Origin of the sequence: Pseudomonas sp. PB101 (genome assembly GCF_009764265.1) — a bacterium.
Taxonomy (GTDB): domain Bacteria; phylum Pseudomonadota; class Gammaproteobacteria; order Pseudomonadales; family Pseudomonadaceae; genus Aquipseudomonas.
In genome coordinates this window covers 1-57671 of record NZ_RWIR01000079.1, presented here as the reverse complement: position 1 = coordinate 57671, position 57671 = coordinate 1, and the positions used below count along the sequence as shown (strand labels likewise).

The 57671-nt window shown below is 60.1% G+C and carries 52 protein-coding genes (1 of these 52 running past the window's edge); 35 read left to right on the top strand and 17 right to left on the bottom strand.

From position 1 onward, the window contains the following. The 7 genes from EI969_RS24490 to EI969_RS24460 form a co-directional block, all read left to right on the top strand. On the top strand, positions 1-52 hold the 3' end of the coding sequence (locus EI969_RS24490; RefSeq protein ID WP_160390035.1) for a YoaK family protein. It extends 653 nt beyond the left edge of the window; 52 of the gene's 705 nt are visible here — the last part of the coding sequence; the start codon falls outside the window, past its left edge; it ends in the stop codon at positions 50-52. 198 nt (positions 53-250) lie between these two features. Further along, entirely contained in the window at positions 251-643 is a 393-nt protein-coding gene (gene tusD / locus EI969_RS24485) for a sulfurtransferase complex subunit TusD (RefSeq protein WP_160390097.1), read from the top strand. Between the two features lies 1 nt (position 644). Continuing rightward, positions 645-1007 carry a sulfurtransferase complex subunit TusC gene (tusC, locus tag EI969_RS24480; protein WP_160390034.1) on the top strand — a complete coding sequence of 121 codons (363 nt, stop codon included), beginning with the start codon at positions 645-647 and terminating at the stop codon, positions 1005-1007. After that, a complete protein-coding gene (gene tusB / locus EI969_RS24475) occupies positions 1007-1300 on the top strand; it encodes a sulfurtransferase complex subunit TusB (protein WP_160390033.1) in 294 nt (97 codons plus the stop codon). Before tusC ends, tusB begins: the two co-directional genes overlap by 1 nt. Then, complete coding sequence (locus EI969_RS24470; RefSeq protein ID WP_160390032.1) at positions 1297-1632, top strand: TusE/DsrC/DsvC family sulfur relay protein; 336 nt, start codon at positions 1297-1299, stop codon at positions 1630-1632. Before tusB ends, EI969_RS24470 begins: the two co-directional genes overlap by 4 nt. Next, positions 1629-2630 carry a glycosyl transferase family protein gene (locus tag EI969_RS24465; protein WP_160390031.1) on the top strand — a complete coding sequence of 334 codons (1002 nt, stop codon included), beginning with the start codon at positions 1629-1631 and terminating at the stop codon, positions 2628-2630. Before EI969_RS24470 ends, EI969_RS24465 begins: the two co-directional genes overlap by 4 nt. Positions 2631-2721: 91 nt before the next feature. Then, positions 2722-3723 carry a glutathione S-transferase family protein gene (locus EI969_RS24460; RefSeq protein ID WP_160390030.1) on the top strand — a complete coding sequence of 334 codons (1002 nt, stop codon included), beginning with the start codon at positions 2722-2724 and terminating at the stop codon, positions 3721-3723. 131 nt (positions 3724-3854) lie between these two features. Here EI969_RS24460 and cysG read toward each other — a convergent pair whose 3' ends face one another. The 6 genes from cysG to EI969_RS24430 all read right to left on the bottom strand — a co-directional run bounded on the left by cysG (position 3855) and on the right by EI969_RS24430 (position 11484). After that, on the bottom strand, positions 3855-5249 hold the full coding sequence (gene cysG / locus EI969_RS24455; RefSeq protein ID WP_160390029.1) for a siroheme synthase CysG: 1395 nt from the start codon (positions 5247-5249) through the stop codon (positions 3855-3857). Then, positions 5250-6530 (bottom strand): serine--tRNA ligase, encoded by a 1281-nt coding sequence (gene serS, locus EI969_RS24450; protein ID WP_160390028.1) that lies wholly within the window; start codon positions 6528-6530, stop codon positions 5250-5252. Positions 6531-6546: 16 nt separating this feature from the next. Further along, on the bottom strand, positions 6547-6921 hold the full coding sequence (gene crcB, locus EI969_RS24445) for a fluoride efflux transporter CrcB (protein ID WP_160390027.1): 375 nt from the start codon (positions 6919-6921) through the stop codon (positions 6547-6549). Further along, entirely contained in the window at positions 6921-8243 is a 1323-nt protein-coding gene (locus tag EI969_RS24440; RefSeq protein ID WP_160390026.1) for a replication-associated recombination protein A, read from the bottom strand. Before EI969_RS24440 ends, crcB begins: the two co-directional genes overlap by 1 nt. Before the next feature lie 140 nt (positions 8244-8383). Next, positions 8384-9007 (bottom strand): outer membrane lipoprotein chaperone LolA, encoded by a 624-nt coding sequence (gene lolA, locus EI969_RS24435; protein ID WP_160390025.1) that lies wholly within the window; start codon positions 9005-9007, stop codon positions 8384-8386. 65 nt (positions 9008-9072) lie between these two features. After that, entirely contained in the window at positions 9073-11484 is a 2412-nt protein-coding gene (locus EI969_RS24430) for a DNA translocase FtsK (RefSeq protein ID WP_160390024.1), read from the bottom strand. A gap of 306 nt (positions 11485-11790) precedes the next feature. On the opposite strand from EI969_RS24430, the gene trxB reads away from it, so the two are divergent. The 4 genes from trxB (at position 11791) to infA (ending at position 14587) form a co-directional block, all read left to right on the top strand. After that, positions 11791-12750, top strand: coding sequence for a thioredoxin-disulfide reductase (gene trxB / locus EI969_RS24425; protein ID WP_160390023.1), 960 nt, complete (start codon positions 11791-11793; stop codon positions 12748-12750). 61 nt (positions 12751-12811) lie between these two features. Next, entirely contained in the window at positions 12812-13492 is a 681-nt protein-coding gene (gene aat / locus EI969_RS24420; RefSeq protein WP_160390022.1) for a leucyl/phenylalanyl-tRNA--protein transferase, read from the top strand. 57 nt (positions 13493-13549) lie between these two features. After that, positions 13550-14257: an arginyltransferase gene (locus tag EI969_RS24415; protein WP_160390021.1), complete on the top strand. Its 708-nt coding sequence runs from the start codon at positions 13550-13552 to the stop codon at positions 14255-14257. Positions 14258-14368: 111 nt separating this feature from the next. After that, positions 14369-14587, top strand: a complete 219-nt coding sequence (gene infA / locus EI969_RS24410; RefSeq protein ID WP_002553999.1) for a translation initiation factor IF-1 — start codon at positions 14369-14371, stop codon at positions 14585-14587. 232 nt (positions 14588-14819) lie between these two features. Here the strand turns inward: infA and clpA are convergent, their stop codons facing one another. Next, a complete protein-coding gene (gene clpA / locus EI969_RS24405) occupies positions 14820-17090 on the bottom strand; it encodes an ATP-dependent Clp protease ATP-binding subunit ClpA (protein WP_110660637.1) in 2271 nt (756 codons plus the stop codon). Positions 17091-17120: 30 nt separating this feature from the next. After that, a complete protein-coding gene (clpS, locus tag EI969_RS24400; RefSeq protein WP_027925124.1) occupies positions 17121-17483 on the bottom strand; it encodes an ATP-dependent Clp protease adapter ClpS in 363 nt (120 codons plus the stop codon). A gap of 224 nt (positions 17484-17707) precedes the next feature. Between clpS and cspD the strand changes: the two genes are divergently transcribed. Then, positions 17708-17962 carry a cold shock domain-containing protein CspD gene (cspD, locus tag EI969_RS24395; RefSeq protein ID WP_160390020.1) on the top strand — a complete coding sequence of 85 codons (255 nt, stop codon included), beginning with the start codon at positions 17708-17710 and terminating at the stop codon, positions 17960-17962. An 80-nt stretch (positions 17963-18042) separates the two neighbouring features. Here cspD and icd read toward each other — a convergent pair whose 3' ends face one another. Further along, positions 18043-19299 carry an NADP-dependent isocitrate dehydrogenase gene (gene icd, locus EI969_RS24390; protein WP_075947937.1) on the bottom strand — a complete coding sequence of 419 codons (1257 nt, stop codon included), beginning with the start codon at positions 19297-19299 and terminating at the stop codon, positions 18043-18045. Between icd and EI969_RS30300 the strand changes: the two genes are divergently transcribed. The 10 genes from EI969_RS30300 to aceA all read left to right on the top strand — a co-directional run bounded on the left by EI969_RS30300 (position 19298) and on the right by aceA (position 30545). After that, a complete protein-coding gene (locus EI969_RS30300; protein ID WP_178120805.1) occupies positions 19298-19465 on the top strand; it encodes a hypothetical protein in 168 nt (55 codons plus the stop codon). The two genes, icd and EI969_RS30300, sit on opposite strands and share 2 nt — an antisense overlap. A 327-nt stretch (positions 19466-19792) precedes the next feature. After that, on the top strand, positions 19793-22018 hold the full coding sequence (locus EI969_RS24385; protein WP_160390019.1) for an NADP-dependent isocitrate dehydrogenase: 2226 nt from the start codon (positions 19793-19795) through the stop codon (positions 22016-22018). 197 nt (positions 22019-22215) lie between these two features. Then, positions 22216-22662, top strand: a complete 447-nt coding sequence (locus tag EI969_RS24380) for an NUDIX hydrolase (protein WP_160390018.1) — start codon at positions 22216-22218, stop codon at positions 22660-22662. Positions 22663-22721: 59 nt separating this feature from the next. Next, positions 22722-23855: a tRNA 2-thiouridine(34) synthase MnmA gene (mnmA, locus tag EI969_RS24375; protein WP_160390017.1), complete on the top strand. Its 1134-nt coding sequence runs from the start codon at positions 22722-22724 to the stop codon at positions 23853-23855. After that, the gene (hflD, locus tag EI969_RS24370; RefSeq protein ID WP_150717149.1) at positions 23852-24475 is read left to right on the top strand and encodes a high frequency lysogenization protein HflD; all 624 of its coding nucleotides are present in this window, start codon (positions 23852-23854) and stop codon (positions 24473-24475) included. Before mnmA ends, hflD begins: the two co-directional genes overlap by 4 nt. Before the next feature lie 124 nt (positions 24476-24599). Then, entirely contained in the window at positions 24600-25970 is a 1371-nt protein-coding gene (gene purB, locus EI969_RS24365) for an adenylosuccinate lyase (RefSeq protein ID WP_007972090.1), read from the top strand. 86 nt (positions 25971-26056) lie between these two features. After that, a complete protein-coding gene (locus EI969_RS24360; protein WP_160390016.1) occupies positions 26057-27226 on the top strand; it encodes a cupin domain-containing protein in 1170 nt (389 codons plus the stop codon). Continuing rightward, entirely contained in the window at positions 27219-27644 is a 426-nt protein-coding gene (locus EI969_RS24355) for a GNAT family N-acetyltransferase (protein WP_160390015.1), read from the top strand. The genes EI969_RS24360 and EI969_RS24355 overlap by 8 nt, the downstream gene beginning before the upstream one ends. A gap of 337 nt (positions 27645-27981) precedes the next feature. Beyond that, positions 27982-28743: a secretin N-terminal domain-containing protein gene (locus EI969_RS24350; RefSeq protein WP_160390014.1), complete on the top strand. Its 762-nt coding sequence runs from the start codon at positions 27982-27984 to the stop codon at positions 28741-28743. Between the two features lie 476 nt (positions 28744-29219). Continuing rightward, a complete protein-coding gene (gene aceA, locus EI969_RS24345; protein ID WP_110662143.1) occupies positions 29220-30545 on the top strand; it encodes an isocitrate lyase in 1326 nt (441 codons plus the stop codon). 245 nt (positions 30546-30790) lie between these two features. On the opposite strand, the gene leuS is transcribed toward aceA, so the two are convergent. Continuing rightward, a complete protein-coding gene (gene leuS, locus EI969_RS24340; RefSeq protein ID WP_160390013.1) occupies positions 30791-33379 on the bottom strand; it encodes a leucine--tRNA ligase in 2589 nt (862 codons plus the stop codon). Positions 33380-33461: 82 nt separating this feature from the next. Continuing rightward, complete coding sequence (locus tag EI969_RS24335) at positions 33462-34676, bottom strand: MFS transporter (protein ID WP_160390012.1); 1215 nt, start codon at positions 34674-34676, stop codon at positions 33462-33464. A 1569-nt stretch (positions 34677-36245) separates the two neighbouring features. Here EI969_RS24335 and EI969_RS24325 point away from each other — a divergent pair. The 13 genes from EI969_RS24325 (at position 36246) to nuoN (ending at position 51183) form a co-directional block, all read left to right on the top strand. Beyond that, positions 36246-36659, top strand: a complete 414-nt coding sequence (locus EI969_RS24325) for an NADH-quinone oxidoreductase subunit A (RefSeq protein WP_003223812.1) — start codon at positions 36246-36248, stop codon at positions 36657-36659. Between the two features lie 10 nt (positions 36660-36669). After that, positions 36670-37344 carry an NADH-quinone oxidoreductase subunit B family protein gene (locus tag EI969_RS24320; protein ID WP_046037844.1) on the top strand — a complete coding sequence of 225 codons (675 nt, stop codon included), beginning with the start codon at positions 36670-36672 and terminating at the stop codon, positions 37342-37344. A 72-nt stretch (positions 37345-37416) separates the two neighbouring features. Beyond that, entirely contained in the window at positions 37417-39201 is a 1785-nt protein-coding gene (gene nuoC / locus EI969_RS24315) for an NADH-quinone oxidoreductase subunit C/D (RefSeq protein WP_110659245.1), read from the top strand. 2 nt (positions 39202-39203) lie between these two features. After that, positions 39204-39701 (top strand): NADH-quinone oxidoreductase subunit NuoE, encoded by a 498-nt coding sequence (gene nuoE / locus EI969_RS24310; protein ID WP_160390011.1) that lies wholly within the window; start codon positions 39204-39206, stop codon positions 39699-39701. After that, positions 39698-41053: an NADH-quinone oxidoreductase subunit NuoF gene (gene nuoF / locus EI969_RS24305; RefSeq protein ID WP_160390010.1), complete on the top strand. Its 1356-nt coding sequence runs from the start codon at positions 39698-39700 to the stop codon at positions 41051-41053. Before nuoE ends, nuoF begins: the two co-directional genes overlap by 4 nt. A gap of 136 nt (positions 41054-41189) precedes the next feature. Continuing rightward, positions 41190-43904 (top strand): NADH-quinone oxidoreductase subunit NuoG, encoded by a 2715-nt coding sequence (gene nuoG, locus EI969_RS24300; RefSeq protein ID WP_160390009.1) that lies wholly within the window; start codon positions 41190-41192, stop codon positions 43902-43904. Then, the gene (gene nuoH / locus EI969_RS24295; RefSeq protein WP_160390008.1) at positions 43901-44908 is read left to right on the top strand and encodes an NADH-quinone oxidoreductase subunit NuoH; all 1008 of its coding nucleotides are present in this window, start codon (positions 43901-43903) and stop codon (positions 44906-44908) included. The genes nuoG and nuoH overlap by 4 nt, the downstream gene beginning before the upstream one ends. A 12-nt stretch (positions 44909-44920) precedes the next feature. Next, positions 44921-45466: an NADH-quinone oxidoreductase subunit NuoI gene (gene nuoI, locus EI969_RS24290; RefSeq protein WP_178120804.1), complete on the top strand. Its 546-nt coding sequence runs from the start codon at positions 44921-44923 to the stop codon at positions 45464-45466. Between the two features lie 9 nt (positions 45467-45475). Further along, on the top strand, positions 45476-45979 hold the full coding sequence (nuoJ, locus tag EI969_RS24285) for an NADH-quinone oxidoreductase subunit J (RefSeq protein ID WP_160390007.1): 504 nt from the start codon (positions 45476-45478) through the stop codon (positions 45977-45979). A gap of 2 nt (positions 45980-45981) precedes the next feature. Beyond that, positions 45982-46290 (top strand): NADH-quinone oxidoreductase subunit NuoK, encoded by a 309-nt coding sequence (gene nuoK / locus EI969_RS24280; RefSeq protein ID WP_007946416.1) that lies wholly within the window; start codon positions 45982-45984, stop codon positions 46288-46290. Then, positions 46287-48140, top strand: coding sequence for an NADH-quinone oxidoreductase subunit L (nuoL, locus tag EI969_RS24275; RefSeq protein ID WP_160390006.1), 1854 nt, complete (start codon positions 46287-46289; stop codon positions 48138-48140). Before nuoK ends, nuoL begins: the two co-directional genes overlap by 4 nt. Before the next feature lie 39 nt (positions 48141-48179). Beyond that, the gene (gene nuoM / locus EI969_RS24270; RefSeq protein ID WP_160390005.1) at positions 48180-49712 is read left to right on the top strand and encodes an NADH-quinone oxidoreductase subunit M; all 1533 of its coding nucleotides are present in this window, start codon (positions 48180-48182) and stop codon (positions 49710-49712) included. A 7-nt stretch (positions 49713-49719) separates the two neighbouring features. Then, positions 49720-51183, top strand: a complete 1464-nt coding sequence (gene nuoN / locus EI969_RS24265; RefSeq protein ID WP_160390004.1) for an NADH-quinone oxidoreductase subunit NuoN — start codon at positions 49720-49722, stop codon at positions 51181-51183. A 266-nt stretch (positions 51184-51449) separates the two neighbouring features. Here nuoN and EI969_RS24260 read toward each other — a convergent pair whose 3' ends face one another. From EI969_RS24260 to EI969_RS24235, 6 genes are read right to left on the bottom strand one after another with little or no spacing between them, the layout of a single operon-like run. Next, positions 51450-53192, bottom strand: coding sequence for an ABC transporter substrate-binding protein (locus tag EI969_RS24260; protein ID WP_160390003.1), 1743 nt, complete (start codon positions 53190-53192; stop codon positions 51450-51452). 47 nt (positions 53193-53239) lie between these two features. Then, positions 53240-53512, bottom strand: coding sequence for a DUF2160 domain-containing protein (locus EI969_RS24255; RefSeq protein WP_103395750.1), 273 nt, complete (start codon positions 53510-53512; stop codon positions 53240-53242). A 10-nt stretch (positions 53513-53522) separates the two neighbouring features. Then, positions 53523-54323 (bottom strand): carbohydrate ABC transporter permease, encoded by an 801-nt coding sequence (locus tag EI969_RS24250; protein WP_110662253.1) that lies wholly within the window; start codon positions 54321-54323, stop codon positions 53523-53525. A 10-nt stretch (positions 54324-54333) separates the two neighbouring features. Then, positions 54334-55200, bottom strand: a complete 867-nt coding sequence (locus EI969_RS24245; protein ID WP_103395468.1) for a carbohydrate ABC transporter permease — start codon at positions 55198-55200, stop codon at positions 54334-54336. After that, complete coding sequence (locus tag EI969_RS24240) at positions 55197-56312, bottom strand: ABC transporter ATP-binding protein (RefSeq protein WP_160390002.1); 1116 nt, start codon at positions 56310-56312, stop codon at positions 55197-55199. Before EI969_RS24240 ends, EI969_RS24245 begins: the two co-directional genes overlap by 4 nt. Beyond that, positions 56312-57406, bottom strand: coding sequence for an ABC transporter ATP-binding protein (locus EI969_RS24235; RefSeq protein ID WP_160390001.1), 1095 nt, complete (start codon positions 57404-57406; stop codon positions 56312-56314). Before EI969_RS24235 ends, EI969_RS24240 begins: the two co-directional genes overlap by 1 nt. Between the last annotated feature and the right edge of the window lie 265 nt (positions 57407-57671).

Below are 57671 nucleotides of genomic sequence, written 5' to 3'. Positions count from 1 at the left end.
GTTGTCGTTGAAGATCCCGCGGCGCTGGCAGCTGGGGTATATGCCGCGCTGAGTCTGGTGTTGACTGTGAGGCCGCCTTCGCGGGCAAGCCCGCTCCCACAGGTTTTGTGGTCATACCGCAATCGTTGGCATGGCATAGATCACTGTGGGAGCGGGCTTGCCCGCGATGAGGCCCGCCCAGGCAACATCACTTTAGCCGCCCCGCCGATAAAGCTTTATCATGGCCGCAGTTTCGCTGATCGAGTCCGTCATGAAGTTCGCCATCGCCGTGTTTTCCGCCGCCCACGCGCCCTCCTCGCGCCGCGCCTTGCTGTTCGCCCAAGCGGCGCTGGCCGGCGGGCATGAGATTGTCCGGCTGTTTTTCTATCAGGACGGTGTCTACAACGCGTCCGCCAGCGTGGTCACGCCCCAGGATGAACTGGACTTGCCCAAACAATGGCGCACCTTTGTCAGCGACCATCGACTCGATGGCGTGGTGTGCATCGCCGCCGCCCTGCGTCGTGGCGTGTTGAACGAAGAAGAAGCCAGGCGCTATCAGCGTGAGGCCGTTGCCGTCGGCGCGCCGTGGGAATTGTCCGGACTCGGCCAGTTGCATGACGCCGCGCAGGATGCCGACCGCCTGATCTGTTTTGGAGGCGCATGACATGGCCAAATCCCTGTTGATCATCAGCCGCCAATCGCCATGGTCCGGCCCTGGCGCGCGCGAAGCGCTGGACATCGTGCTGGCCGGGGGCGCCTTCGACCTGCCGATCGGCCTGTTGTTTCTCGACGACGGCGTGTTCCAGCTGGCCGCCAGCCAGAATGCCAAGGCCTTGCAGCAGAAAGACCTCAGCGCCAACCTGCAGGCCCTGCCGATGTTCGGTGTCGAGGAACTGTTCGCCTGCGCCGACAGCATCACCCAACGCGGCCTCGACCCAAGCGACCTGTCGCTGCAGGAAGCCCAGGTGCTGGCCACCGACGAAATCACCGCCCTCATTGACCGTTACGACCAGGTGATCACCCTCTGATGTCGACTTTGCATGTGTTGTCTCATTCCCCGTTCGCCGACGAACGCCTGACCAGTTGCCTGCGCGTGATCGGTGCCAACGACGGCTTGCTGCTGTGCGGTGATGCGGCCTATGCGTTGCAGCCAGGCACCGCCCCCTTCACTGCGCTCAGCGCACGTGGCCTGAACCTGTTCGTCCTCGACGAAGATGCCCGGGCCCGGGCGCTGGCGGTTCCAGACTGGGCCCGCGCCATCGACTACCCGGCCTTCGTCGAACTGTCGATTCACTACGACAAGGTCAACAGCTGGCTATGAATGCATTGACGGTCGGCGCCCGCGCCATCGAGCTGGACAAGGACGGTTTCCTCGTCGAACTGAGCGACTGGTCGGTCGAGGTGGCCAGCGCCCTGGCGGCCGCCGAAGACATCGAGTTGACGCCCGAACACTGGGAAGTCCTCGAACTGCTGCGCAGTTTTTACGCCGAATTCCAGCTGTCCCCGGCCACCCGCCCACTGATCAAATACACCGCATTGAAACTCGGCCCGGAAAAAGGCAACAGCTTGCACCTGAACCGACTGTTCAAAGGCACCCCCGCCAAACTCGCCGCGAAACTGGCGGGCCTGCCCAAACCGACGAATTGCCTATGACCGACTATCCAGCACTGACACTCGAAACGCCCGCCGAGCATCCGTTCGCCCAGTTCGTGCGGATCCTTGGCAAAGGCAAACGCGGCGCCCGCGACCTGACCCGGGTCGAGGCCCGCGAAGCCATGGGCATGGTGCTCGACGAAAAGGTCGAGGAAACCCAGCTCGGTGCCTTCCTGATGCTGTTGCGGCACAAGGAAGAAAGCGCCGAGGAAATGGCCGGTTTCACCGAGGCCTTGCGCGAGCGTCTGAATCCTCCGGCAATGGCGGTGGATCTGGATTGGCCGACCTATGCCGGCAAGAAGCGTCATCTGCCGTGGTATCTGTTGGCGGCCAAGTGCCTGGCGCAGAACGGCGTGCGGATCTTCATGCACGGCGGCGGCGCCCACACGGCGGGTCGACTGTACAGCGAGCAATTGCTGGGCGAATTGAACATCCCGCTGTGCCGCAACTGGCAGCAAGTCGGCGCGGCACTGGACAACGGCGGCCTGGCGTTCATGCCGCTGGTGGACTGGGCGCCACAGCTGCAACGGATGATCGACCTGCGCAACACCCTGGGCCTGCGCTCGCCGATCCATTCGCTGACGCGGATTCTCAACCCGTTGGGTGCGCGTTGCGGCCTGCAGAGCATTTTCCATCCTGGCTATCAGGCCGTGCATCGCGATGCCAGCGGACTGCTGGGTGATACCGCCATCGTGATCAAGGGCGATGGCGGCGAAATCGAGATCAACCCGGACGCCGACAGCCACCTGTACGGCACCACGGGCGGCGTCAGCTGGGATGAGGAATGGCCGCAACTGTCGAGCCAGCGCCACGTCAAACCGGCATCCCTTGAACCAGAACACCTGAAAGCCGTATGGCGTGGCGAAGTGGTCGACAGCTACCCGCAAATGGCCCTGATCGCCACCATGGCGCTGGCCTTGCGTGGCCTCGGCCAGACCCGCGAGCAGGCGTTCGAAACCGCTGAAAAATACTGGGCTGCGCGGGATAAATCGATTTAACCGATCATTCACGCCCGATCTTTGCGCTTTTTGTTCGAACTCATCGGAATAGACTCGACTCCAACGATTATTGCCTTCTGGAGTCTTGAACATGGGTTTGTTAGTGGATGGCCGCTGGCAGGACAAGTGGTACGAAAGCAGCAAGGACGGCGCGTTCCAGCGTGAACAGGCGCAACGTCGCAACTGGGTTACGGCTGACGGCCAACCCGGCCCTAGCGGTGTCGGCGGTTTTGCAGCCGAGCCTGGTCGTTATCACCTGTACGTGTCCCTGGCTTGTCCATGGGCCCATCGCACGCTGATCCTGCGCAAGCTCAAGGGTCTGGAAAGCCTGATCGATGTGTCGGTGGTCAGCTGGCTGATGCTGGAAAACGGCTGGACCTTCGACAAAACGTTGGGCTCGACCGGCGACAAACTCGACGGCTTCGCATTCATGCACCAGCGCTACACCGCCGATACCGCCGACTACACCGGCCGCGTCACCGTGCCGGTGCTCTGGGACAAACAGCAGAAGCGCATCGTCAACAACGAATCGGCGGAAATCATCCGCATGTTCAACAGCGCCTTCGATGATTTGACCGGCAATGACCTGGACTTCTACCCGGCCCCGCTGCGCAGTGAGATCGATGCGCTGAACGAGCGGATCTATCCGGCGGTGAACAACGGCGTGTACCGCGCCGGTTTTGCCACCTCGCAACAGGCTTATGAAGAAGCTTTCGATGATGTGTTCGCAGAGCTGGACCGACTGGAGCAGGTGCTGGACGCCAACCGTTACCTGACCGGCGAATACCTGACCGAAGCGGACATCCGCCTGTTCACCACGCTGATTCGCTTCGATGCGGTGTACTTCGGGCACTTCAAGTGCAACCTGCGGCGCATTGCCGATTATCCGAACCTGTCGAACTGGCTGCGGGAGATTTATCAGTGGCCGGGGATTGCCGAGACGGTGGATTTCACCCACATCAAGCATCACTACTACGCCAGCCACAAGACCATCAATCCAACCGGGATTGTGCCAAAAGGTCCAGAGCAGGATTTCACCGCGCCCCATGATCGGGAGCGGTTGAGCGGGAAAGGGGTTTGGCGCAGGGCCTGAGATTTGCGTAGGTTTTGAAGGCCCCATCGCTGGCAAGCCAGCTCCCACAGTGATCCATGTGATGTTGAAGACTGCAGCTTCAACACAAAATCTGTGGGAGCTGGCTTGCCAGCGATGGGGACACCCGGGTTTCAGAGTTGCCCCTGAGCCCCTTCAAACCACGCCAGTTTTTCGCGCAATTGCACCACTTCACCGACGATCACCAATGTCGGCGCATGCACTTCATGCTCCGCCACCAATCGCGGCAAATCGGCCAGGGTGCCGGTAAACACTCGCTGGTTGACCGTAGTGCCCTGCTGGATCAACGCCGCCGGGGTATCGGCACCGCGACCGTGCTTGATCAACTGTTCGCAGATGACCGGCAAGCCCACCAGTCCCATGTAGAACACCAGGGTTTGCGCCGGGGCCACCAGATCGGCCCATGGCAAATCGCTGGAGCCGTCCTTGAGGTGGCCGGTGATGAAACGCACCGACTGCGCGTAATCGCGGTGGGTCAGCGGAATCCCGGCATAGGCTGCACAACCACTGGCTGCCGTGATCCCCGGCACGACCTGGAACGGGATGCCATTGGCTGCCAGTTCCTCGATCTCTTCACCACCACGACCGAAGATGAACGGATCGCCGCCCTTCAATCGCACCACGCGCTTGCCTTGCTTGGCCAGGTCCACCAATTGCTGGTTGATCTGCTCCTGCGGCACCGCGTGATCGGCACGGCGCTTGCCGACATAAACCCGCTCGGCGTCGCGGCGGCACAGCTCGAGGATCGCCGGTGCGACCAAGCGGTCGTACAGCACCACGTCGGCTTGCTGCATCAGACGCAATGCCTTGAACGTCAGCAGATCGGGATCACCCGGCCCTGCACCCACCAGATAGACCTCACCGGTCGCGACCGGCGCCTCGCCGTCGATTTTCGCCTGCAGCAGACGCTCGGCTTCAGCGCCCTGCCCGGCCATTTGCCGATCGGCAACCGGGCCCTGGAAAACATCTTCCCAGAACGCCCGACGCTGCTGCACATCCGGAAACAGTCCCTTGACCTGATGACGGAAGCGCGCAGCCAGTCCGGCCAGTTGACCATAGGTGGAAGGAATCCAGGTTTCGATCTTGGCCCGGATCAAGCGCGCCAGCACCGGCGCATCGCCGCCGCTGGAAACGGCAATGATCAAGGGCGAACGATCGACGATCGCCGGGAAAATCACGCTGCACAGGGCCGGCGCGTCCACCACGTTGACCGGCACGCAACGCCGATGGGCATCGGCGGAGACTTGCGCGTTCAGCGCTTCATCGTCGGTGGCGGCGATGACCAGCCCGCAACCGTCCAGGTCCGTTTCGGCGTAGCCACGCAACAGGCACTCGCCACCGCTGCCGGCAACCAGTTCGCGCAGTTGCGCTTCGATTTCAGGTGCAACCACCCGCAGCAGCGCACCGGCATCGGCCAGCAGGCGGGATTTGCGCAAGGCGATCTCCCCCCCACCGACGACCAACACACGACTGCCGCGAAGGTTGTGGAACAGCGGCAGATATTTCATTTAGCCGATGACCTCGAGGCCACCCATGTACGGCTTCAGCACGTCCGGCACGCGAATCGAACCGTCGGCTTGCTGATAGTTCTCGAGCACCGCCACCAGGGTACGGCCGACTGCAAGACCGGAACCGTTCAGGGTGTGCACCAGTTCCGGCTTGCCGGTTTCCGGGTTGCGGAAGCGCGCTTGCATCCGACGGGCCTGGAAGTCGCCGCAGTTGGAGCACGACGAGATCTCGCGGTACTTGTCCTGGCTCGGGATCCACACTTCCAGGTCGTAGGTCTTGACCGCGCTGAAGCCCATGTCGCCGGTGCACAGCGCCAGGGTGCGGTAAGGCAGCTCCAGCAGTTGCAGGACTTTCTCGGCGTTGGCGGTCAGGCCTTCCAGCGCTTCCATCGACTGCGACGGCTCGACGATCTGCACCATTTCGACCTTGTCGAACTGGTGCTGGCGGATCATGCCACGGGTGTCACGTCCCGACGCACCGGCTTCGCTGCGGAAGCACGGCGTATGGGCAACGAACTTGATCGGCAGCAGTTTCGAATCGACGATTTCACCGGCGACGATGTTGGTCAGCGACACTTCGGCGGTCGGAATCAGGTACAGGTCGGCCTCGCCTTCGCGCGCGATCTTGAACAGGTCTTCTTCGAACTTCGGCAGCTGGCCGGTGCCTTGCAGCGCCGGGGCCTGGACCAGATAAGGCGTGTAGGCCTCTTCGTAGCCGTGCTCGGTGACGTGCAGGTTGATCATGAACTGCGCCAGGGCGCGGTGCAGACGGGCAATCGGGCCGCGCAGCAGAGCGAAACGGGCGCCGGACAGCTTGGCGGCGGTTTCGAAGTCCAGCCAGCCGAACTTCTCACCCAGGGCCACGTGGTCCTGAACCGGGAAATCGAAGGCCGTCGGGGTGCCCCAGCGACGCACTTCGACGTTGCCGTCTTCGTCTTCACCGACCGGTACCGATTCGTGCGGCAGGTTGGGGATACCCAGCAGGATCGAATCCAGATCGGTCTGGATCGCGTCCAGTTCGACTTTACCGGCGCTCAATTCGCCCGCCATGCGCTCGACGTCCGCCATCAGCGGCGCGATGTCTTCGCCGCGCTGCTTGGCCTGACCGATGGATTTGGAACGCGCATTACGTTCAGCCTGCAGTGCTTCGGTGCGGGTCTGGACGGTCTTGCGCTGTTCTTCCAGCGCTTCGATGCGCGCAACATCCAGGGTATAGCCACGGGATGCCAGGCGGTCCGCTACGTCCTGAAGGTTGCTACGTAACAGTTTGGAATCGAGCATGTCGGTTTCTCGTTTATCAAAGTTTGGTCAAGGACAGGCCGGCCCAGGTGGCAAGCAGCCCGCCGAATACGCTGAGCGCCGCATAGCCCAAGGCCAGCAGCACTTGCCCGCTTTCCAGCAGGCGCACCGTATCCAGTGAAAAGGATGAAAAAGTCGTCAGCCCCCCGAGGAAGCCGACCATCAACCCGGCACGCACCTCGATGGGCACCTCCGGGCGTATCAAAAACAGACCGTATAGAACGCCGATCAGCAAACAGCCCACGATATTAACGGCCAGCGTCGCGGTATAGAAGTGCCGCGGCCAATTCGCGTTGATCCAGTTGCCCGTGGCGAAGCGCAACAGCGTGCCGGCCATCCCGCCGACGGAAACCGCAACGATCAGTGCAAGCACTATTTTCTCCGCTGCCTTGGGCTTAAACGGTCGAGTTTTGCCAGGTGATTGAGCTTCTCGCCGATTTTCAGCTCCAGGCCACGGGGCACCGGTTGATAGAACGGGATCGGGTCGAGTTCTTCCGGGAAATAGTCTTCGCCGGCGGCATACGCGTCCGGCTCATCGTGGGCATAACGGTATTCATCGCCGTAGCCCAGCTGCTTCATCAGCTTGGTCGGCGCATTGCGCAGGTGCAGCGGCACTTCCAGCGAGCCGTGTTCGGCGGCGGCGCGCAGTGCGGTCTTGAAGCCCATGTACACCGCGTTGCTTTTTGGTGCGCAGGCCAGATAGGTGATGGCCTGGGCCACCGCCAGTTCGCCTTCGGGGCTGCCCAGGCGCTCCTGCACTTCCCACGCGGCCAGGCACAGGCTCAAGGCGCGCGGGTCGGCGTTGCCGATGTCTTCGCTGGCCATGCGCACTACGCGGCGTGCCAGGTACAGCGGGTCGCAACCGCCGTCGATCATGCGCGCGAACCAGTACAACGCGCCGTCGGGGTTGGAGCCTCGCACCGATTTGTGCAGCGCGGAAATCTGGTCGTAGAAGGCTTCACCGCCCTTGTCGAAGCGTCGGCGGGTGTCACCGAGCAGGCTTTGCAGGAGTTCGGTGCCGATTTCGCTGTTGTCTTCCGCCAGGTCCGAAGCGTTTTCCAGCAGATTGAGCAGGCGTCGGCCATCACCGTCGGCGGCCGACAGCAGCATCTGGAAGCCTTCGTCGCTGAGGGTCAGGTTGCGCTTGCCCAGGCCCCGTTCTTCGCTCAGCGCGCGCTGCACCAGTTTGCGCAGCGCCGTTTCGTCGAGGCTTTTCAGCACATAGACGCGCGCACGGGAGAGCAAGGCGTTGTTGAGTTCGAAGGAAGGATTTTCCGTGGTCGCGCCGATGAAAATCAGCGTGCCGTCTTCGACATACGGCAGGAACGCATCCTGCTGGGATTTGTTGAAGCGATGCACTTCATCGACGAACAGGATGGTGCGGCGACCGTACTGCGCGGCCTGCTGCTTGGCGATTTCCACCGACTGGCGGATCTCCTTGACCCCGGCCAGCACCGCCGAGACCGTTTCGAAGTGCGCGTCCGAGACTTCGGCGAGCAATCGCGCCAGGGTCGTCTTGCCCACGCCAGGCGGCCCCCAGAAAATCATCGAATGCAGGGCACCCTGCTCCAGCGCTTCGCGCAAGGGCTTGCCGCGAGCGAGCACGTGTTCCTGACCGACGTACTCGTCCAGATTGGCCGCGCGTAAACGGGCGGCCAGGGGCTGGGCGATGGGGGTGCTGCGAAACAGGTCCATCACGTACTTTTAAAACCTCGCTATGAACACCGCATCCCCCTGTAGGAGCCGGCTTGCTGGCGATGGTGGGTCAGTCGACATTAATGTTGAATGACAAACCGCCATCGCCAGCAAGCCGGCTCCTACAAGGGTTGTGCGTGTTACTCCTGGATCACGTCCGCACCCTTGGGGATGTCGAACTTGAACTTGGACGCCGGGATCGGCTCGTTGGCCTTCACCCCGGTGAACAGGATATTAGTGCGCTGGCCGACGCTGTCGATCAGTTGCATGTCATTGACCAGACCATTGCGGAACGACAGGCGCAGGCTGTCGAACAAGGTGTCCTTGGTTTTCGGCTTCAAGGTGAAGTCGATCACGCCACCGGCTTCCTTGGCGCTGATGTCGAAGCTCTGGCTGATCTTGGACACGTCACCGGACAGCAGCAAGGCCGGCGTCTGGGTCAGGCGCTGGTCGAGGTTCTTGATGGTGGCCTGTTCCAGGTCCGGGTCCCACAGGGTGACCTTCTTGCCGTCGGAAATCATGGTCTGTTCGGCCGGTGCATCGGTGTGCCAGTAGAACAGGCCCGGGCGCTGCAGGGACATCTCGCCAGCGGTTTCCTGCAACTGGGTGCCGGTGCCATCCAGGGTCAGTTGCGAGAAACGCGCGGTCAGGGTCTGGGATTTTTCCAGCAATTGGGTCAGGCGCGCCACGTCCTTGTCATCGGCGTGAGCCTGGAGCGTGGTCAAGGCCAGTACCGGCAGCAACAGCATGCGGATCAGACGCATGGGAGTCCTCATAACATTCGTGGGAGTGCGGGCGGCGCCAACGGCACCGCCCCTTTCATACTCGGTCAGTCGCGCACCGGGCCCGGGGCCAGGACTTCACGCGAACCGTTGGTGTTCATGGACGTCACGACCCCGGCCATTTCCATGGCTTCGATCATGCGCGCGGCGCGGTTGTAGCCGATCTTCAGCTTGCGCTGAACCGCGGAAATGGAGGCGCGACGGCTTTCCAGCACGAACTGCACCGCTTCGTCGTACAGTGCATCGGCCTCGGGATCGTCACCGTCGCCGCCACCGCTGCTACCTTCAAAGCCGCTACCGGCCTCTTCGACGCCATTGAGGATGTCGTCGTTGTATTCCGGCGCGCCACGCAACTTCCAGGCTTCCACCACGCGGTGAACCTCGTCGTCGGACACGAAAGCCCCGTGAACTCGAATCGGCAGGCTGGTACCCGGCGGCATGTAGAGCATGTCACCGTGGCCCAGCAGTTGCTCGGCGCCGCCCTGGTCGATGATGGTCCGCGAGTCGATCTTGCTCGATACCTGGAACGCCATACGGGTCGGGATGTTGGCCTTGATCAGACCGGTGATCACATCCACCGACGGACGCTGGGTCGCGAGGATCAAGTGAATACCGGCCGCACGCGCCTTCTGGGCGATACGGGCGATCAGTTCTTCAACCTTCTTGCCGACGATCATCATCATGTCGGCGAATTCGTCGACCACCACCACGATGGTCGGCAGCTTTTGCAACAGCGGCGCTTCGTCGTGGATGCTTTCGCGCTTGTACAGCGGATCGCTCAACGGCGTGCCGGCGTCCTGGGCTTCCTTGACCTTGGCGTTGAAGCCCGACAGGTTTCGCACACCCATCTTGGCCATCAGCTTGTAGCGTCGCTCCATCTCGGCAACGCTCCAGCGCAGGGCGTTGGCGGCGTCCTTCATGTCGGTGACCACCGGGCACAGCAGGTGCGGAATACCTTCGTAGATCGACAATTCCAGCATCTTCGGGTCGATCATGATCAGCTTGGCGTCTTCCGGGCCGGACTTGAACAGGATCGACAGGATCATCGCGTTCACGCCCACCGACTTACCGGAACCGGTAGTACCGGCCACCAGCAAATGCGGCATCTTCGCCAGGTCGGTGATGACCGGCTTGCCGCCGATGTCGTGGCCCAGGGCCAGGGTGACCGGCGACTTGAAGTTGTCGTACTCGGGGGTCGACAGGACTTCGGAGAAACGCACGATCTGCCGGTCTTCGTTGGGAATCTCGATACCGACCGTGGTCTTGCCCGGAATCACTTCCACCACGCGCACGCTGGTCACGGCCAGGGAGCGCGCAAGGTCCTTGGCCAGGTTGGCGATACGGCTTACCTTGACGCCAGCGGCGGGCTGGATTTCGTAACGGGTAATCACCGGACCCGGATGGATCGAATCCACGGTGACTTCGACGCCAAATTCCTTGAGCTTGATTTCCAGCAGGTGGCCAACCGCCGCCAGGGATTCAGGCGAATAATTGAGCTGTTTCTTTTCCGCCGGGTCGAGAATCGAGATCGGCGGCAAGGTGCCTTCCACGGCGCTGTCGACGAACAGCGGCGCCTGCTTCTCTTTTTCGACGCGTTTGCTCGGTGCGGCGGGTTTTGGCGGTGCAGGCGCAATCACCGGCGGCACCTGCTTCTCGCGCTCTGACATGTGCTTGCTCAGCGCCTGTTCACGCTCGATCAGGCGCTCCTTGACCTTGGCCTGCTCGCGCTTGTCGGTGACGCTCGGCGCGACCACTTCATCCATACGGTCGTCGACTGCACGCAACTGGGCAACCAGCTGTTTGCGCTCGGTACGAGCCGCCCACCAGCGATTGGCCGCGCCCTGGAACAACTCGAACAGGTCGAGGGTGATCTTGCCGGTGATGTCCATCACCTTGAACCACGACAGGTCGGTAAACACGGTCAGGCCGAACAGGAACAACGCGATGAACAACAGCGTGCTGCCCTGGATGTTCAGGGCGTTCCTCGCCAGCTCGCCGAGGCTTTCCCCCAGCGCACCGCCCGCCCCGGCCGGCAGGCCGGTCGCGGCATGGAAATGGATATGGGCCAGGGCGGCGCCGGACAACACCAGGAACACCAGGCCGATCAGGCGCCAGGAGAACAGCCAACCGCTCCACTGCCAGGGTTCGTGACGCTGGCGGAAGATCTGGTACGCCTTGATCGCCAGCAGCAACGGGAAGATGTAGGCGAAGTAACCCAGCACCATGAACAGGATATCGGCGCTGTAGGAGCCCGCTGGCCCGCCGAAGTTCTGCACGTCGTCGATCTTGCTGTTATGGCTCCAGCCCGGATCATCCTTGCCATAGGTCAACAAGGCCATCATCAGGAACAGGCACAGGGCTCCGATGGCGATCAGCGCACCTTCCTTGAGTCGGTAGTGCAAGTGCTGGCGCCAGAGTGGAACGACGGCTGGTTTAGGTGCTGCGGTGGATTTCTTCAAAACGCTTCTTTTCCTGCGCCATGGGCGCGTCCATCTGGTGAATGTCTATAAAAACTGCGAAAAAACCGCCCAATCCAGGCAGGTAAAAAAGTTAACACGTGTAACCGGGACTACTTTTAACACTGCGCCCCGGTTTTTATAAACACGGTGCGCACTGAATATATGTAACACGCAGGGCATTGTACGGGTTTGTGCGCACGACGCCATGCCTGAGACCCTTGGGTGTAGCATAGTCAACAGCACATGACATGCTGTTCAATTTGAGCACGCATTCTCTTTTGTGACAAAGGCTTATGAGGTGTTTTTATGAGCGAAGCGAAGCATTCCCGCCTGATCATCCTGGGCTCCGGCCCTGCCGGTTACAGCGCAGCCGTTTATGCCGCCCGCGCCAACCTCAAGCCCGTTGTCATCACCGGCATACAGGCAGGTGGCCAGCTCACCACCACGGTCGAAGTGGATAACTGGCCAGGCGACGTCGAAGGCCTGACTGGACCTGTGCTGATGGATCGCATGCAAAAACACGCCGAACGCTTTGCCACCGAGATCGTTTACGACCACATCCATACCGCCAAGTTGCAACAACGGCCGTTCGAACTGATCGGCGATGGCGGCACCTACACCTGCGACGCACTGATCATTGCCACCGGCGCTTCTGCGCAATACCTGGGCCTGCCCTCGGAAGAAGCGTTTGCCGGCAAAGGGGTTTCGGCTTGTGCGACCTGTGACGGATTTTTCTATCGTAATCAGGTGGTTGCAGTGGTCGGCGGCGGCAATACGGCGGTCGAGGAAGCCTTGTACCTGTCGAATATTGCCAAGGAAGTGCACCTGGTGCATCGTCGCGACAAGTTGCGTTCGGAGAAGATCCTCCAGGACAAACTCTTCGAAAAAGCCGCCAACGGCAATATCCGCCTGCACTGGAACCAGAACCTGGACGAGGTGCTTGGCGATGCCAGCGGCGTGACCGGCGCCCGTCTGCGCGACAGCCAAACCGGTGAAACCCGGGAGCTGCCGCTGGCCGGGGTGTTTATCGCCATCGGCCATAAACCCAACACCGACCTGTTCACGGGCCAGCTGGAAATGCGCGACGGCTATCTGCTGGTCAGGGGCGGTAGCGAAGGCGATGCCACCGCCACGGCGATTGCCGGTGTGTTTGCCGCCGGCGACGTGGCCGACCACGTTTATCGCCAGGCCGTTACGTCTGCCGGGGCCGGCTGCATGGCGGCACTGGACGCGGAAAAATACCTCGACGACATTCCCACCGTTTGAAGGCAAACTTATGGCGGGCCCACACCCGCCACTGCCCTCCCCTTCTGCAAGCCCGGATGCCATGCTGACTTGGTTACAACGTAATACCATGCTTTTCCCACCGCTGGAAAAGGCCATGCGCGACCCCAACGGGCTTCTGGCTGCCGGCGGTGATCTGTCCGCCGATCGGCTGATCTCGGCTTATCGCCACGGCTGCTTTCCATGGTTTTCCGAAGGCCAGCCAATTCTGTGGTGGTCTCCGGACCCGCGCACGGTCTTGTTTCCCGACGAATTGCACATCTCGCGCAGCCTGAACAAACTGCTGCGCCAGCAACGCTATCAAGTGACCTTCGACCAGGACTTCGCCGCCGTCATCCGCGCCTGCGCCGCACCCCGGGATTACGCCGACGGCACCTGGATCACCGAGGCAATGCAGGATGCCTACATCGAACTGCACCGACGTGGTCACGCGCACTCGGTGGAAGTGTGGGACGGCGACGAACTGGTCGGCGGGCTGTATGGCCTGGCGATGGGCCAGTTGTTTTTCGGCGAGTCCATGTTCAGCCGCGCCGACAACGCCTCGAAATTCGGCTTTGCCACATTGGTCCGGCATCTGAAAGACTCGGGTTTTGTGCTGATCGATTGCCAGATGCCCACCGATCACCTGCACAGCCTGGGTGCCCGGGCCATCCCCCGCCGCGAGTTTGCCAACTATTTGGCCAGGCACCTGGACCAACCCAACACCGCCACCTGGGTTTGCTGAGCGACATTTGCGCGCGTGGCTTACACTTATTCAAAAGCATTATCCCGAGGGTTGATCATGACCGAGTTGGCGCGTTTGAAGTTCTATGCCACTCAGCCGCACTCTTGCAGTTATCTGCCGGAGGAACAGGCCACAACCCTGTTCCTCGACCCTAGCCAGCCCATGGATGTGCATGTCTATGCAGACCTGTCGGAGATGGGTTTTCGTCGCAGCGGCGATCATCTCTACCGGCCGCATTGCCAGAATTGCAATGCGTGCGTTCCGGCGCGCATCCCCGTGGGACAGTTCACGCCCAACCGGCAACAGAAACGCATCTTCAAGCGCAACGCGGATTTGCAGGTGCGCCCGGCCAAGCCCTGTTTCAACGAAGAGTATTTCGATCTTTACCAGCGCTATATCGAACAACGGCATGCCGACGGCGACATGTACCCGCCCAGTCGTGACCAGTTTTCGACTTTCCTGGTGCGCGACCTGCCGTTTTCACGGTTCTATGAGTTCCGCCTGAACGGCCGGCTGCTGGCCGTCGCCGTCACCGACTTGCTGCCGAACGGTCTTTCGGCGGTCTACACCTTCTATGAACCCTGCGAAGAGCGTCGCAGCCTCGGGCGCTACGCAATCCTCTGGCAGATCGGCGAGGCCCGACGGCTGGGGCTGGAGGCGGTCTACCTCGGCTACTGGATCAAAAACTGCAAAAAGATGAGCTACAAGACTCAATATCGCCCCATTGAGTTGCTGATTAATCAGCGCTGGGTGGTTCTAAACTAGAGCCGGCCCTAAACCCCTTGGCTTAAACCCCACTTTTCGGGCACAATGCACGCCGCTTTTGCCTGGCGCAGTTGCACCGGGCCATTCATTGGACACCGAGGGCTTTACTGCATGTCGAAAGAAGACAGCTTCGAAATGGAAGGCACTGTCGTCGACACCCTGCCCAACACCATGTTTCGTGTGGAGTTGGAAAATGGGCACGTCGTAACCGCGCACATCTCCGGCAAGATGCGCAAGAACTACATCCGTATTCTTACCGGCGACAAAGTGCGCGTAGAGCTGACTCCCTATGACTTGAGCAAAGGGCGCATTACTTACCGCGCCCGCTAATCAGGTCAATACAAGACGCCCGGCTTATGCCGGGCGTTTTTGTTTGCCTGCGATTTGGCGACCACCCCCCTCCTGTGGGAGCTGGCTTGCCAGCGATAGCGGACTGTCAGCCAATAAAGATGCTGACTGGGACGGCCTCATCGCGGGAAAGCCCGCTCCCACAGGGATTTGGTGTGTTTTGGCAGATAGCAAAAAGGCGCCTCTCGGCGCCTTTTTGTTTTGCTTCTGAACGTCAGGCCATTTCGGCCGTGGTCTCGAACTCGAAGGTCAGTTCGCCGTCCTTGATGTCGATGTGCACCACACCGCCATGCTCGGCCAGTTCGCCAAAGAGAATCTCCTCCGCCAGCGGACGCTTGATCTTGTCCTGGATCAGGCGAGCCATTGGGCGAGCACCCATCGCCGCGTCGTAGCCACCTTCGGCCAGCCAGCTGCGGGCCGCATCGGTGACTTCCAGCAGTACTCGCTTGTCTTCCAGCTGCGCCTGGAGTTCGGTAAGGAACTTGTCCACCACGCTCTTGATGACCTCATGGCTGAGGCGACCAAACTGGATGATGGTGTCCAGACGGTTGCGGAATTCCGGCGTGAAGCTCTTCTTGATCACTTCCATAGCATCGGACGAGTGATCCTGATAAGTGAAACCGATCGAAGCCCGGGCTGCGGTCTCGGCACCGGCGTTGGTCGTCATGATGACGATCACGTTACGGAAATCCGCCTTGCGCCCGTTGTTATCGGTCAACGTACCGTGGTCCATCACCTGCAGCAGCAGGTTGAAGACTTCCGGATGCGCCTTCTCGATCTCATCGAGCAACAGCACGCAGTGTGGCTGCTTGGTGATGGCTTCAGTGAGCAGACCGCCCTGATCGAACCCGACATAACCCGGAGGCGCACCGATCAGGCGCGATACGGTGTGGCGCTCCATGTACTCGGACATGTCGAAGCGAATCAACTCGACACCCAGCGCCTTGGCCAACTGACGCGCCGCTTCGGTTTTACCGACACCGGTAGGCCCTGCGAACAGGAACGAACCGACAGGCTTGTCAGGTGACTTGAGGCCGGCACGGGACAGCTTGATCGCGGTGGCCAGCGAGTCGATCGCCGCATCCTGACCAAACACGGTCAGCTTCAGGTCACGCTCGAGGTTACGCAGCAGTTCCTTGTCGGAACTGGTGACGTGTTTTGGCGGAATCCGCGCGATTTTCGCGACGATGTCCTCGACCTGTGGCACTTCGATGCGTTTCACACGCTTCTCGACCGGTTGCAGGCGCTGGTAGGCACCCGCCTCGTCGATGACGTCGATCGCCTTGTCCGGCATGTGCCTGTCATTGATGTAGCGCGAAGCCAGTTCGGCAGCCGCACGCAGGGCTTCATCACTGTATTCGATATTGTGATGGCTTTCGAAACGCCCCTTCAGGCCGCGCAGAATGCCGATGGTGTCTTCCACCGAAGGCTCCGACACATCGACCTTCTGGAAGCGCCGGGCCAAGGCTCGGTCCTTCTCGAAGATGCCGCGGAATTCCTGGAAGGTGGTCGAACCGATGCAACGGATATCACCGGACGACAGCAGTGGCTTGAGCAGGTTCGAGGCATCCATGACACCACCGGACGCGGCACCCGCACCGATGATGGTGTGGATCTCGTCGATGAACAGGATCGCCTGCGGACGTTTTTTCAGCTCATTGAGCAACGCCTTGAAGCGCTTCTCGAAATCGCCACGGTACTTGGTACCGGCCAGCAAGGCACCCAGGTCAAGGGAGTAAACCACGCTGTTGGCCAGCAGGTCCGGCACCTGGTTGTCGACAATGCGCTTGGCCAGGCCTTCGGCAATCGCGGTTTTACCCACGCCCGCCTCGCCCACCAGCAGAGGATTGTTTTTGCGGCGACGCGCCAGGATCTGCGCGACGCGCTCGACTTCCAGCTCACGACCTACCAACGGATCGATACGACCCTGGCGCGCGAGTTCATTGAGGTTGCTGGCATACGCATCCAGGGGATTGCCCGAGGAAGAAGACTCACCGCCCTCGTCGTCCTGCATATCTTGCTCACCTTCAGAGTGATCGCCATGCCCCGGCACCTTGGAAATGCCATGGGCGATGTAGTTGACGACATCTATACGGGCAACGCTCTGCTGCTTCAGCAGGAACACCGCCTGACTCTCTTGCTCACTGAAGATCGCGACCAGCACGTTGGCGCCAGTCACTTCGCGTTTGCCCGAGCTCTGTACGTGAAACACAGCACGTTGCAGGACACGCTGGAAGCCCAGGGTTGGCTGGGTTTCACGATCCTCGTCATGAACGGGAATCAATGGCGTGGTGGAGTCGATGAACTCCTGCAGGTCATGCTTGAGTTTGTCGAGGTTTGCGCCGCACGCACGCAGAACGGTGGCGGCAGCCTCATTGTCCAATAGGGCCAGCAAGAGGTGTTCGACGGTCATGAACTCATGACGCTTCGAACGAGCTTCCTTGAAGGCAAGATTGAGGGTGACTTCGAGCTCGCGGTTTAACATAGCTTCACCTCATACCCAAGTGGTCGGCGATTAACCGTCCTTCTCGATTTCACAGAGTAGCGGATGCTGGCTTTCCCTGGCGTACTGGTTGACCTGCATAGCCTTGGTCTCAGCGATGTCGCGGGTAAACACTCCACATACTGCCCGCCCTTCTGTATGGACGGCCAGCATGACCTTGGTCGCCAGCTCGCGATTCAGGTTAAAAAACACCTCGAGCACTTCGACGACGAAATCCATCGGTGTGTAGTCATCATTGAACAAAACCACCTTGTACATCGGCGGCGCCTGAAGTGCAGGCTTTGCTTCCTGAACAGCAATGCCTGCGGAATCGTCGTCGTGTGAATCAGGATGATCCTGATTGAATGTTAGTCGAATCTGGCTGATTGCATGCATGGAAAGAAAGGTTCGTCAGTTGTGCAAATACAGTGGTGGGGGCGGCTATCAGCGATTTCAACTCCGAGTGCCGGGTCAGCTTGACTATCGGCAAAAGGGTGTTACAACCAATAGAGCCCACAGTGGGTAAAAAAGGTCCGCGGAGTCAATCTTATTTTCAGATTCGACTGCGGATGTACTGGATGATACTCCAGTGATGGAGTCTGTTGCAGAGGGAGTTGGGTATGGCTGTCGGCAAGGTCAAGTGGTTCAACAATGCCAAGGGTTACGGTTTCATCATCGAGGACGGCAAGACAGAAGATCTGTTTGCCCACTACTCGGCCATTAAAATGGATGGTTATAAAACCCTGAAAGCCGGGCAAGCCGTCGTATTCGAGATTATCCAGGGCCCCAAGGGTCTGCACGCGGTCAACATCACCAATCCGGTGGACACCACGGCAACCACGTCACCCGTTGCTGAACAAACAGTTTCGGCTTAACACCACAGCGTTTTCCAGTCATTAAAAAACCGCCTGACTCAACTTCTTGAATCAGGCGGTTTTTGTGTGCCTGCAGTTTCTTACATGTGCGAGATCAGCGCGTCACCGAAACCGGAAGACGACACCAGCTTCGCGCCATCCATCAGACGTTCGAAGTCGTAGGTCACGGTCTTGGCGGAAATCGCGCCATTGGTGCCCTTGATGATCAGGTCGGCCGCTTCGGTCCAGCCCATGTGGCGCAGCATCATTTCAGCGGACAGGATCAGCGAACCCGGGTTGACCTGGTCCTTGCCGGCGTACTTCGGTGCCGTACCGTGGGTAGCTTCGAACATGGCCACGGTGTCCGACAGGTTGGCGCCTGGCGCGATACCGATACCGCCCACTTCCGCCGCCAGGGCGTCGGACAGGTAGTCGCCGTTCAGGTTCAGGGTCGCGATCACATCGTACTCGGCCGGGCGCAGCAGGATCTGCTGGAGCATGGCGTCGGCGATGGCATCCTTGACGATGACGTTCTTGCCGGTTTTAGGGTTCTTGAACTGCATCCACGGACCGCCGTCAAGCAGGGTCGCGCCGAACTCTTCAGCCGCCACTTCGTAGGCCCATTCCTTGAAGGCACCTTCGGTGAACTTCATGATGTTGCCTTTGTGCACGATGGTCAGCGAATCGCGATCATTGTCGACCACATATTGCAGGGCCTTGCGCGCCAGACGCTTGGTGCCTTGCAGGGACACCGGCTTGACGCCGATACCGCAGTTCTCGTCGAAACGGATCTTGGTAACGCCCATTTCTTCTTTCAGGAACTTGATGACCTTGGTGGCTTCCGGCGTACCGGCCTTCCACTCGATGCCGGCGTAGATGTCTTCGGAGTTCTCGCGGAAGATCGTCATGTCGACGTCGCCTGGCTTCTTGACCGGGCTAGGCACGCCTTCGAACCAGCGCACCGGGCGCAGGCAGACGTACAGGTCGAGTTGCTGGCGCAGGGCCACGTTCAGCGAACGGATGCCGCCACCGACCGGAGTGGTCAGCGGGCCCTTGATGGAAACCACGTAATCCTTGACCGCGTCCAGGGTTTCCTGAGGCAGCCAGGTGTCCTGATCGTAGACCTGAGTCGCTTTTTCCCCGGCGTACACTTCCATCCAGGAAATCTTGCGCTCGCCACCGTAAGCCTTCTTAACAGCAGCATCGACAACCTTGATCATGACCGGGCTGATGTCGACACCAATGCCGTCGCCTTCGATGAAGGGGATGATCGGGTTATTAGGAACATTGAGAGAATGGTCTGCATTGACGGTGATTTTGTCGCCGACGGCTGGAACCTGAATCTTCTTGTAACCCATGCTGAACTCCATTGATTGGATTGAACATCTGGCTTGGTTCGAGCGTAACCCAGTTGAATCGGCGCGCAAACCCTATGTTCCGTCCATCTGCCGCAAAGCCCCGAAACTCGCGAGCTACAAGCCTGAAAGCAAAGGGAAAAACGCCAAACTCAAGCACGACGAATGACCATACGCCCTGCTCGCCCCTGCGACCTTTAGACCAATGGACGACTTTCGTTGCGTATGAACCATCGGCAGATTGCCAGCTACCTATGTATAATGCCGCCGCTGACTAAAGGGTCACGTCAGGTTGAACAGCTCTACGACGAGTGTTTCCGCCAGTTAAGTCGATCTGTTACCGCAGCCCGGCTACTTGACACCCTACTGATGCACCCAACATCACAGCAACGAAACCTCGATATTCGGCTCATGGATGACTTTGAACGAACGCGCTTACCCGGCGCCCTCGAGTTTCTGCGCACGCTTTAGCAAAGAAGAGAGAGTTAATCCGAATATGCCCACCCGCTCGAAGATCATCTATACCTTCACCGACGAAGCTCCTGCCCTCGCCACCTATTCACTGTTGCCTATCGTAGAGGCGTTCACCGCCTCGGCTGATATCGCCGTTGAAACCCGCGATATCTCTCTTGCAGGGCGCATCCTGGCCAGCTTCCCCGAGCAACTGGGTGACAAAGCCGTAGCCGACCACCTCGCCGAACTGGGCGCCCTGGCCGTTACGCCTGAAGCCAACATCATCAAGCTGCCGAACATCAGCGCTTCGGTCCCACAACTGCAAGCCGCGATCAAAGAGCTGCAAGCTCAGGGCTATGCACTGCCGGACTACCCTGAGACCGTCACCAGCGACGCGGACAAAGAAGCCAAGGCGCGCTACGACAAGATCAAGGGCAGCGCCGTGAACCCGGTTCTGCGCGAAGGCAACTCCGACCGCCGCGCTCCGCTGTCGGTCAAGAACTACGCACGCAAGCACCCGCACAAAATGGGCGCCTGGGCCAAGGACTCCAAGTCCCACGTCGCGCACATGAGCACCGGCGATTTCTACGGCAGCGAAAAAGCCGCCCTGATCGACGCCGCTGACGCCGTGAAAATCGAACTGATCGCTCAAGACGGTACCGCTACCGTCCTGAAAGAAAAGACCAGCGTTCAAGCTGGCGAGATCCTCGATTGCGCCGTGATGAGCAAAAACGCCCTGCGCGCTTTCATCGCCGCTGAAATCGAAAGCGCCAAGGCACAAGGCGTGCTGCTTTCGGTTCACCTGAAAGCCACCATGATGAAGGTCTCCGACCCGATCATGTTCGGCCAGATCGTTGCCGAGTTCTATAAAGACGCACTGGCCAAGCACGCAGACGTGCTGGCACAGATCGGCTTCAACCTGAACAACGGCATCGGCGACCTGTACGCTCGCATCAAGGCCTTGCCTGCCGAGCAGCAAGCTGCGATCGAAGCTGACATCCAGGCGGTCTACGCCGTTCGCCCATCGCTTGCGATGGTCAATTCCGACAAAGGCATCACCAACCTGCACGTGCCGAGCGACGTGATCGTCGACGCCTCGATGCCGGCGATGATCCGTGACTCCGGCAAGATGTGGGGCACCGACGGCCTGCTGCACGATACCAAGGCCGTGATCCCGGATCGCTGCTACGCCACCATCTACCAGGCCGTGATCGAAGACTGCAAAGCCAACGGTGCGTTCGATCCGACCACCATGGGCAGCGTGCCAAACGTCGGCCTGATGGCGAAAAAAGCCGAAGAGTACGGCTCCCACGACAAGACTTTCCAGATCAAGGCTGACGGCGTAGTTCGCGTCACCGACAGCAAGGGCAACCTGCTGCTGGAGCAGTCGGTCGAAGCCGGCGACATCTTCCGCATGTGCCAGACCAAAGACGCGCCGATCCAGGACTGGGTCAAACTGGCCGTCAACCGTGCTCGCGCCAGCAGCACTCCAGCGATTTTCTGGCTGGACCCGATGCGCGCCCACGACGGCGTGGTGATCGAGAAAGTTCAGGCCTACCTGAAGGATCACGACACTGCCGGTCTGGACATCCAGATCATGTCGCCTGTCGACGCCATGAAGTACACCCTGCAGCGTACCCGCGACGGTAAAGACACCATCTCGGTAACCGGCAACGTACTGCGCGACTACCTGACCGACCTGTTCCCGATCATGGAACTGGGCACCAGCGCCAAGATGCTGTCGATCGTGCCGCTGATGAACGGCGGTGGCCTGTTCGAAACCGGCGCCGGCGGTTCGGCTCCGAAACACGTTCAGCAGCTGCTGGAAGAAAACTTCCTGCGCTGGGATTCGCTGGGTGAATTCCTCGCCCTGGCCGCATCCCTGGAACACCTGGGCGTGACCTACGACAATCCCAAGGCGCTGGTTCTGGCCAAGACCCTGGACCAGGCCACCGGCCAGTTCCTGGACAACAACAAGTCGCCATCGCGCAAAGTCGGCAACATCGACAACCGCGGCAGCCACTTCTACCTGGCGCTGTACTGGGCCCAGGCCCTGGCTGCCCAGGCTGAAGACACTGCACTGCAAGCGCAGTTCGCGACCCTGGCCAAGACCCTGACCGAGAACGAGGCGACCATCGTTGCCGAACTCAACGCCGTTCAGGGCAAGCCAGTGGACATCGGCGGTTACTACCACGCCGACGCCGAGCTGATCAGCAAGGCCATGCGCCCAAGCGCAACCTTCAACGCGGCGGTTGCTGCGCTGGTTTAAGGTTGTAAGGGAACATCACAAACCCCGGCCCTGTGCCGGGGTTTGTGTTTGTGCCTTTTGTAAATCGACACAAAACCCTGTAGGAGCCGGCTTGCTGGCGATAGCGGTTTATCATTCATATCTTCGTTGACTGATACGCCGCTATCGCCAGCAAGCCGGCTCCTACAGGGATCGCATTTCAACATCGAGGGCATTTTATGGACTGGAAACCCCACATCACCGTCGCCACCATCGTCGAAGATAACGGCCGCTTCCTGATGGTCGAGGAACTCAAGCACGGGCGCGTGGTGCTCAACCAGCCCGCCGGTCACCTTGACCCGCATGAAACCCTCACCGAAGCCGCCGTGCGCGAAACCCTCGAGGAAACCGGCTGGGACGTCGAAGCGACCGGCGTACTGGGCATTTACCTGTACACCGCACCGAGCAACGGCGTGACCTACCAGCGGGTGTGCTTCATCGCCAAAGCACTGAAACATCGCCCGGACTATCAACTGGACGACGGCATCGTCGGCGCCAAGTGGTTGACCCGCGAAGAATTAATCGAGCAGCGCGACAACTGGCGCAGCGAGCTGATCATCCGCTGCATCGACGACTATCTGGCAGGCAATCACTTCGGCCTCGAATTGATCCGTCCTTCTCTTTAGCCATGCAGGCTCCAGCCTGTTAGAATCGCGTCCTTTTTCAAGACACTCATTGAATCCCTATGCGTGATCCAGCCCCTTCTGACACACAAAAGAAGCGCGTCATTGTCGGCATGTCCGGCGGCGTGGACTCTTCCGTTTCCGCCCTCCTGCTGATCGAGCAGGGTTATGAGGTGGAAGGCCTGTTCATGAAGAACTGGGAAGAAGACGATGGAACGGAATACTGCACCGCCATGGATGACCTGGCGGACGCCCAGGCCGTGTGCGACAAGATTGGCATCAAGCTGCACACCGCCAACTTCGCCGCCGAGTACTGGGACAACGTGTTCGAGCATTTCCTCGCCGAATACAAGGCCGGACGCACGCCGAACCCGGACATCCTGTGCAACCGCGAAATCAAGTTCAAGGCGTTCCTCGACTACGCCATGGTGCTGGGCGCCGACCTGATCGCCACCGGCCACTACGTGCGTCGCCGCGACATCGACGGCCGCACCGAACTGCTCAAGGGCCTGGACCCGAACAAGGACCAGAGCTACTTCCTGCATGCCGTCGGCGGTGAACAGATCGCCAAGACCCTGTTCCCGGTCGGCGAACTGGAAAAACCACAGGTGCGCGCGATTGCCGAGAAGTACGAACTGGCGACCGCGAAGAAAAAGGATTCCACCGGGATCTGCTTTATCGGCGAGCGCCGCTTCAGCGACTTCCTCAAGCAGTACCTGCCGGCGCAACCGGGCGAGATCAAGACCACCGAAGGTGAAATCATCGGCCGCCACCACGGCCTGATGTATCACACCATCGGCCAGCGTCAGGGCCTGGGCATCGGCGGCCTGAAAGACGCCAGCGACGAGCCGTGGTACGTGCTGATCAAGGACCTGGAACACAACGAGCTGATCGTTGGCCAGGGCAATGATCACCCGTGGCTGTTCTCCCGCGCCCTGCTCGCTTCGGACATCTACTGGGTCAACCCGATCGACCTGACCGAGCCACGCAAGCTGACCGCCAAAGTGCGCTATCGCCAGAGCGACCAGCCCTGCACCCTGGAAAAAACCGCCAGCGGTTATCGCGCGACCTTCGACGATCCGCAACGCGCGGTGACTCCGGGCCAGTCCGTGGTGTTCTATGACGGCGAAATCTGCCTCGGCGGCGGCGTGATTGAAGTTGCCGAGCCGTGGACGAGCAAGGGCCAGGCCCTATGAACCCGATTCAGGAGCAACTGACAGCACTGGGCGGCGTGTTTCTTGCCGCTGTGCTGGTGGACAGGATTGCCAAGTCCGGCCAGACCAACGAAGCCGGCCTGACCTGCATGCTCGGCAGCCTGCTGATCCGCGACCCCAAGGACACCCTGGAAGTCTATGGCGGCGACGACATCAACCTGCGTGAAGGCTACCGCGCCCTGATCGGCGCCCTCGAGCGTGATCCAAGCGCCCTGCAGCGCGAGCCGCTGCGCTATGCCCTGGCGATGCTCGGCCTTGAGCGCCAACTGGCCAAGCGCGAGGACATGCTCGAGGTGATCGGCAAGCGTCTGCCGCAGATTCAGTCCCAGGTCGAACACTTCGGCCCGGCCCACGAAAACGTGATCGCCGCCTGCGGCGCGCTGTATCAGGACACCCTGAGCACCCTGCGCCAACGCATCCAGGTGCACGGCGACATGCGCAACCTGCAACAACCGAGCAACGCCTCGAAAATTCGTGCCCTGCTGCTGGCCGGCATCCGCTCGGCGCGCCTGTGGCGGCAATTGGGCGGTCATCGCTGGCAGTTGGTGGTCAGCCGTCGCAAATTGCTCAAAGAGCTTTACCCATTGATGCGTAACGAATAACCCGCATCGACAGCACCGAACTTAGCAATACGCGTAATACGCCGGTCAGTTGGCGACGGACCGGCGGATTTTTTCATGTATGATACGCGCCCCATTTCGTTGCCCGACTGTCCGAGAACACCCCATGCAGCTCTCTTCGCTCACTGCGGTTTCCCCTGTTGACGGCCGCTACGCCGGCAAAACCCAGGCCCTGCGCCCAATTTTCAGCGAGTACGGCCTGATCCGTGCCCGCGTCCTGGTTGAAGTGCGCTGGCTCCAGCGCCTGGCCGCTCACCCTGCCATCAGCGAAGTGCCGGCGTTCTCCGCCGAAGCCAATGCTGTGCTCAACACCCTGGCGGAAAACTTCTCTCTGGAGCACGCCGAGCGCGTCAAAGAGATCGAGCGCACCACCAACCACGACGTCAAAGCCATTGAGTACCTGCTCAAGGAGCAAGCGGCCAAGTTGCCGGAACTGGCCAAGGTCAGCGAGTTCATCCACTTTGCCTGCACCAGCGAGGACATCAACAACCTGTCCCACGCCCTGATGCTGCGCGAAGGCCGTGATGACGTGATGCTGCCGCTGATGCGCCAGACCGCCAACGCCATCCGCGAACTGGCCATCCGCTTCGCCGACGTGCCGATGCTGTCGCGCACCCACGGTCAGCCGGCCTCGCCGACCACCCTGGGCAAAGAACTGGCGAACGTGGTCTATCGCCTGGAGCGCCAGATCGCTCAAGTCGCTGCCGTGCCGCTGCTGGGCAAGATCAACGGCGCCGTGGGCAACTACAACGCTCACCTGTCGGCCTACCCTGAGATCGACTGGGAAGCCAACGCCCGCGCCTTCATCGAAGACGAACTGGGCCTGGGCTTCAACCCGTACACCACGCAGATCGAACCGCACGACTACATTGCCGAGCTGTTTGACGCGATCGCGCGCTTCAACACCATCCTGATCGACTTCGACCGCGACATCTGGGGCTACATCTCCCTGGGTTATTTCAAACAGCGCACCATCGCTGGCGAAATCGGTTCGTCGACCATGCCGCACAAGGTCAACCCGATCGACTTCGAAAACTCCGAAGGCAACCTGGGCATCGCCAACGCACTGTTCCAGCACCTGGCGAGCAAGCTGCCGATCTCCCGCTGGCAGCGCGACCTGACCGACTCCACCGTACTGCGCAACCTCGGCGTCGGCTTCGCCCACAGCGTGATCGCGTACGAAGCCAGCCTCAAAGGCATCAGCAAGCTGGAGCTCAACGAGCAGAAGATCGCCGCCGACCTGGACGCCTGCTGGGAAGTACTGGCCGAGCCGATCCAGACCGTGATGCGTCGCTACAACATCGAAAACCCGTACGAAAAGCTGAAAGAACTGACCCGCGGCAAGGGCATCAGCCCAGAAGCGCTGCAGACTTTCATCGACGGCCTGGACATGCCAGCCGCCGCCAAGGCCGAGCTGAAATTGCTCACCCCGGCCAACTACATCGGCAACGCTGTGGAACAAGCCAAGCGCATCTGATCGACCGCTAGACCCTTTTAAGACGCCCGGCCGCGCCGGGCGTTTTTATTCCCGTCTGAAAAGTGCATTTTTTCAATAGGTTACACATGAATCCTGATATTCCTCTTCAACTTCTGGGCGGCATCACGGCACGGGAATTCCTGCGCGACTACTGGCAGAAAAAGCCGCTGTTGATCCGTCAGGCGATTCCTGATTTCGAAAGCCCGATCGACGCCGACGAACTGGCCGGCCTGGCGCTGGAAGAAGAAGTCGAATCGCGCCTGATCATCGAGAATGGCGAGCGTCCGTGGGAACTGCGTCGCGGCCCGTTCGCCGAAGATGAATTCAGCAAGCTGCCTGAGACTGACTGGACACTGCTGGTGCAAGCCGTGGATCAGTTCGTGCCGGAAGTCAGCGAACTGCTGGAAAACTTCCGTTTTCTGCCGAGCTGGCGCATCGACGACGTCATGATCAGCTACGCCGCGCCAGGTGGCAGCGTCGGTCCGCATTTCGACAACTACGACGTGTTCCTGCTGCAAGGCCACGGCAAGCGCAACTGGAAGATCGGCCAGATGTGCAACACCGAGAGCCCGATGCTGGCCCACGCCGACCTGCGCATCCTCGCCGAATTCGAAGCCACCGACGAATGGGTGCTGGAACCGGGCGACATGCTCTACCTCCCACCGCGCCTGGCCCATTGCGGCGTTGCCGTTGATGAGTGCATGACCTACTCGGTCGGTTTCCGCGCGCCGAGCGCCGCTGAAGTGCTGACCCACTTCACTGACTTCCTCAGCCAGTTCCTGTCGGACGAAGAACGCTACACCGACGCCGACGCCGTGCCGACCGCCGACCCTCACCAGATCCAGCGCGATGCACTCGACCGCCTGAAAGGCCTGCTGGCCGAGCACATGAGCGATGAGCGCCTGCTGCTGACCTGGTTCGGCCAGTTCATGACCGAACCACGCTACCCGGAGCTGGTAACAGGCCCGGAAGAAATCGCAGAAGACGATTTCATCAACGATCTGGAGCAAGGCGCGATCCTGATTCGCAACCCGAGCGCACGCCTGGCATGGTCGGAAGTCGATGACGACCTGCTGCTGTTCGCCAGCGGCCAGAGCCGTTATCTGCCGGGCAAACTGCGCGAACTGCTGAAGATGATCTGCGCTGCCGACGCGCTGCACGCCGACAACCTCGGTGAATGGCTGAAAGACGAAGACGGTCGCGGCCTGCTGTGCGAACTGGTCAAGCAAGGAAGCCTGGGGTTTGCCGATGAATAAGATTCACGTACGTGTCGCAGACTGGCAGAAGGACAACGCCGAGATCCGGCGCATTCGTGAAGCGGTGTTCGTCGCCGAGCAATCCGTTCCGCCAGAACTGGAATGGGATGCCGATGACATTGATGCAGTGCACTTCCTCGCTTACGAAGGCGACTTTCCAATCGGCACCGCGCGCCTACTGCCCGACGGGCACGTCGGCCGGGTCTCGGTACTCAAGGACTGGCGCGGCCTGAAAGTCGGCGATGCGCTGATGCAAGCCGTGATCGGTGAAGCCGAAGAGCGCGGACTCAAGCAGCAGATGCTCAGCGCTCAAGTGCAGGCCACGGCGTTCTATGAGCGCCTGGGCTTCAACATGGTCAGTGAGGAGTTCCTGGAAGCCGGGATTCCGCATGTGGACATGGTTCGTCATTCGGCTTAGGACCGGGTAGCACCTTTCGCGAGCAGGCTCGCTCCCACATTGGAGCTCTAATGGGCACAAATCCTGTGTTCACTGGAGATCCCCTGTGGGAGCGAGCCTGCTCGCGAAGAGGCCCGCAGGCACACCACAAAACGCCCCGCCATCTCTGATGCCGGGGCGTTTTGCCGTCTAGGATTCAACTACCGCCACAACAGGCCGACAAACTGGCAACATCAATACCTGTAGGAGCGAGTTTGCTCGCGAAGATCTTCAACGATGACACTGCAAGCCTGACACCCCGCGGCGCCCTCGCCTCCATCGCGAGCAGGCTCGCTCCTACACAACGGAGATAACGGATATGTCCCTACGCACCCTGCTCACCACCCTGCTGGTGACCTGCAGTTTTTCGGTCATGGCCGCCACCGAAATCGTGCCGCTGAAATACCGCACCAGCGCCGACATGCTGCCCGTCGCGCAGGATTTCATCGGCAAGGACGGTCAGGTCAGCGCCTACGGCAATCAACTCATCGTCAACGCCGATCAGCGCAAGATCGACGAACTTAAAGCCCTTCTTTCACAACTCGATACCGCACCCAAGCGCCTGCTGATCACCGTCGACACCAGCGACAACAACTTCCAGGGTGACCAGGGTTATTCGGTGAACGGCGCCAAGCCAAACCAGACCCGCATCATCAACTACAGCACCGACAGCCGCGATGGCGGCATCCAGCAAGTGCAGGCCAGCGAAGGCGCGCCGGCGCTGATCCAGGTGGGCCAGAGCGTGCCGCTGACCAGCTCGCAGACCGATTCCTACGGCGACCTGCGCAGCCAGACCGAATACCGCAACGTCACCCAGGGTTTCTACGTCACCGCAAACGTCACCGGCGACATCGTTCACCTGTCGATCAGCACCAACCGCGACCGCATGAGCCAGGAACGTCCCGATGTAGTGAACGTACAAAGCACCGACACAACCGTCACCGGCCACCTCGGTGAGTGGATCCTGCTGGCCGGGGTCAATGGCCAGACCCAGGCCGACAAACAGGGCCAGACCCGCAGCTACTCGACCCAGGGTCGCAACGACATGACTTTGCGGGTGAAAGTCGACACCCTGGACTAAACCACCGAAAACTGACCGGCGAGTCGTATTAGACCAAAGATGTAGTGCCTGAAAAAAAGCACTACAAAACGTTTGACGAGCCAAAAAAGCGAAGGCATGATGGCCTCGCTCCCGCTAATCAGGGGCCCTGGCAAGGGCCTTCGAGGCGATGTTCGCAACCTACCCCCGCGAACCGCTTCGTGTCTGTACCGCCCACAAGGTGTGTTTGACGAGGTTGTCGACTGGAACGAAGTTGTCCCGAGGGACGGAAGCGTAATTAGGTAACCCGGCACCACACTGATGTTCGTACCAAGGCCCACGACGCCCGAATGCGCCCGCAGTTCGCCTTTACCTGCTCACTTCCCCTCGAGCCCATCGTTCATCTTGTCGCCCTCCCCGCCGAATCCGACTTGACCATCAAAGCTTCTGGTCAGCGAGCGCAGGAATTTTCCACCGCAGAACAACTTTTCATAAAGACGCGACGAGGTTTATCTCCCATGGCACTGACACGCGAACAGCAAATTGCAGCCCTCGAAAAAGACTGGGCTGAAAACCCGCGCTGGAAAGGCGTGACACGCACTTACTCCGCTGCTGACGTCGTCCGCCTGCGTGGCTCGGTTCAACCAGAGCACACCTTTGCAAAAATGGGCGCCGAGAAGCTGTGGAACCTGGTTACCCAGGGTGCCAAGCCGGCCTTCCGTCCTGAAAAAGATTTCGTCAACTGCATGGGCGCCCTGACCGGCGGCCAGGCTGTGCAACAAGTCAAGGCCGGTATCCAGGCGATCTACCTGTCGGGCTGGCAAGTGGCTGCGGACAACAACTCCGCCGAATCGATGTACCCGGACCAGTCGCTGTACCCGGTGGACTCGGTTCCAACCGTGGTCAAGCGCATCAACAACTCGTTCCGTCGCGCCGACCAGATCCAGTGGAAAGCCGGCAAGAACCCAGGCGACGCTGGCTACATCGACTACTTCGCGCCGATCGTGGCTGACGCTGAAGCCGGTTTCGGCGGCGTACTGAACGCTTACGAGCTGATGAAGAGCATGATCGAAGCAGGCGCCGCCGGCGTTCACTTCGAAGACCAACTGGCTTCCGTGAAGAAATGCGGCCACATGGGCGGCAAGGTACTGGTTCCTACCCAGGAAGCCGTACAGAAGCTGACCGCTGCTCGCCTGGCTGCTGACGTCGCCGGTACTCCGACCATCATCCTGGCCCGTACCGACGCCAACGCCGCTGACCTGCTGACTTCGGACTGCGACCCGTACGACCAGCCATTCGTGACTGGCGAACGCACCCAGGAAGGTTTCTACAAGGTTCGCGCCGGTCTGGACCAGGCCATCGCTCGCGGCCTGGCTTACGCTCCATACGCCGACCTGATCTGGTGCGAAACCGCCAAGCCGGACCTGGACGAGGCTCGTCGCTTCGCTGAAGCGATCAAGAAGGAATACCCGGACCAACTGCTGTCGTACAACTGCTCGCCTTCCTTCAACTGGAAGAAAAACCTGGACGACGCGACCATCGCCAAGTTCCAGCGCGAACTGTCCGCCATGGGCTACAAGCACCAGTTCATCACCCTGGCCGGCATTCACAACATGTGGCACAGCATGTTCAACCTGGCGCACGACTACGCCCGCAACGACATGACTGCCTACGTGAAGCTGCAAGAGCAGGAATTCGCTGACGCCTCCAAGGGTTACACCTTCGTGGCGCACCAGCAGGAAGTGGGCACCGGCTACTTCGACGACATGACCACCGTGATCCAGGGTGGCTCGTCTTCGGTAACCGCACTGACCGGTTCGACCGAAGAAGAACAGTTCCACTGATCTGCTTCGACTGAGACATCAGCCGCTGCGGACCGAATAGAAAGCTAACCGCAGCGCTGCACATCTGACGCCCCGACTGGTTCGGGGCGTTTTTTTGCCCGGAATTCACCCCGCCCTTGTAGGAGCCGGCTTGCCGGCGAAGGCGTCTTTATGAGCGCTGCAAGCTTGAGGCCGTCTTCGCTGCGGTGCGGCGATCCGACAAGCCAGCTCCTACAAGGGGCGGCAGCGGAGTAAGCGATCGAGAATCAGATAACGAAGTTAACCAGTCGGTTGGGCACCACAATCATCCTGCTCGCGCCTTCGAGATAGCTGCGCAACACTGGATCAGCCAATGCCTGGATCCGTATTGCGTCGTGATCGGCATCAGCCTGGATCAGGATTTCCCCACGCAACTTGCCGTTGACTTGCACCATCATTCTTACTTCATTCTGTTTCAAGGCTTCATAGTCCGGCACAGGCCATGAACTGTCATAAATGTCGCCTGGGAACCCCAGTTCCGACCAGAGTGTCTGGGTGATATGCGGCGTCACGGGATTCAGGACTTGCAACAGGATCGCCATCCCCTCGCGGGCCACCTGGAGGCCGGCCGACCTGCCCCCCTCCAGCACCTTGAGCATCTTCATCGCACCCGACACTACTGTGTTGTATTGCATCCGCTCGTAATCGTTGTTGATCTGCCGTAGCAAGCGATGCATCTCAAAGCGCACGGTGGATTCGGCAACGTCCTCAACCCGATCGTCCCTGCTGTCCCGGGCCTGACTGTCACAGGCAAACGTCCATAGCCGGCGCAGGAAGCGATAAGCCCCCTCGACCCCACTGTCGCTCCAGATCGTGTCCTGGTCGGGAGGTCCCGCGAAAATGGTAAACAAACGGGCAGTGTCGGCGCCGAACCTGTCAATGATGTCCTTCGGCTCGACAACGTTGTTCTTCGACTTCGACATTTTTTCCACGCCGCCAATGATGACGGGCAAACCGTCCTCAAGCGCCGTAGCCTTCACCGGTCGACTTTTTTCATCGCACTCGACCGTCACCTGCGCCGGATAAAACCATCGCCGACTGCCATCATCCGCGTTTCGGTAATAACTTTCCCGCAACAGCATGCCTTGGGTGAACAGGTTCTTGAACGGTTCGCTGAACGTCACCAACCCTTCATCCCGCATAGCCCGGGTCCAGAACCTGGCGTACAGCAAATGCAGCACCGCGTGCTCGATACCGCCGATGTATTGATCGATGGGCATCCAGTATCGACTGCCAGGCCCGACCATCGCGGTATCACTGTCGGGATCGCAATAGCGCATGAAATACCAGCTCGAGTCGACGAAGGTGTCCAAGGTGTCCGTTTCCCGTAGCGCCGGAGCCGCACAGCGGGGGCAAGCCACATGGCGAAACCCGTCATGCGCCAGCAACGGGTTTGCGCTGCCGTCGGGAATGCATTCGGTTGGTAACACTACGGGTAGATCCGAGTAAGGCACCGGGACGTCGCCACAATGTTCACAAAGAATGATGGGGATAGGCGTCCCCCAGTAACGTTGCCGTGAAATCCCCCAATCGCGCAGGCGCCAAGTGGTGGTTTCCTCGCCCATCCCACGTTCAACCAACGCCACGACGATGGCCTGGGTGGCCTGTGCGACAGTCAGCCCATCGTAGACGCCGGAGTTGATAAGATGACCGTCCCGACTGGCATGGCTGTCTGACCAGACTTGAAAGTCATACACCTGATCGGCGCAAGCAATGACCTGCCGAACAGGCAATCCGTATTGATTGGCAAAGTCGAAGTCACGCTTATCGTGGGCAGGCACGGCCATCAAGGCGCCTTCACCATATTCGCTGAGCACGTAACTGGTAATCCAAAGGGCGACAGGCTCACCGGTCAACGGGTGCTCGACGTGCAAACCGCTGGGAACGCCGATCTTGACCTGGGCGCTGGAGGCCGGACCGGCCTCTGCCGCTTGACGACACGCCCGCACCTGCGACTCAAGGCTGGGATCAAGCTCCAGAGCACGCCTGGCAAGTGCATGCTCGGGAGAAATGGCACAGAAGGTCACCCCCATAAGCGTATCCACCCGGGTTGTGAACACCCACAGCTTGCCTGCATCGATCAGTTGCTCCGACGCATCCCGGATTCGGTGGGCAAATGCCAGACGAACACCGCTCGCCTTGTCGATCCAATTGCACTGCATGGCGCGCACCCTGTCGGGCCAGCCATCCAGTGTGTCGATGGCAGACAGCAACTCTTCGGCATATTGCGTGATACGCAGGTAGTACCCGGGAATTTCCCGCTTCTCGACCAGCGCCCCCGAGCGCCAGCCTCGACCGTCGATCACTTGCTCATTGGCCAGCACCGTTTGGTCGACAGGATCCCAGTTGACTATCTGGGTTTTCTTGTAGGCCACGCCCTTTTCCAGCAGCTTGAGGAAGAACCACTGACTCCATTTGTAATACTGTGGGTCGCAGGTGGCGATCTCGCGCGACCAATCGAAGGCCAGTCCCAGCGGCTGCATTTGCGCCTTCATGTCCGCAATGTTCAGCCGTGTCCACTCGGCGGGAGAAACACCCGACTGCATGGCCGCATTCTCTGCCGGCAAACCGAAAGCGTCCCAGCCCATCGGCATTAGCACATTGAATCCCTTCATGCGCAAATGACGGGCCAACATGTCGTTGATCGTATAGTTGCGTACGTGCCCCATGTGCAACTTACCCGAGGGATAAGGGAGCATGGAGCAGGCATAAAACTTGGGCCGACTGTCATCTTCGACCGCCCTGAATACATTACCTAGAAGCCATTTGGCCTGCGCCGTACTTTCAACCCAGGCTGGATCATACTGCGGTCGCATAGAGGTTCCTTGACATTGCTGGAGCTGAACGACAAATGATTCGCTCGGCTCACACTCCTTTAAAAGTTGCCGGTCTAATGCTTCAATTCCTGTCCGGCGATGGAACACGGGGCGCTGCAGCCATCCTGGCCGCAACCAAAAGACAGCCGCCTCCAAACAGGATGCCCACCAGCCCGTAGAGACTCCAGCTCAGTTGGAAACCGACCCCGGCGATCAACGAGGCGCCCAGCCCTACGGATACCATCCTCGCCCCCGCCAGCACGGTCGGAATAAGAGAAAAAAGACTGGCCTGGGTTTGCAATGTGGTTTTCTGAGAAATCAACGCAGTGATGTAGGTAATGCCGAGAATCTCACCCAACGTCCAGAAGAAAACAAACGACAGGATCAGTATCATCTGCTCGAAAAAGGCGTAGGCGCCAAATCCGATACCGTAAAAAACCGCAGCCATGGACAGATTGGTAAGCGCCCCGAAACGCGACGTCAACGCTATCAATGGTTGCGTCAACAAGATCACCAGCAAGGCATTGACGATACCGACAGCACCGAACAAGCTGGCGGCCTTACCCGCCGTCACCATGTCAAGCCATAGAGGCAGCTGATATTCACGCTGTGCATCCAGCACCGACAACGCAAAGAACATGGCGCCCGCAACGATCACGATCCTTGGCACGTCGACCATCGTGCCGAGGGAAGCCCTTCTGGCCTCAGGCACAGCGCTCGGGCGCTCCGGCAGTGCCAGAACGACACTCGCCAAAAAGCACAACACACTCACGACCATCGCAAAAAGCATCAGGTAGTGACTGTCGAGGCCGAGCAAATACCCACCTATCACGAACAGCAGCGCGCCCCCCAGATTGCTGGCCAGGTGTAAATAGCCAAAGGAGGCGATGCGGTTGCCTTCATCCGCCGCCAAGGACGTGAGGACACTGAATACCGGCGTGATCAGACCCGCGCACAGCATGAACAACAACACCATAGCAATGGAGGCGATCGATGAGCTGGACACGGCAGCGAACAACAAAAACACCGATGAACAGGACGAGGTACTGATCAAAAGCGCCCGGAAGGAATAACGACCGACGAGCGCCCCGCCTAACAGATTGCCCACCAGATAGAACGCCGACATCAGCGTGATCACCAAGGCCACCGCCGAACTGTCGAGCTGGTAATGACGTTGAAAAAACAAGGCCGCAAAAGGCCCCAAGGCATTTGCCATGACGAACAGCAACCGGAGCAAAACGATATTGCGCATCTCAGCCGCCAGGCCAATCCTTTTCAGCGGGTGACGTCCTTTCATCCATTGCGTCCTGAGTTTTAAACATCCTGTCAGCAAGCGTTACCGAACCGCTGTTTTGTGACATCACTCCTGCAACAAGCATTGCCGCTTCCGCGCAATATCGCTTTTAGGAATGTTTTGAAGTCCGACTGAACAGGAACGGCCACTCGCAACATGTTGCGGGGCAGGCCGAAGCTGTGGGGTACTGCGAACAGTCGCTTCACGGCAACGATGCATTCTGGCAATTAATGGCGCATCGATGACGACCAAATAAACGGCGATGATCCCTTCGGCCCGGGCCAATTGTTCATCCGATAGCAGAGAGGCGCACATGACGTCTCTCTAGAATCAAGATACAGACCAGCACCAATTTCAATGCCTCCTCTCTAGCCACCGAATTTACCTAACGGCAGCCCACTATCAACCCCACAGAACCAGCTTCATCAACACTTTAAGAAAGGTCGCTCTTTTTAAAATGAATGATCCGTAGGAGTTTTCCGAAAACCGACCAAAAACCTCCAAAACACAACAGATAGCAGAGCCCGAGCCATCCTCCTGGCATCTGATGAATCAGCACGGATGATCGGTGCCGATTTGGTAATTGACGGGGGGCACAGCTGCATTTAGAGACACCGGGAAGTCGCGGCGGGCGTACGCAATTTATTTCTATTGGGATGAGGCATTGCCCGGTCTTGGCCAGCCGCCGCTGATCTTACTTGGGTTTGGCGCATGAGACATTCGCCGCTTCACCCAACGAACCAAACCGCAATCTCGGGACATCGGTGCTTATGTAGCCCTTAGTGACTGGGTTACACCTTCGTGGCTCACCAGCAGGAAGTGGGCACCGGCTACTTCGACGACATGACCACCGTGATCCAGGGTGGCTCGTCTTCGGTAACCGCACTGACCGGTTCGACTGAAGAAGAACAGTTCCACTGATCTGCTTCGCCTGAGACATCAGCCGTTGCGGGCCGAATAGAAAGCTAACCGCAGCGCTGCACATCTGACGCCCCGACTGGTTCGGGGCGTTTTTTTTGCGCGCGATTCAACAAACACCGCCCCTCCCCTGTAGGAGCGAGCCTGCTCGCGATTAACTCCAGGACACCGCTGGGTGTCAGGCTGCCAGCGTCATCGTTGACGACCATCGCGAGCAGGCTCGCTCCTACAGGAGATGATGGCGGCCCGGAAAAACATTGATCCAGAGCGCTATCGCCCTCAGAAAAATCCGCTAAAACGCACCCCGCCGCTACTTGCAGTAACGCCCATATAAGACAACTTCCCAACTCGCCACCGGGTAAACAGTTTAAAAACCAAGCCAAACAATATTGATTATCATTTAGCTGTAACTATGTTCGTTACATTCCCTACAAAACATAATTGGCGAAATGCCGGCTAATGCCCAAGGGGCAAGGCCTGCGGGAGTTTTCAAGCGCGCTATGTCCTTATTCCTATAATAAATTTCGCTATAGGAATTTTACTTGCCGGGTGTTTAGCCATAAAATCAGCGGGATTGATTGCTGCGACATATCGTCACTGCTTTTGTTTCTTTTCAAGCTCAGAGACCTTTGCTCTCTGTTAAGGATTACCAGCATGCCCGAAGCGACAGGACTCATGGCCCATAACTGGGGCTTTGCCATTTTCCTTCTAGGCGTCGTCGGCCTCTGTGCCTTCATGCTGGGCGTTTCCAGCCTCCTCGGGTCAAAAGCCTGGGGCCGCAGCAAAAACGAACCGTTCGAGTCCGGCATGCTACCTACAGGTGGCGCCCGCTTGCGGCTCTCAGCCAAATTCTATCTGGTCGCGATGCTCTTCGTGATCTTCGATATCGAAGCCCTCTTTCTCTTTGCATGGTCTGTGTCCGTCCGCGAAAGCGGCTGGACCGGATTCGTCGAAGCTCTCGTTTTCATAGCAATTCTGTTGGCAGGCCTTGTCTACCTATTCCGAGTGGGCGCCCTTGACTGGGCTCCGGAAGCTCGGCGCAAGCGGCAAGCGAAGCTGAAACAATGAGGCTTTGGCAATGCAATACAATCTCACCAGGATCGACCCCGATGCTCCTAACGAGCAGTATCCGATTGGCCAGCGGGAAACCGTTTCCGATCCGTTAGAAGATCAAGTCCACAAAAACATTTTCATGGGCAAGCTCGAAGACGTGCTTAACGGCACGATCAACTGGGGGCGCAAGAACTCCCTGTGGCCGTATAACTTCGGTCTTTCGTGCTGCTACGTGGAAATGACCACCGCCTTCACGGCGCCCCACGACATCGCGCGCTTTGGCGCCGAGGTTATCCGGGCATCGCCGCGTCAGGCGGATTTCATGGTTATCGCCGGTACCTGCTTCATCAAGATGGCGCCGATCATTCAGCGTCTCTACGAGCAAATGCTCGAACCTAAATGGGTCATTTCCATGGGTTCGTGCGCCAACTCCGGTGGCATGTACGACATCTACTCCGTCGTTCAAGGGGTGGACAAGTTCCTGCCCGTGGACGTCTACGTGCCTGGCTGCCCGCCCCGTCCTGAAGCTTTCCTGCAAGGCCTGATGCTGTTGCAGGAATCGATTGGACAGGAGCGTCGTCCGCTTTCCTGGGTCGTTGGTGATCAAGGCGTATACCGCGCCGAGATGCCTTCCGAGAAGGAAAAGCGCCGCGAACAGCGAATCGCAGTCACCAACCTGCGCAGCCCCGACGAAGTCTGATCCAGATCTGCTTCTTTAATAGAACGTGACACTGGCTTCATTCTTTACGTTGACCGAAAGCGATAAATAACCATGACTACAGGCAGTGCTCTGTACATCCCGCCTTACAAGGCAGACGACCAGGATGTGGTCGTCGAACTGAACAACCGTTTTGGCCCCGAGGCGTTCACCGCCCAGGCTACCCGCACCGGCATGCCGGTGCTTTGGGTTGCCCGCGCCAAACTCGTCGAAGTCCTGACTTTCCTGCGCAACCTGCCCAAGCCGTACGTCATGCTCTATGACCTGCACGGCGTGGACGAGCGTCTGCGCACCAAGCGTCAAGGGCTGCCAAGCGGCGTCGACTTCTCCGTGTTCTATCACCTGATGTCGATCGAACGTAATAGTGACGTAATGATCAAGGTCGCCTTGTCCGAAAGCGACCTCAGCCTGCCGACCGTCACCAGCATCTGGCCGAACGCCAACTGGTACGAGCGTGAAGTCTGGGACATGTTCGGCATCGACTTCAAAGGCCACCCGCACCTGTCGCGCATCATGATGCCGCCGACCTGGGAAGGTCACCCGCTGCGCAAGGACTTCCCGGCGCGTGCCACCGAGTTCGACCCGTTCACCCTGAACCTGGCCAAGCAGCAGCTCGAGGAAGAGTCCGCGCGCTTCAAGCCGGAAGACTGGGGCATGAAGCGTTCCGGCCCGAACGAGGACTACATGTTCCTCAACCTCGGCCCGAACCACCCGTCCGCGCACGGTGCGTTCCGCATCATCCTGCAGCTGGACGGTGAAGAGATCGTCGATTGCGTACCGGACGTCGGTTACCACCACCGTGGTGCCGAGAAGATGGCCGAGCGTCAGTCCTGGCACAGCTTCATCCCGTACACCGACCGTATCGACTACCTCGGCGGCGTGATGAACAACCTGCCATACGTGCTCTCGGTCGAGAAGCTGGCCGGCATCAAGGTGCCCGAGAAGGTCGACGTCATCCGCATCATGATGGCCGAGTTCTTCCGGATCACCAGCCACCTGCTGTTCCTGGGTACCTACATCCAGGACGTCGGCGCCATGACCCCGGTGTTCTTCACCTTCACCGACCGCCAGCGTGCGTACACGGTGATCGAAGCCATTACCGGTTTCCGTCTGCACCCGGCCTGGTACCGCATCGGTGGCGTCGCCCACGACCTGCCGCGCGGCTGGGAAAAACTGGTCAAGGACTTCGTCGAGTGGATGCCCAAGCGTCTGGACGAATACCAGAAAGCCGCACTGGACAACAGCATCCTGCGTGGCCGCACCATCGGCGTCGCCGACTACAACACCAAAGAGGCCCTGGAATGGGGCGTCACCGGTGCCGGCCTGCGTTCGACCGGTTGCGATTTCGACCTGCGTAAAGCGCGTCCGTACTCGGGTTACGAGAACTTCGAATTCGAAGTGCCGCTGGCCGCCAATGGCGATGCCTACGACCGCTGCATCGTGCGTGTCGAGGAGATGCGCCAGAGCATCAGGATCATCGACCAGTGCCTGCGCAACATGCCGGAAGGCCCGTACAAGGCGGATCACCCGCTGACCACGCCGCCACCGAAAGAGCGCACCCTGCAGCACATCGAAACCTTGATCACGCACTTCCTGCAAGTTTCGTGGGGCCCGGTCATGCCGGCCAACGAATCCTTCCAGATGATCGAAGCGACCAAGGGCATCAACAGTTATTACCTGACGAGCGATGGCGGCACCATGAGCTACCGCACCCGGATTCGCACCCCAAGCTTCCCGCACCTGCAGCAGATCCCTTCGGTGATCAAAGGCAGCATGGTCGCGGACTTGATCGCGTACCTGGGTAGTATCGATTTCGTTATGGCCGACGTGGACCGCTAAGCATGAACAGCACGCTTATCCAGACAGACCGTTTCACCTTGAGTGAATCCGAGCGCTCGGCCATCGAGCACGAGCTGCATCACTACGAAGACCCGCGCGCGGCGTCGATCGAAGCCCTGAAGATCGTCCAGAAGGAACGTGGCTGGGTGCCGGACGGCGCCTTGTACGCCATCGGCGAGATCCTCGGCATCCCTGCCAGCGACGTTGAAGGTGTGGCCACTTTCTATAGCCAGATCTTCCGCCAGCCGGTCGGCCGCCACATCATTCGCGTCTGCGACAGCATGGTCTGCTACATCGGCGGCCACGAGTCGGTGGTCAGCGAAATCCAGAACAAGCTGGGCATCGGCCTGGGTCAGACCACCACCGACGGTCGTTTCACCCTGCTGCCGGTCTGCTGCCTCGGCAACTGCGACAAGGCGCCGGCGTTGATGATCGATGACGACACTTTCGGTGATGTGCAGCCCGCAGGCGTTGCCAAATTGCTCGAGGGCTACGTATGACCCTGACTTCTTTCGGTCCAGCCAACCGCATCAAGCGTTCGGCCGAGACTCACCCGCTCACCTGGCGTCTGCGTGACGACGGCGAAGCCGTATGGCTCGACGAGTACCAGGCCAAGAACGGGTACGCCGCTGCGCGCAAGGCCTTCGCCGACATGGCTCAGGACGACATCGTCCAGACCGTGAAAGACGCCGGCCTTAAAGGTCGCGGCGGTGCAGGCTTCCCCACTGGCGTGAAGTGGGGCCTGATGCCCAAGGACGAATCCATCAACATCCGTTACCTGCTGTGCAATGCGGATGAAATGGAACCGAACACCTGGAAAGACCGCATGCTGATGGAGCAACTGCCCCATCTGCTGATCGAAGGCATGCTGATCAGTGCCCGCGCGCTGAAAACCTACCGTGGCTACATCTTCCTGCGTGGCGAATACACCACCGCCGCCAAGCACCTCAACCGTGCCGTGGAAGAAGCCAAGGCAGCGGGCCTGCTGGGCAAGAACATCCTGGGCAGCGGCTTCGATTTCGAGCTGTTCGTCCACACCGGCGCCGGGCGTTACATCTGCGGTGAAGAAACCGCATTGATCAACTCCCTCGAAGGCCGCCGCGCCAACCCGCGCTCCAAGCCGCCCTTCCCTGCCGCCGTTGGCGTGTGGGGCAAGCCGACTTGCGTGAACAACGTCGAGACCCTGTGCAACGTGCCGGCGATCATCGCCGACGGCGTGGACTGGTACAAATCGTTGGCTCGCGAAGGCAGCGAAGACATGGGCACAAAGCTCATGGGCTTCTCCGGCAAGGTCAAGAACCCTGGCCTGTGGGAACTGCCGTTCGGCGTCACCGGTCGCGAGCTGTTCGAAGACTACGCCGGCGGCATGCGCGACGGTTACAAGCTCAAGGCCTGGCAGCCAGGCGGCGCCGGTACCGGTTTCCTGTTGCCGGAACACCTGGACGCACAAATGTACGCCGGCGGCATCGCCAAGGTGGGCACCCGTATGGGTACCGGCCTGGCCATGGCGGTGGACGACAGCGTCAACATGGTGTCCCTGCTGCGCAACATGGAGCAGTTCTTCGCCCGTGAATCCTGCGGTTTCTGCACCCCGTGCCGCGATGGCTTGCCATGGAGCGTCAAGCTCCTGATGGCCATCGAGAACGGCCAGGGCCAGCCAGGCGACATCGAGACCCTGCTGGGTCTGGTCGGTTTCCTCGGCCCGGGCAAGACCTTCTGTGCTCACGCACCGGGCGCCGTGGAGCCGTTGGGCAGCGCAATCAAATACTTCCGTCCAGAGTTCGAAGCCGGTATCGCGCCTGTCAGCGCCGCCGTCCCGCCTCTGGCAAGGCCGATCGTAGTCGGCGCGTAAACGCTTAAAAAAGCGAAGGGTCCGTGCCCTTCGCTTTTCGTGTGATGACGCCTTTAACGGCTGTGTTGATTCACGCGGATAACAAGATTCCATTAGCCACGCCCGCTGACACCGGGCCAACGAAGAACTTTGAACCATGGCCACTATCCACGTAGACGGCAAAGAGCTCGAAGTCGATGGGGCAGACAACCTGTTACAGGCATGTCTGTCGCTAGGCCTCGATATCCCTTATTTCTGCTGGCACCCTGCCCTGGGCAGCGTTGGCGCTTGCCGCCAGTGCGCGGTCAAGCAGTACACCGACGAGAACGACACCCGTGGTCGCATCGTCATGTCCTGCATGACGCCTGCCACCGACGGCACCTGGATCTCCATCGAAGATGAAGAATCCAAGGCATTCCGCGCCAGCGTTGTTGAATGGTTGATGACCAACCACCCTCACGACTGCCCGGTCTGTGAAGAAGGCGGTCACTGCCACCTGCAAGACATGACGGTAATGACCGGCCACAACGAGCGCCGTTACCGCTTCACCAAGCGTACTCACCAGAACCAGCAACTGGGCCCGTTCATTTCCCACGAAATGAACCGCTGCATCGCTTGCTACCGCTGCGTGCGCTTCTATAAGGATTACGCCGGCGGCACCGACCTCGGTGTATTCGGCGCCCACGACAACGTGTACTTCGGTCGCGTTGAAGACGGCACCCTGGAAAGCGAGTTCTCCGGCAACCTCACCGAGGTCTGCCCGACCGGTGTGTTCACCGACAAGACTCACTCCGAGCGCTACAACCGCAAGTGGGACATGCAGTTCTCGCCGAGCATCTGCCATGGCTGCTCCAGCGGTTGCAACATCTCCCCGGGCGAGCGCTACGGCGAACTGCGTCGCATCGAAAACCGTTTCAACGGTTCGGTGAACCAGTACTTCCTGTGCGACCGCGGCCGTTTCGGCTATGGCTACGTCAACCGCGAAGACCGTCCGCGTCAGCCGTTGCTGGCCAATGGCACCAAGCTGAGCCTCGACGAAGCGCTGGATAAAGCCGCCGACCTGCTGCGCGGTCGCAACATCGTCGGTATCGGTTCGCCTCGCGCCAGCCTCGAAAGCAACTACGCGTTGCGCGAGCTGGTCGGTGCCGAGCACTTCTACTCGGGTATCGAAGCTGCCGAGCTGGAGCGCATCCGTCTGGTCCTGCAGGTGCTCAAAGACAGTCCGCTGCCAGTGCCGAACATGCGCGACATCGAAGACCACGACGCCGTGTTCGTCCTCGGTGAAGACCTGACCCAGACTGCTGCGCGCATGGCCCTGTCCCTGCGTCAATCGGTCAAGGGCAAGGCCGAAGACATGGCCGACGCCATGCGCGTCCAGCCTTGGCTCGACGCCGCCGTGAAGAACATCGGTCAGCACGCGCTGAACCCGCTGTTCATCGCCAGCCTGGCTGAAACCAAGCTCGACGACATCGCCGAAGAGTGCGTTCACGCCGCGCCAGACGACCTGGCCCGCATCGGTTTCGCCGTGGCTCACGCCCTCGACGCCAGCGCACCGGCCGTTGAAGGCCTGGACGCTGAAGCCCTCGAACTGGCCAAGCGCATTGCCGATGCCCTGCTCGCGGCCAAGCGCCCGCTGATCATCGCCGGTACTTCCCTGGGCTCCAAAGCCTTGATCGAAGCCGCCGCGAACATCGCCAAAGCCTTGAAGCTGCGCGAGAAGAACGGTTCCATCAGCCTGATCGTGCCAGAGGCCAACAGCCTCGGCCTGGCCATGCTCGGTGGCGAATCGGTCGACGCCGCGCTGCAAGCCGTGATCGATGGCAAGGCCGACGCTATCGTCGTGCTGGAAAACGATCTGTACACCCGTACCGACAAGGCCAAGGTCGATGCTGCCCTGACCGCCGCCAAAGTGCTGATCGTCGCCGACCATCAGAAGACCGCCACCAGCGATCGCGCGCACCTGGTCCTGCCAGCCGCCAGCTTCGCTGAAGGCGACGGTACCCTGGTCAGCCAGGAAGGCCGCGCCCAGCGCTTCTTCCAGGTCTTCGATCCGAAGTACATGGACGCGAGCATCCTGGTTCACGAAGGCTGGCGCTGGCTGCATGCCCTGCGCGCGACCCTGCTGAACCAGCCGATCGACTGGACCCAACTGGACCACGTCACCGCTGCCGTCGCTTCCAGCACTTCGATCCTGAACCGCATCGTCGACGCCGCACCGTCCGCCGCGTTCCGCATCAAGGGCATGAAACTGGCCCGTGAACCGCTGCGTTACTCCGGTCGTACCGCCATGCGCGCCGACATCAGCGTGCACGAACCGCGTACCCCGCAGGACAAGGACACCGCGTTCGCCTTCTCGATGGAAGGTTACTCGGGTTCGGTTGAACCGCGTCAGCAAGTGCCATTCGCCTGGTCTCCGGGCTGGAACTCGCCGCAAGCCTGGAACAAGTTCCAGGACGAAGTTGGCGGTCACATCCGTGCTGGCGACCCGGGCACCCGCCTGATCGAGAGCACCGGTGACTCGCTGAACTGGTTCGCCAGCGCTCCGCGTGCGTTCAACCCGGCGCCAGGTACCTGGCAGGCCGTGCCGTTCTACCACCTGCTCGGCAGCGAAGAGAACTCTTCGAAAGCCGCTCCGGTTCAGGAACGCATTCCGGCTGCCTACGTTGCCCTGGCCAAGTCCGAAGCCGATCGCCTCGGTGTCAACGACGGCGCCATGCTGAGCCTGAACGTGGCCGGCCAGACCCTGCGTCTGCCGCTGCGCATCAATGAAGAGCTGGGCGCAGGCCTGGTGGCATTGCCTGCGGGCATCGCCGGCATTCCGCCAGCAATCTTTGGCAAATCCGTTGACGGTCTGCAGGAGGCAGCTCAATGACCTGGTTCACTCCTGAAGTGATCGATGTGATCATCGCGGTCCTCAAGGCCGTGGTGATTCTGCTCGCCGTGGTGGTCTGCGGCGCCCTGCTCAGCTGGGTCGAGCGTCGTTTGCTCGCCCTCTGGCAGGACCGTTACGGTCCGAACCGCGTGGGTCCGTTCGGCGCGTTCCAGATCGCCGCCGACATGATCAAGATGTTCTTCAAGGAAGACTGGACGCCTCCATTCGCCGACAAGATGATCTTCACCCTGGCACCGGTAGTCGCCATGAGCGCCCTGCTGATTGCCTTCGCGATCATCCCGATCACCCCGACCTGGGGTGTGGCGGACCTGAACATCGGCATCCTGTTCTTCTTCGCCATGGCCGGTCTGTCGGTCTACGCGGTGCTGTTCGCCGGCTGGTCGAGCAACAACAAGTTCGCCCTGCTGGGCAGCTTGCGGGCCTCGGCGCAGACCGTGTCGTACGAAGTGTTCATGGGCCTGTCGCTGATGGGCATCGTGATCCAGGTCGGCTCGTTCAACATGCGCGACATCGTCGACTACCAGGCGCAGAACCTGTGGTTCATCATTCCACAGATCTTCGGTTTCCTGACCTTCTTCATCGCTGGCGTGGCCGTGACTCACCGTCACCCGTTCGACCAGCCGGAAGCGGAACAGGAACTGGCCGACGGTTACCACATTGAATACGCCGGCATGAAATGGGGCATGTTCTTCGTCGGCGAGTACATCGGCATCGTGCTGATCTCGGCGCTGCTGGTGACCTTGTTCTTCGGTGGCTGGCACGGTCCGTTCGGCATCCTGCCGCAGATCCCGTTCATCTGGTTCGCACTGAAAACCGCGTTCTTCATCATGCTGTTCATCCTGCTGCGCGCATCGATCCCGCGCCCACGGTATGACCAGGTGATGGATTTCAGCTGGAAGTTCTGCCTGCCGCTGACCCTCGTCAACATGCTGGTGACCGCTGCGATCGTGTTGCTCAACACGCCCGCCGTCGCGGCTCAGTGAGGATAGAGAATCATGAAGTACATATTTGACATCGTGCATGGCCTCTACACCCAGCTTCGCAGCCTGGTGATGATCTTCGGCCACGCCTTCCGCAAGCGCGACACGTTGCAGTACCCGGAAGAAGCCGTGTACCTGCCGCCGCGCTACCGTGGGCGTATCGTCCTGACCCGCGACCCCGACGGTGAAGAGCGTTGTGTAGCGTGCAACCTGTGTGCCGTGGCGTGCCCGGTCGGTTGCATCTCGCTGCAGAAAGCTGAAACCGAAGACGGTCGCTGGTACCCGGACTTCTTCCGCATCAACTTCTCGCGCTGCATTTTTTGCGGCCTCTGCGAGGAAGCCTGCCCGACCACCGCGATCCAGCTGACGCCGGATTTCGAAATGGCCGAGTTCAAACGTCAGGACCTGGTGTACGAGAAAGAAGATCTGCTGATCTCCGGCCCCGGCAAAAACCCTGATTACAACTTCTATCGTGTTGCAGGTATGGCGATTGCCGGGAAGCCGAAAGGCTCCGCGCAGAATGAAGCCGAACCGATCAACGTGAAGAGCTTGCTGCCTTAAGGAAGAAAGATGGAATTCGCTTTCTATTTCGCATCGGGTATCGCTGTGGTGTCCACGCTTCGCGTGATCACCAACACCAACCCTGTGCACGCCCTGCTCTACCTGATCATTTCGCTGATCGCCGTGGCGATGACGTTCTTCGCCCTCGGCGCGCCGTTTGCCGGTGTCCTGGAAGTGATCGCCTACGCTGGCGCCATCATGGTGCTGTTCGTGTTCGTGGTGATGATGCTCAACCTGGGCCCGGCCTCGGTTCAGCAAGAGCGCGCCTGGCTCAAGCCCGGTATCTGGGGCGGCCCGGTCCTGCTCGCCGCCCTGCTGCTGGTTGAACTGCTGTACGTGCTGTTCTCCCACCAGACCGGTGAAGCCGTCGGCCACACCACCGTAGACGCCAAGGCCGTGGGCATCAGCCTGTTCGGTCCTTACCTGCTGGTGGTCGAACTCGCCTCGATGCTGCTGCTCGCCGCAGCCGTCACGGCGTTCCACTTGGGCCGCAACGAAGCCAAGGAGCAATGACGATGCCTGCTATCCCTATGGAGCATGGTCTGGCGGTCGCCGGCATCCTGTTCTGCCTCGGTCTGGTCGGCCTGATGGTCCGCCGCAACATTTTGTTTGTGTTGATGAGTCTTGAAGTGATGATGAACGCCTCTGCACTGGCCTTCATCGTTGCCGGCAGCCGTTGGGCGCAGCCGGATGGACAGATCATGTTCATCCTGGTGATCAGCCTGGCAGCCGCCGAGGCCAGCATCGGCCTGGCGATCCTGTTGCAACTGTATCGCCGCTTCCACACGCTCGATATCGACGCTGCCAGTGAGATGCGCGGATGAACCTACTCTTTCTGACTTTCGTATTCCCTCTCATTGGTTTCCTGCTGCTGTCGTTCTCCCGTGGACGCATCTCGGAAAACCTGGCCGCACTGATCGGCGTGGGTTCCATCGGTCTGTCGGCGATCGTCACCGCCTACGTGATCTGGCAATTCAACGTCGCCCCGCCGGAAGGCGGCCACTACACCCAGGTGTTGTGGCAGTGGATGGCGGTGGAAGGCTTCACGCCGAACTTCGCGCTGTATCTGGACGGCCTGTCCGTGACCATGCTCGGCGTGGTCGTCGGCGTCGGCTTCCTGATCCACCTGTTCGCGTCCTGGTACATGCGTGGTGAAGACGGCTACTCGCGTTTCTTCGCGTACACCAACCTGTTTATCGCCAGCATGCTGTTCCTGGTCCTGGGCGATAACCTGTTGTTCCTGTACTTCGGCTGGGAAGGCGTGGGCCTGTGCTCGTACCTGTTGATCGGTTTCTACTACAGCAACCGCAACAACGGTAACGCGGCACTCAAGGCCTTCATCGTGACCCGTATCGGTGACGTGTTCATGGCCATCGGCCTGTTCATTCTGTTTGCCCAACTGGGCACGCTGAACGTCCAGGAACTGCTGGTGCTGGCTCCGCAGAAATTCCAGGCCGGCGACTTCTGGATGGTCATGGCCACCCTGATGCTGCTGGGTGGCGCTGTCGGTAAATCCGCGCAACTGCCACTGCAAACCTGGCTGGCGGATGCAATGGCCGGTCCTACCCCGGTTTCGGCACTGATCCACGCCGCAACCATGGTGACCGCAGGCGTCTACCTGATCGCCCGTACCCACGGCCTGTTCACCCTGGCGCCGGAAATCCTGCACCTGGTGGGCCTGGTTGGCGGTGTGACCCTGGTGCTGGCCGGTTTCGCCGCACTGGTCCAGACCGACATCAAGCGTATCCTCGCCTACTCGACCATGAGCCAGATCGGCTACATGTTCCTGGCCCTGGGCGTTGGTGCCTGGGATGGCGCGATCTTCCACCTGATGACCCACGCCTTCTTCAAGGCCCTGCTGTTCCTTGCTTCCGGTGCGGTGATCGTTGCCTGCCACCACGAGCAGAACATCTTCAAGATGGGCGGTCTGTGGAAGAAACTGCCACTGGCCTACGCCAGCTTCATCGTCGGCGGCGCGGCCCTCGCGGCCTTGCCACTGGTCACCGCAGGCTTCTACTCCAAGGACGAAATCCTCTGGGAAGCGTTCGCCAGCGGCAACAACGGTCTGCTCTACGCAGGTCTGGTCGGCGCGTTCATGACCTCGCTGTACACCTTCCGCCTGATCTTCATCGCGTTCCACGGTGAAGCGAAGACCGAAGCCCACGCCGGTCACGGTATCGCCCACTGGCTGCCACTGTCGGTGCTGATCGTATTGTCCACCGCCATCGGCGCGATGATCGTTCCACCGCTGCACGGCGTACTGCCGGAGAGCGTCGGCCATGCCGGCGGCGAAGCCAAGCACAGCCTGGAAATCGCTTCGGGCGCCATCGCCCTGGCCGGTATCCTGCTGGCAGCCTTGCTGTTCCTCGGCAAGCGTCGCTTCGTCACCGCCGTCGCCAACAGCGGCATCGGCCGTTTCCTCTCGGCCTGGTGGTTCGCTGCCTGGGGCTTCGACTGGATCTACGACAAACTGTTCGTCAAGCCGTACCTGGCGATCAGCCACATCCTGCGCAAAGACCCGCTCGACCAGACCATCGGTCTGATCCCGCGCATGGCCAAAGGCGGTCACACCGCCCTGAGCCGTACCGAGACCGGTCAACTGCGTTGGTACGCCGCCTCGATGGCTGCTGGTGCCGTGCTGGTCATTGGCGCCGTCGTGCTGGTAGCGGTCTGATATGAACCTTGCGAATTTGCGAAAGGAAACGAACCCGTCATGATTCTGCCTTGGCTAATCCTGATCCCCTTCATCGGCGGCCTGCTGTGCTGGATGGGTGAGCGCTTCGGCGCCACCCTCCCCCGCTGGATTGCGCTGATCACCATGTCCCTGTTGCTCTCCCTCGGCCTCTGGCTGTGGGCCAACGGTGATTATTCATTTGCCCCGGCGCCTGGCGCCGACCCGACCTGGGCGCTTGAGTTCAAGCACGTCTGGATCGAGCGCTTCGGCATCAACGTGCACCTGGCCCTCGACGGCCTGTCGCTGTTGATGATCATGCTGACCGGTCTGCTGGGTGTGCTCTCGGTACTCTGCTCGTGGAAAGAGATCCAGCGTCACGTGGGCTTCTTCCACCTGAACCTGATGTGGATCCTGGGCGGTGTCGTCGGCGTGTTCCTCGCCCTCGACCTGTTCATGTTCTTCTTCTTCTGGGAAATGATGCTGGTGCCGATGTACTTCCTCATCGCGCTCTGGGGTCACAGTTCTTCGGACGGCAAGAAAACCCGGATCTACGCGGCGACCAAGTTCTTCATCTTCACTCAGGCTTCCGGCCTGATCATGTTGGTGGCGATCCTGGGCCTGGTACTGGTCAACTTCAACGAAACCGGCGTGATTACCTTCAACTACGCCGATCTGTTGAAGACCAAGATGTCGATGACCACCGAGTACATCCTGATGCTCGGCTTCTTCATCGCCTTCGCGGTCAAGCTGCCGGTCGTACCGTTCCACTCCTGGTTGCCTGACGCTCACGCCCAGGCACCGACCGCTGGTTCCGTCGACCTCGCCGGTATCTTGCTGAAGACTGCGGCCTACGGCCTGCTGCGTTTCGCCCTGCCGCTGTTCCCGAATGCCTCGGCCGAGTTCGCGCCGATCGCCATGACCCTGGGTCTTATCGGGATCTTCTACGGTGCGTTCCTGGCGTTCGCGCAAACCGACATCAAGCGTCTGATTGCCTTCTCGTCCGTTTCCCACATGGGCTTCGTACTGATCGGCATCTACTCTGGCAGCCAACTGGCGCTGCAAGGCGCGGTGATGCAGATGCTGGCGCACGGTCTGTCGGCCGCGGCACTGTTTATCCTGAGTGGCCAGCTGTACGAACGCACCCACACCCGCGACATGCGTGAAATGGGTGGCCTGTGGTCGAAGATCGCTTACCTGCCGGCGCTCAGCCTGTTCTTCGCAGCCGCGTCGCTGGGCTTGCCGGGTACCGGTAACTTCGTCGGTGAGTTCCTGATCCTGATCGGCACCTTCCCTGCTGCGCCGTTGGTCACCATCATCGCGACGTCCGGCCTGGTGTTCGGTTCGGTCTACTCGCTGATCATGATCCACCGTGCATACTTCGGCCCGGCCAAATCGGACGCGGTGCTGCATGGCATGGACGGTCGCGAACTGATCATGGTGGTCGGTCTGGCTGCACTGCTGATCTACATCGGCGTGTATCCACAACCGTTCCTCGATACCTCTGCCGCGACGATGCATGGCGTGCAGCAGTGGCTCGGCACCGCCTTCACTCAACTCGCTTCGGCCCGGTAAGAGCGCTATGGAATTCACGACTCAACACTTTATCGCGCTAGCGCCGCTGTTGATTACCAGCCTCACCATTATCGTGGTGATGCTGGCAATCGCCTGGCGCCGCAACCACTCGCAGACCTTCCTGATTTCAGTGGCGGGCCTGAACCTGGCGTTGCTGTCGATCCTGCCAGCCTTGAAGGTCGCGCCATTGGCTGTGACCCCTCTGCTGCAAATCGATAGCTTCGCTTGCCTGTACATGGCGCTGATCCTGGTCGCCACCCTCGCCTGTGTCACCCTCGCCCACGCCTACCTCGGCGATGGCGGCACGGGTTACCCGGGCAACCGTGAAGAACTGTACCTGCTGATCCTGATGGCCGCCGCCGGTGGCCTGGTTCTGGTCAGCGCACAGCACCTGGCCGGGTTGTTCATCGGTCTGGAACTGCTGTCGGTGCCGGTCTACGGTCTGGTGGCCTACGCCTTCTTCAACAAGCGCTCGCTGGAAGCCGGTATCAAGTACATGGTGCTGTCGGCTGCAGGCTCCGCCTTCCTGTTGTTCGGTATGGCGCTGCTCTACGCAGACTCGGGTTCCCTGAGCTTCGTGGGTATCGGTCAGGCGCTGGCGGCCACTGGGCTGCCAAGCTCGCTGGCTCAGCTGGGCCTGGGCATGATGCTGATCGGCCTGGCGTTCAAGCTGTCGCTGGTACCGTTCCACCTCTGGACTCCAGACGTTTACGAAGGTGCTCCGGCGCCGGTTGCAGCGTTCCTCGCGACCGCTTCCAAGGTTGCCGTGTTCGCCGTGATGGTGCGTCTGTTCCAGATCTCGCCAGCGGCCAGCAGCGGCGTGCTGAGCGACGTGCTGACCATCATCGCCATCGCGTCGATCCTGTTCGGTAACCTGCTGGCCCTGACCCAGAGCAACCTCAAGCGTCTGCTGGGTTACTCGTCCATCGCCCACTTCGGTTACCTGCTGATCGCCCTGGTGGCGAGCAAGGGCCTGGCCGTGGAAGCCATCGGCGTGTACCTGGTCACCTACGTGATCACCAGCCTCGGCGCCTTCGGCGTGATCACCCTGATGTCTTCGCCGTACAAAGGCCGTGACGCAGACGCCCTGTACGAATACCGCGGCCTGTTCTGGCGCCGTCCGTACCTGACCGCCGTACTGACCGTGATGATGCTGTCCCTGGCCGGCATCCCGCTGACCGCGGGCTTCATCGGCAAGTTCTACATCATCGCCACCGGTGTCGAATCGCATCAATGGTGGCTGGTTGGCTCGCTGGTACTGGGCAGCGCCATCGGCGTGTTCTACTACCTGCGCGTCATGGTCACCCTGTACCTGATCGAACCGAACCTGCGTCGCGTCGATGCGCAACTGCACTGGGAACAGAAGGCAGGCGGCGTGATGCTGCTGGCCATCGCCCTGGTCGCGTTCTTCCTCGGCGTCTACCCACAACCGCTGCTGAACCTGGTTCAACAGTCGGGCCTGGTGGGTTGATCGCTTAGGCGACATTCGGCAGTAAACGGAAACGGCACCTTCGGGTGCCGTTTTTGCGTTTGAGAGATTCGTGTTCGGCCAAAGCAATCGGTTGTCAGGGCTGGCCTCATCGCGAGCAGGCTCGCTCCCACAGTGGCCCAGGGCGCTCGCCGATTTTGTGTACGACACAAAACCTGTGGGAGCGAGCTTGCTCGCGATGACGGTGGAACAGACACCAACAAAAACGGCACCTTCCGGTGCCGTTTGCCTTTCACAGTCCAGACACTTTACTTACGCGCATCCGCCCACGATTTCAGCAGCTCGTTGTAGCTCACGGTTTCGCCTTTTGGTTTCTCGTTCTCCAGTTTCGGCTTCGGTGCACCCGGCTGGTCGAACCAGTATTGCGCATCGCGCTCTGGGTTCATTTTCGGCGCGCAGGTGGCTTGTGCCTTGGAGCGTTCCAGACGGGACATGATCGCGTCCTGATCCTTGGCCAGGCCGTCGAGTGCCTGTTGCGGGGTTTTCTCGCCGCTGGCGGCTTCGGCGATGTGGCTCCACCACAGTTGCGCCAGGCGTGGATAGTCCGGCACGTTGGTCCCGGTCGGGGTCCATTGCACGCGAGCCGGGCTGCGGTAGAACTCCACCAGGCCACCGAGCTTCGGTGCCAGGTCGGTCATGGCTTGCGAGTTGATGTCCGACTCGCGGATCGGCGTCAGGCCGACGATGGTTTTCTTCAGCGACACGGTTTTCGAAGTCACGAACTGTGCATAGAGCCAGGCTGCGAGTTTCTGCTTCTCAGGGGTGGACTTCATGAAGGTCCAGGAACCCACGTCCTGATAGCCCAGTTTCATCCCCTCCTCCCAGTACGGCCCACGTGGCGACGGCGCCATGCGCCATTTCGGCGTGCCGTCGGCGTTCATCACCGCAAGACCCGGTTTGGTCATGTCGGCGGTGAAGGCGGTGTACCAGAAGATCTGCTGGGCGATGGCGCCTTGGGACGGTACGGGACCCGATTCGGAGAAGGTCATGCCCGCCGCTTCCGGTGGCGCGTACTTCTTCAGCCAGTCGACGTACTTGGTGGTCGCGAACACCGCCGCCGGCCCGTTGGTGTCGCCGCCGCGGGTCACGCTGGAACCCACTGGATGGCAGTCCTCGACGCGAATGCCCCACTCGTCCACCGGCAAGCCGTTGGGGATGCCCTTGTCGCCGCCGCCGGCCATGGAGAACCAGGCGTCGGTGAAGCGCCAGCCCAGGGAAGGGTCTTTCTTGCCGTAGTCCATGTGCCCGTAGACACGTTTGCCATCGATTTCCTTGACGTCCTCGCTGAAGAACTTGGCAATGTCCTCATAGGCTGACCAGTTCACCGGCACGCCCAGCTCATAGCCGTATTTTTCCTTGAACTTGGCCTTGAGGTCCGCGCGCTCGAACCAGTCGGCGCGGAACCAGTACAGGTTGGCGAACTGCTGGTCAGGCAACTGGTAGATCTTGCCGTCCGGCGCGGTGGTGAAGGAGATGCCGATGAAGTCCTTGAGGTCGAGAGTCGGCGAGGTGAAGTCCTTGCCCTCGTTGGCCATCAGGTCGGTGATCGATTCAGTCTTGCCGTAGCGGAAGTGCGTGCCGATCAGGTCCGAGTCGTTGACCCAGCCGTCATAGATGCTCTTGTCCGACTGCATCACGGTCTGCAGCTTTTCCACCACGTCGCCTTCCTGCAGCAGGTCGTGGGTCAGTTTGATCCCGGTGATCTCGGTGAAGGCCTTGGCCAGCACCTTGGACTCATACTCGTGGGTGGCGATGGTTTCCGACACCACCTTGATGTTCATCCCGCGAAACGGCTCCGCCGCCTTGATGAACCATTTCAACTCTTCCAACTGCTGATCGGCCGTCAGGGTGGACGGTTTGAATTCACTGCCGATCCATTTCTTCGCGGCATCTTCGTAGGCATCGGCCCAGGCCGAAGCGCTCAAACCGCTGAGTGCCAGCATGGCTGCCAGTGAAATGCTATGTCGCAGCTTATTGTTTTTGTCGAACATAGAGACCTCCTTTTAGGGTTTCGGAGCAACATTGCCGAGCGATTCGACTAGCCCCAACGCATCACAGCCAACAGCCACACCAGGGACAACGCGAACGCCACCCAGATGCTCCAGTCGGTGACGCCGATTACCAGCAAGTGCAGGTAGGCGCTACCGAGAAGACCGATGAACAAGCGATCGCCACGGGTGGTGGCAATCGGCAAAAAACCACGCCGAAGGATGCTCGGCGAACGCAACTCCCAAGTGGTCATGACCACCAGGATCAGGGCAATCACACTGAAGAATGCCGCCGTGGGGACGGTCCAGCTCATCCATTCCATCATCAGTTCCTCATACCCGGCCCAGGGCAAAGCCCTTGGCCACGTGGTTGCGAACAAACCAGATCACCAGCATGCCCGGCAGGATGGTCAACACCCCCGCCGCCGCCAGCACGCCCCAGTCGATGCCCGAGGCCGAAACCGTACGGGTCATCACCGCGGCGATCGGCTTGGCATTCACCGAAGTCAGTGTTCGTGCCAGCAGCAGTTCGACCCAGGAAAACATGAAGCAGAAAAACGCCGTCACCCCGATGCCGGAGCCGATCAAGGGGATGAAGATCTTCACGAAGAACTTGGGGAAACTGTAGCCGTCGATGTAGGCCGTTTCGTCGATTTCCTTGGGCACGCCGGACATGAAGCCTTCGAGAATCCACACTGCCAGCGGCACGTTGAACAAGCAGTGAGCCAGGGCCACGGCGATGTGGGTGTCGAACAGCCCGATCGAGGAATACAGCTGGAAGAACGGCAGCAGGAACACCGCCGGTGGCGCCATGCGGTTGGTCAGCAGCCAGAAGAACAGGTGCTTGTCGCCCAGGAAGCGATAGCGCGAGAAGGCATAGGCCGCCGGCAGCGCCACGGTCAGGGAAATGATCGTGTTCAGGCTCACGTAGTACGCCGAGTTGATATAGCCGGTGTACCAGCTTGGGTCGGTGAAGATCACCTTGTAGTTGGCCAGGGTGAAATCCTGTGGGAAAAGCGTCAGGCCGCCGAGGATTTCGGTGTTGCTCTTGAAGGACATGTTCAGCAGCCAATAGATCGGCACCAGCAGGAACAGGATGTAGAGCAGCAACGGGATAAGTTTTCTTTTGCTCATGGCGCAGGCCTCAACGGTTGGCGTCAGAGTGAGTCATGGCGGTGTAGAACAGCCAGGACACCAACAGGATGATCAGGAAGTACACCAGCGAGAATGCCGCTGCCGGCCCCAGGTCGAATTGCCCTACGGCCATCTGGGTCAAGGTCTGGCTGAGGAAGGTCGTGGCATTGCCCGGACCACCGCCCGTGAGCACGAACGGCTCGGTGTAGATCATGAAGCTGTCCATGAAGCGCAACATCACTGCGATCAGCAGCACACTCTTGAGCTTGGGCAGCTGGATATGCCGGAACACCGCCCAGGCCGAAGCACGGTCGATGCGCGCCGCCTGGTAATACACATCCGGAATCGCCCGCAACCCGGAGAAGCACAACAGCGCCACCAGCGAGGTCCAGTGCCAGACGTCCATGATCAGCACGGTGACCCAGGCGTCCATGGTGTTCGCCGCATAGTTGTAGTTGATGCCCATGGCCTTGAGGCTCGCCCCCAGCAGACCGATGTCGGCGCGGCCGAAGATCTGCCAGATGGTGCCGACCACGTTCCACGGGATCAGCAGCGGGATAGCCAGGACGATCAACACCACCGAAGACCAGCGCCCCTTGGTCGGCATGGTCAGGGCGATGGCGATGCCCAGGGGAATTTCGATCAGCAGCACACAGGCCGAATAGATGAACTGGCGCAGCAACGAGTCATGCAGGCGCGGATCGAGCAGCACCTGCTTGTACCAATCGGCGCCGACAAAATAGCGGCTGGACTGGTCGAAGATGTCCTGCACCGAATAGTTGACCACGGTCATCATCGGGATCACCGCACTGAACGCCACCAGCAGGAACACCGGCAACACCAGCCACCAGGCCTTGTTGTTCTGCACCTTGTTCATGGCTGCACCTCGGTATTGGCCTGGGCTTCCAGGAGGAATTCGTCGGCGTAGACCATCAGCCACTGCGCCGGGAAACTGATGTAGGCCGTGCCTTGCGGCACCGGTTTGTCTTCGGCCAGGCGCACCTTCAGGGTGGCGCCATCGAGGTTGAGGGTCATGATCTTGTAGGTGCCCAGGTCTTCGACGTGTACGACCTGTGCCCGCAGCGCGTCATCAAAGGCTTCATCCCACACATGGATGAACTCCGGACGAATGCCGACCTTCAGGGTTTTCCATCCGGACTCGGCGATACGCTGTTGCATGGCCTCGGACAGCGGCAGATGGGTCGAGGCGAACCCGACACCCCCCGGTTGCGGCTGCACCTCGATCAGGTTCATCCCCGGGCTGCCGATGAAGTAGCCGACAAAGGTGTGGCTCGGCCGCTCGAACAACTCCCTTGGCGTGCCGAACTGCACGATTTGCCCGCCGTACATCACCGCAATCTTGTCGGCGAAAGTCGAGGCCTCCAGCTGATCGTGGGTGACGTAGACCATGGTTATGTTGAACTGTTCGTGAATCTGCTTGAGCTTGCGCCGCAGCTTCCACTTCAGGTGCGGGTCGATCACCGTCAGCGGCTCGTCGAACAGGATCGCCGAGACGTCGTCACGCACCAGCCCACGGCCCATGGAGACTTTCTGCTTTTCATCGGCGGTGAGGTTGCGCGCCTTTTTGCTCAGCAGGTTCTGCAGGTCGAGTACTTCGGCGATTTCCTGCACCTTGGTATGGATTCTTGCCTCCGCCATGCCCTGGTTGCGCAGCGGGAAGGCCAGGTTGTCGAACACCGTCATGGTGTCGTAGACCACCGGAAACTGGAAAACCTGGGCGATGTTGCGCTTCTCCGGGGTCAGGTCGTTGACCGCTTTGCCGTCGAACAACACATGGCCCTGGGACGGGCTGAGCAGCCCGGAAATGATGTTGAGCAAGGTCGACTTGCCGCAACCCGATGGCCCCAGCAACGCATAGGCGCCACCCTGCTCCCAGATGTGGTCCATCTCGCGGATCGCGTAGTCCTCAGGTCCCGCCGGGGTCTTGGTGTAGCTGTGGGCGAGGTTCTGCAATCGGATTTCGGCCATCAGGCAACCCTCGCGACACGCCGGCCCGGCGCCTGGACCAGCCGCCCCTGCGTATCGAACACAAACAGTTTATGGGTCGGGATGTAGATGCGGATCGGCGCATCGACGTCGTATTCGTGAACACCCGGCAAGTGCAGTACCAGCAGGAAATGCTCGTTGCGCACATGCAGGAAGGTTTCCGAGCCGCTGATTTCGGCGACCTCGACGGTCACCGCCAGTTCGAGGTCATCGTCATTGCTCGGCACCAGCGAGATATGGCTGGGTCGCACGCCGAAACGGAATTCGCCCTCGCCCACCGGGCGCAAGTCGACGTTCAGCGGAAAGTGCACGAAGTTGGCGAAACTCACTTCATTGCCGGCGATGCGCCCCGGCATCAGGTTGATCGGCGGCTCGGAGAACAGCTCGGCCGCCAACACCGTTTGCGGCTGGTGATAGACCGCTGAAGACTGCCCGCTCTGGATCACCCGGCCTTCGTGAAGAATGGTCGTGGTGCCGCCCAGGGCCAGGGCTTCGTTGGGTTCGGTGGTGGCGTAGATAGCGATGGTGTGACGCGCCTTGAACAGCTCGCGCATTTCCTGGCGCAGCTCTTCGCGCAACTTGTAGTCGAGGTTGACCAGCGGCTCGTCGAACAGGATCAGTTCGGCATCCTTGACCAGCGCCCGGGCCATGGCCGTGCGTTGTTGCTGGCCACCGGAAAGCTCCAGCGGATAGCGTTTGAGAAACTTCTCGATGCGCAGCATCTTCGCGGTTTCCAGCACCTTGCTCTGGATCATCTCGCTGGATACACCGGCCTGACGCAACGGCGAGGCGATGTTCTCGAACACCGTCATGGTCGGGTAGTTGATGAACTGCTGATAAACCATCGACACGTTGCGCAGGCGCACCGGGCGTTGGGTGACGTCGACGCCGTTCATCAGGATGCGCCCGCTGTCGGGCTTGTCCAGACCGGCCATCAGGCGCATCAGGCTGGTTTTGCCGGACAGGGTGCGCCCCAGCAAAACGTTGAAGGAACCGGGTTCGAAACTCAGGTTGGCATCGTCGATCCAGGTCTGGCCCTCGACGGTGCGGCTGACGTGCTCCAGGGTGAGTGACATGGCTCGGCCTTTTTATTATTGGAGTCAAGCGACCGGAGCGATAAAGCGACATTCGTGCCAAAAATCTCAAGCCGTTGATTCAGCTTGAAATCCCTGAAGATGAAGGCAAAAACGCGTTCGTTGCTGAACACAAATGAACAATCGGAAATGAACAATTGAACAGTTCACCCATTGACAGTGAACAATAGTGAACAACACTCTAGACACCGTTCATGCACCTGTAGGAGCCGGCTTGCTGGCGATGGCGTCATCGAAATCGCCATCG

Coding starts and splice junctions, on each gene's coding strand:
- tusD (WP_160390097.1), top strand. CDS start 251: ATGAAGTTCGCCATCGCCGTGTTTTCCGCCGCCCACGCGCCCTCCTCG.
- tusC (WP_160390034.1), top strand. CDS start 645: ATGGCCAAATCCCTGTTGATCATCAGCCGCCAATCGCCATGGTCCGGC.
- tusB (WP_160390033.1), top strand. CDS start 1,007: ATGTCGACTTTGCATGTGTTGTCTCATTCCCCGTTCGCCGACGAACGC.
- EI969_RS24470 (WP_160390032.1), top strand. CDS start 1,297: ATGAATGCATTGACGGTCGGCGCCCGCGCCATCGAGCTGGACAAGGAC.
- EI969_RS24465 (WP_160390031.1), top strand. CDS start 1,629: ATGACCGACTATCCAGCACTGACACTCGAAACGCCCGCCGAGCATCCG.
- EI969_RS24460 (WP_160390030.1), top strand. CDS start 2,722: ATGGGTTTGTTAGTGGATGGCCGCTGGCAGGACAAGTGGTACGAAAGC.
- cysG (WP_160390029.1), bottom strand. CDS start 5,249: ATGAAATATCTGCCGCTGTTCCACAACCTTCGCGGCAGTCGTGTGTTG.
- serS (WP_160390028.1), bottom strand. CDS start 6,530: ATGCTCGATTCCAAACTGTTACGTAGCAACCTTCAGGACGTAGCGGAC.
- EI969_RS24440 (WP_160390026.1), bottom strand. CDS start 8,243: ATGGACCTGTTTCGCAGCACCCCCATCGCCCAGCCCCTGGCCGCCCGT.
- lolA (WP_160390025.1), bottom strand. CDS start 9,007: ATGCGTCTGATCCGCATGCTGTTGCTGCCGGTACTGGCCTTGACCACG.
- trxB (WP_160390023.1), top strand. CDS start 11,791: ATGAGCGAAGCGAAGCATTCCCGCCTGATCATCCTGGGCTCCGGCCCT.
- aat (WP_160390022.1), top strand. CDS start 12,812: ATGCTGACTTGGTTACAACGTAATACCATGCTTTTCCCACCGCTGGAA.
- EI969_RS24415 (WP_160390021.1), top strand. CDS start 13,550: ATGACCGAGTTGGCGCGTTTGAAGTTCTATGCCACTCAGCCGCACTCT.
- infA (WP_002553999.1), top strand. CDS start 14,369: ATGTCGAAAGAAGACAGCTTCGAAATGGAAGGCACTGTCGTCGACACC.
- clpA (WP_110660637.1), bottom strand. CDS start 17,090: ATGTTAAACCGCGAGCTCGAAGTCACCCTCAATCTTGCCTTCAAGGAA.
- clpS (WP_027925124.1), bottom strand. CDS start 17,483: ATGCATGCAATCAGCCAGATTCGACTAACATTCAATCAGGATCATCCT.
- cspD (WP_160390020.1), top strand. CDS start 17,708: ATGGCTGTCGGCAAGGTCAAGTGGTTCAACAATGCCAAGGGTTACGGT.
- EI969_RS30300 (WP_178120805.1), top strand. CDS start 19,298: ATGCTGAACTCCATTGATTGGATTGAACATCTGGCTTGGTTCGAGCGT.
- icd (WP_075947937.1), bottom strand. CDS start 19,299: ATGGGTTACAAGAAGATTCAGGTTCCAGCCGTCGGCGACAAAATCACC.
- EI969_RS24385 (WP_160390019.1), top strand. CDS start 19,793: ATGCCCACCCGCTCGAAGATCATCTATACCTTCACCGACGAAGCTCCT.
- EI969_RS24380 (WP_160390018.1), top strand. CDS start 22,216: ATGGACTGGAAACCCCACATCACCGTCGCCACCATCGTCGAAGATAAC.
- mnmA (WP_160390017.1), top strand. CDS start 22,722: ATGCGTGATCCAGCCCCTTCTGACACACAAAAGAAGCGCGTCATTGTC.
- hflD (WP_150717149.1), top strand. CDS start 23,852: ATGAACCCGATTCAGGAGCAACTGACAGCACTGGGCGGCGTGTTTCTT.
- purB (WP_007972090.1), top strand. CDS start 24,600: ATGCAGCTCTCTTCGCTCACTGCGGTTTCCCCTGTTGACGGCCGCTAC.
- EI969_RS24360 (WP_160390016.1), top strand. CDS start 26,057: ATGAATCCTGATATTCCTCTTCAACTTCTGGGCGGCATCACGGCACGG.
- EI969_RS24355 (WP_160390015.1), top strand. CDS start 27,219: ATGAATAAGATTCACGTACGTGTCGCAGACTGGCAGAAGGACAACGCC.
- EI969_RS24350 (WP_160390014.1), top strand. CDS start 27,982: ATGTCCCTACGCACCCTGCTCACCACCCTGCTGGTGACCTGCAGTTTT.
- aceA (WP_110662143.1), top strand. CDS start 29,220: ATGGCACTGACACGCGAACAGCAAATTGCAGCCCTCGAAAAAGACTGG.
- leuS (WP_160390013.1), bottom strand. CDS start 33,379: ATGCGACCGCAGTATGATCCAGCCTGGGTTGAAAGTACGGCGCAGGCC.
- EI969_RS24335 (WP_160390012.1), bottom strand. CDS start 34,676: ATGAAAGGACGTCACCCGCTGAAAAGGATTGGCCTGGCGGCTGAGATG.
- EI969_RS24325 (WP_003223812.1), top strand. CDS start 36,246: ATGCCCGAAGCGACAGGACTCATGGCCCATAACTGGGGCTTTGCCATT.
- EI969_RS24320 (WP_046037844.1), top strand. CDS start 36,670: ATGCAATACAATCTCACCAGGATCGACCCCGATGCTCCTAACGAGCAG.
- nuoC (WP_110659245.1), top strand. CDS start 37,417: ATGACTACAGGCAGTGCTCTGTACATCCCGCCTTACAAGGCAGACGAC.
- nuoE (WP_160390011.1), top strand. CDS start 39,204: ATGAACAGCACGCTTATCCAGACAGACCGTTTCACCTTGAGTGAATCC.
- nuoF (WP_160390010.1), top strand. CDS start 39,698: ATGACCCTGACTTCTTTCGGTCCAGCCAACCGCATCAAGCGTTCGGCC.
- nuoG (WP_160390009.1), top strand. CDS start 41,190: ATGGCCACTATCCACGTAGACGGCAAAGAGCTCGAAGTCGATGGGGCA.
- nuoH (WP_160390008.1), top strand. CDS start 43,901: ATGACCTGGTTCACTCCTGAAGTGATCGATGTGATCATCGCGGTCCTC.
- nuoI (WP_178120804.1), top strand. CDS start 44,921: ATGAAGTACATATTTGACATCGTGCATGGCCTCTACACCCAGCTTCGC.
- nuoJ (WP_160390007.1), top strand. CDS start 45,476: ATGGAATTCGCTTTCTATTTCGCATCGGGTATCGCTGTGGTGTCCACG.
- nuoK (WP_007946416.1), top strand. CDS start 45,982: ATGCCTGCTATCCCTATGGAGCATGGTCTGGCGGTCGCCGGCATCCTG.
- nuoL (WP_160390006.1), top strand. CDS start 46,287: ATGAACCTACTCTTTCTGACTTTCGTATTCCCTCTCATTGGTTTCCTG.
- nuoM (WP_160390005.1), top strand. CDS start 48,180: ATGATTCTGCCTTGGCTAATCCTGATCCCCTTCATCGGCGGCCTGCTG.
- nuoN (WP_160390004.1), top strand. CDS start 49,720: ATGGAATTCACGACTCAACACTTTATCGCGCTAGCGCCGCTGTTGATT.
- EI969_RS24260 (WP_160390003.1), bottom strand. CDS start 53,192: ATGTTCGACAAAAACAATAAGCTGCGACATAGCATTTCACTGGCAGCC.
- EI969_RS24255 (WP_103395750.1), bottom strand. CDS start 53,512: ATGGAATGGATGAGCTGGACCGTCCCCACGGCGGCATTCTTCAGTGTG.
- EI969_RS24250 (WP_110662253.1), bottom strand. CDS start 54,323: ATGAGCAAAAGAAAACTTATCCCGTTGCTGCTCTACATCCTGTTCCTG.
- EI969_RS24245 (WP_103395468.1), bottom strand. CDS start 55,200: ATGAACAAGGTGCAGAACAACAAGGCCTGGTGGCTGGTGTTGCCGGTG.
- EI969_RS24240 (WP_160390002.1), bottom strand. CDS start 56,312: ATGGCCGAAATCCGATTGCAGAACCTCGCCCACAGCTACACCAAGACC.
- EI969_RS24235 (WP_160390001.1), bottom strand. CDS start 57,406: ATGTCACTCACCCTGGAGCACGTCAGCCGCACCGTCGAGGGCCAGACC.